Annotated in this window: 73 protein-coding genes and 1 pseudogene; 66 read left to right on the top strand and 8 right to left on the bottom strand. The window is 34.4% G+C overall.

All coding sequences use genetic code 11. The features are described from left to right. Positions 1-99: 99 nt before the first annotated feature. The 3 genes from V7014_RS02960 to V7014_RS02950 all read right to left on the bottom strand — a co-directional run bounded on the left by V7014_RS02960 (position 100) and on the right by V7014_RS02950 (position 3,060). Positions 100-1,161 (bottom strand): LCP family protein, encoded by a 1,062-nt coding sequence (locus V7014_RS02960; protein ID WP_335504012.1) that lies wholly within the window; start codon positions 1,159-1,161, stop codon positions 100-102. Positions 1,162-1,398: 237 nt separating this feature from the next. Next, positions 1,399-2,370 (bottom strand): LCP family protein, encoded by a 972-nt coding sequence (locus tag V7014_RS02955; RefSeq protein WP_335504010.1) that lies wholly within the window; start codon positions 2,368-2,370, stop codon positions 1,399-1,401. A 51-nt stretch (positions 2,371-2,421) separates the two neighbouring features. After that, the gene (locus V7014_RS02950; protein WP_335504008.1) at positions 2,422-3,060 is read right to left on the bottom strand and encodes a YigZ family protein; all 639 of its coding nucleotides are present in this window, start codon (positions 3,058-3,060) and stop codon (positions 2,422-2,424) included. A 549-nt stretch (positions 3,061-3,609) separates the two neighbouring features. On the opposite strand from V7014_RS02950, the gene V7014_RS02945 reads away from it, so the two are divergent. The 3 genes from V7014_RS02945 to V7014_RS02935 all read left to right on the top strand — a co-directional run bounded on the left by V7014_RS02945 (position 3,610) and on the right by V7014_RS02935 (position 6,584). Further along, positions 3,610-4,758 (top strand): sensor histidine kinase, encoded by a 1,149-nt coding sequence (locus V7014_RS02945; protein ID WP_335504007.1) that lies wholly within the window; start codon positions 3,610-3,612, stop codon positions 4,756-4,758. Positions 4,759-4,835: 77 nt separating this feature from the next. After that, on the top strand, positions 4,836-5,519 hold the full coding sequence (locus tag V7014_RS02940; protein WP_335504005.1) for a response regulator transcription factor: 684 nt from the start codon (positions 4,836-4,838) through the stop codon (positions 5,517-5,519). Positions 5,520-5,741: 222 nt separating this feature from the next. Continuing rightward, positions 5,742-6,584: a DegV family protein gene (locus V7014_RS02935; protein WP_335504003.1), complete on the top strand. Its 843-nt coding sequence runs from the start codon at positions 5,742-5,744 to the stop codon at positions 6,582-6,584. Between the two features lie 725 nt (positions 6,585-7,309). Here V7014_RS02935 and V7014_RS02930 read toward each other — a convergent pair. Next, positions 7,310-8,671, bottom strand: a complete 1,362-nt coding sequence (locus V7014_RS02930) for a recombinase family protein (protein ID WP_335504001.1) — start codon at positions 8,669-8,671, stop codon at positions 7,310-7,312. Positions 8,672-8,687: 16 nt separating this feature from the next. Then, a complete protein-coding gene (locus V7014_RS02925; protein WP_335503999.1) occupies positions 8,688-9,350 on the bottom strand; it encodes a helix-turn-helix domain-containing protein in 663 nt (220 codons plus the stop codon). A gap of 192 nt (positions 9,351-9,542) precedes the next feature. On the opposite strand from V7014_RS02925, the gene V7014_RS02920 reads away from it, so the two are divergent. From V7014_RS02920 to V7014_RS02855, 14 genes are all read left to right on the top strand, one after another. Further along, the gene (locus tag V7014_RS02920) at positions 9,543-9,764 is read left to right on the top strand and encodes a helix-turn-helix transcriptional regulator (protein WP_335504028.1); all 222 of its coding nucleotides are present in this window, start codon (positions 9,543-9,545) and stop codon (positions 9,762-9,764) included. Between the two features lie 36 nt (positions 9,765-9,800). Further along, positions 9,801-10,049 carry a hypothetical protein gene (locus tag V7014_RS02915; RefSeq protein ID WP_335503997.1) on the top strand — a complete coding sequence of 83 codons (249 nt, stop codon included), beginning with the start codon at positions 9,801-9,803 and terminating at the stop codon, positions 10,047-10,049. Positions 10,050-10,075: 26 nt separating this feature from the next. Further along, positions 10,076-10,453: a hypothetical protein gene (locus V7014_RS02910; protein ID WP_335503996.1), complete on the top strand. Its 378-nt coding sequence runs from the start codon at positions 10,076-10,078 to the stop codon at positions 10,451-10,453. A 97-nt stretch (positions 10,454-10,550) separates the two neighbouring features. After that, the gene (locus tag V7014_RS02905) at positions 10,551-10,721 is read left to right on the top strand and encodes a hypothetical protein (protein ID WP_335503994.1); all 171 of its coding nucleotides are present in this window, start codon (positions 10,551-10,553) and stop codon (positions 10,719-10,721) included. Between the two features lie 69 nt (positions 10,722-10,790). Then, a complete protein-coding gene (locus V7014_RS02900; RefSeq protein WP_335504026.1) occupies positions 10,791-12,014 on the top strand; it encodes a DEAD/DEAH box helicase in 1,224 nt (407 codons plus the stop codon). Continuing rightward, the gene (locus V7014_RS02895) at positions 12,015-12,281 is read left to right on the top strand and encodes a hypothetical protein (RefSeq protein WP_335503992.1); all 267 of its coding nucleotides are present in this window, start codon (positions 12,015-12,017) and stop codon (positions 12,279-12,281) included. A 44-nt stretch (positions 12,282-12,325) separates the two neighbouring features. Continuing rightward, complete coding sequence (locus V7014_RS02890) at positions 12,326-12,526, top strand: hypothetical protein (RefSeq protein WP_335503990.1); 201 nt, start codon at positions 12,326-12,328, stop codon at positions 12,524-12,526. Positions 12,527-12,561: 35 nt separating this feature from the next. Further along, the gene (locus tag V7014_RS02885; protein ID WP_335503988.1) at positions 12,562-12,879 is read left to right on the top strand and encodes a hypothetical protein; all 318 of its coding nucleotides are present in this window, start codon (positions 12,562-12,564) and stop codon (positions 12,877-12,879) included. Continuing rightward, positions 12,880-13,161, top strand: coding sequence for a VRR-NUC domain-containing protein (locus V7014_RS02880; protein WP_335503986.1), 282 nt, complete (start codon positions 12,880-12,882; stop codon positions 13,159-13,161). Beyond that, the gene (locus tag V7014_RS02875) at positions 13,158-14,987 is read left to right on the top strand and encodes an AAA family ATPase (RefSeq protein ID WP_335503984.1); all 1,830 of its coding nucleotides are present in this window, start codon (positions 13,158-13,160) and stop codon (positions 14,985-14,987) included. Before V7014_RS02880 ends, V7014_RS02875 begins: the two co-directional genes overlap by 4 nt. Next, a complete protein-coding gene (locus V7014_RS02870; protein ID WP_335503982.1) occupies positions 14,987-15,298 on the top strand; it encodes an organic solvent tolerance protein OstA in 312 nt (103 codons plus the stop codon). The genes V7014_RS02875 and V7014_RS02870 overlap by 1 nt, the downstream gene beginning before the upstream one ends. Continuing rightward, complete coding sequence (locus V7014_RS02865) at positions 15,298-15,786, top strand: DUF669 domain-containing protein (RefSeq protein ID WP_335503980.1); 489 nt, start codon at positions 15,298-15,300, stop codon at positions 15,784-15,786. The genes V7014_RS02870 and V7014_RS02865 overlap by 1 nt, the downstream gene beginning before the upstream one ends. Positions 15,787-15,841: 55 nt before the next feature. Further along, positions 15,842-16,021 (top strand): DUF6877 family protein, encoded by a 180-nt coding sequence (locus tag V7014_RS02860; protein ID WP_335503978.1) that lies wholly within the window; start codon positions 15,842-15,844, stop codon positions 16,019-16,021. A 149-nt stretch (positions 16,022-16,170) separates the two neighbouring features. Further along, positions 16,171-17,856, top strand: a complete 1,686-nt coding sequence (locus V7014_RS02855; protein WP_335503976.1) for a hypothetical protein — start codon at positions 16,171-16,173, stop codon at positions 17,854-17,856. Positions 17,857-17,885: 29 nt separating this feature from the next. Here V7014_RS02855 and V7014_RS02850 read toward each other — a convergent pair whose 3' ends face one another. Next, on the bottom strand, positions 17,886-18,707 hold the full coding sequence (locus V7014_RS02850) for a hypothetical protein (RefSeq protein WP_335503974.1): 822 nt from the start codon (positions 18,705-18,707) through the stop codon (positions 17,886-17,888). A 100-nt stretch (positions 18,708-18,807) separates the two neighbouring features. Between V7014_RS02850 and V7014_RS02845 the strand changes: the two genes are divergently transcribed. The 33 genes and pseudogenes from V7014_RS02845 to V7014_RS02690 all read left to right on the top strand — a co-directional run bounded on the left by V7014_RS02845 (position 18,808) and on the right by V7014_RS02690 (position 41,004). Next, positions 18,808-20,670, top strand: coding sequence for a DNA primase family protein (locus tag V7014_RS02845; RefSeq protein ID WP_335504024.1), 1,863 nt, complete (start codon positions 18,808-18,810; stop codon positions 20,668-20,670). A gap of 429 nt (positions 20,671-21,099) precedes the next feature. Beyond that, positions 21,100-21,495 (top strand): ECF-type sigma factor, encoded by a 396-nt coding sequence (locus V7014_RS02840; RefSeq protein WP_335504023.1) that lies wholly within the window; start codon positions 21,100-21,102, stop codon positions 21,493-21,495. Positions 21,496-21,651: 156 nt separating this feature from the next. Next, complete coding sequence (locus tag V7014_RS02835; protein WP_335503972.1) at positions 21,652-21,804, top strand: hypothetical protein; 153 nt, start codon at positions 21,652-21,654, stop codon at positions 21,802-21,804. 2 nt (positions 21,805-21,806) lie between these two features. Continuing rightward, a complete protein-coding gene (locus V7014_RS02830; protein WP_335503970.1) occupies positions 21,807-22,139 on the top strand; it encodes a hypothetical protein in 333 nt (110 codons plus the stop codon). Then, positions 22,136-22,519, top strand: coding sequence for an HNH endonuclease (locus V7014_RS02825; RefSeq protein ID WP_335503968.1), 384 nt, complete (start codon positions 22,136-22,138; stop codon positions 22,517-22,519). Before V7014_RS02830 ends, V7014_RS02825 begins: the two co-directional genes overlap by 4 nt. A gap of 110 nt (positions 22,520-22,629) precedes the next feature. Next, positions 22,630-22,782: pseudogene (locus V7014_RS27160) on the top strand (phage terminase small subunit-related protein); the annotation flags it as partial. A 69-nt stretch (positions 22,783-22,851) separates the two neighbouring features. After that, a complete protein-coding gene (locus tag V7014_RS27155) occupies positions 22,852-23,193 on the top strand; it encodes a hypothetical protein (protein WP_438824854.1) in 342 nt (113 codons plus the stop codon). 3 nt (positions 23,194-23,196) lie between these two features. Then, positions 23,197-24,915 carry a terminase large subunit gene (locus tag V7014_RS02815; RefSeq protein WP_335503964.1) on the top strand — a complete coding sequence of 573 codons (1,719 nt, stop codon included), beginning with the start codon at positions 23,197-23,199 and terminating at the stop codon, positions 24,913-24,915. Positions 24,916-24,975: 60 nt separating this feature from the next. After that, complete coding sequence (locus V7014_RS02810) at positions 24,976-26,187, top strand: phage portal protein (protein WP_335504021.1); 1,212 nt, start codon at positions 24,976-24,978, stop codon at positions 26,185-26,187. Beyond that, positions 26,156-26,731 carry an HK97 family phage prohead protease gene (locus V7014_RS02805; protein ID WP_335503962.1) on the top strand — a complete coding sequence of 192 codons (576 nt, stop codon included), beginning with the start codon at positions 26,156-26,158 and terminating at the stop codon, positions 26,729-26,731. Before V7014_RS02810 ends, V7014_RS02805 begins: the two co-directional genes overlap by 32 nt. Further along, a complete protein-coding gene (locus V7014_RS02800) occupies positions 26,732-28,126 on the top strand; it encodes a phage major capsid protein (RefSeq protein ID WP_335503960.1) in 1,395 nt (464 codons plus the stop codon). A 1-nt stretch (position 28,127) separates the two neighbouring features. After that, complete coding sequence (locus V7014_RS02795) at positions 28,128-28,385, top strand: phage gp6-like head-tail connector protein (RefSeq protein WP_335503958.1); 258 nt, start codon at positions 28,128-28,130, stop codon at positions 28,383-28,385. Then, positions 28,363-28,701, top strand: coding sequence for a phage head closure protein (locus V7014_RS02790; protein ID WP_335503956.1), 339 nt, complete (start codon positions 28,363-28,365; stop codon positions 28,699-28,701). Before V7014_RS02795 ends, V7014_RS02790 begins: the two co-directional genes overlap by 23 nt. Continuing rightward, the gene (locus tag V7014_RS02785) at positions 28,701-29,120 is read left to right on the top strand and encodes an HK97 gp10 family phage protein (RefSeq protein ID WP_335503954.1); all 420 of its coding nucleotides are present in this window, start codon (positions 28,701-28,703) and stop codon (positions 29,118-29,120) included. Before V7014_RS02790 ends, V7014_RS02785 begins: the two co-directional genes overlap by 1 nt. Further along, complete coding sequence (locus V7014_RS02780; protein WP_335503951.1) at positions 29,117-29,581, top strand: phage tail terminator family protein; 465 nt, start codon at positions 29,117-29,119, stop codon at positions 29,579-29,581. Before V7014_RS02785 ends, V7014_RS02780 begins: the two co-directional genes overlap by 4 nt. Continuing rightward, positions 29,562-30,620, top strand: a complete 1,059-nt coding sequence (locus V7014_RS02775; protein ID WP_335503949.1) for a phage tail sheath C-terminal domain-containing protein — start codon at positions 29,562-29,564, stop codon at positions 30,618-30,620. The genes V7014_RS02780 and V7014_RS02775 overlap by 20 nt, the downstream gene beginning before the upstream one ends. 14 nt (positions 30,621-30,634) lie before the next feature. Beyond that, complete coding sequence (locus V7014_RS02770) at positions 30,635-31,069, top strand: phage tail tube protein (protein ID WP_335503947.1); 435 nt, start codon at positions 30,635-30,637, stop codon at positions 31,067-31,069. Between the two features lie 13 nt (positions 31,070-31,082). Continuing rightward, positions 31,083-31,487 carry a phage tail assembly chaperone gene (locus tag V7014_RS02765; protein ID WP_335503945.1) on the top strand — a complete coding sequence of 135 codons (405 nt, stop codon included), beginning with the start codon at positions 31,083-31,085 and terminating at the stop codon, positions 31,485-31,487. 198 nt (positions 31,488-31,685) lie between these two features. Continuing rightward, positions 31,686-33,566 (top strand): hypothetical protein, encoded by a 1,881-nt coding sequence (locus V7014_RS02760; protein WP_335503943.1) that lies wholly within the window; start codon positions 31,686-31,688, stop codon positions 33,564-33,566. Between the two features lie 10 nt (positions 33,567-33,576). Then, positions 33,577-33,981 (top strand): hypothetical protein, encoded by a 405-nt coding sequence (locus V7014_RS02755; RefSeq protein WP_335503941.1) that lies wholly within the window; start codon positions 33,577-33,579, stop codon positions 33,979-33,981. 9 nt (positions 33,982-33,990) lie between these two features. Next, positions 33,991-34,926: an XkdQ/YqbQ family protein gene (locus V7014_RS02750; RefSeq protein WP_335503940.1), complete on the top strand. Its 936-nt coding sequence runs from the start codon at positions 33,991-33,993 to the stop codon at positions 34,924-34,926. Next, positions 34,926-35,357 carry a DUF2577 family protein gene (locus V7014_RS02745; protein ID WP_335503938.1) on the top strand — a complete coding sequence of 144 codons (432 nt, stop codon included), beginning with the start codon at positions 34,926-34,928 and terminating at the stop codon, positions 35,355-35,357. Before V7014_RS02750 ends, V7014_RS02745 begins: the two co-directional genes overlap by 1 nt. Next, positions 35,341-35,811, top strand: coding sequence for a DUF2634 domain-containing protein (locus tag V7014_RS02740; RefSeq protein ID WP_335503935.1), 471 nt, complete (start codon positions 35,341-35,343; stop codon positions 35,809-35,811). Before V7014_RS02745 ends, V7014_RS02740 begins: the two co-directional genes overlap by 17 nt. Next, a complete protein-coding gene (locus tag V7014_RS02735; RefSeq protein WP_335503933.1) occupies positions 35,801-36,871 on the top strand; it encodes a baseplate J/gp47 family protein in 1,071 nt (356 codons plus the stop codon). Before V7014_RS02740 ends, V7014_RS02735 begins: the two co-directional genes overlap by 11 nt. Further along, a complete protein-coding gene (locus V7014_RS02730; protein WP_335503932.1) occupies positions 36,864-37,421 on the top strand; it encodes a putative phage tail protein in 558 nt (185 codons plus the stop codon). The genes V7014_RS02735 and V7014_RS02730 overlap by 8 nt, the downstream gene beginning before the upstream one ends. Then, positions 37,418-37,699 carry a hypothetical protein gene (locus V7014_RS02725; protein ID WP_335503931.1) on the top strand — a complete coding sequence of 94 codons (282 nt, stop codon included), beginning with the start codon at positions 37,418-37,420 and terminating at the stop codon, positions 37,697-37,699. The genes V7014_RS02730 and V7014_RS02725 overlap by 4 nt, the downstream gene beginning before the upstream one ends. Before the next feature lies 1 nt (position 37,700). Next, on the top strand, positions 37,701-37,973 hold the full coding sequence (locus V7014_RS02720) for a hypothetical protein (protein ID WP_335503929.1): 273 nt from the start codon (positions 37,701-37,703) through the stop codon (positions 37,971-37,973). 2 nt (positions 37,974-37,975) lie between these two features. Continuing rightward, positions 37,976-39,430 (top strand): DNRLRE domain-containing protein, encoded by a 1,455-nt coding sequence (locus V7014_RS02715; RefSeq protein ID WP_335503927.1) that lies wholly within the window; start codon positions 37,976-37,978, stop codon positions 39,428-39,430. Further along, entirely contained in the window at positions 39,430-39,633 is a 204-nt protein-coding gene (locus V7014_RS02710; RefSeq protein WP_335503925.1) for a hypothetical protein, read from the top strand. The genes V7014_RS02715 and V7014_RS02710 overlap by 1 nt, the downstream gene beginning before the upstream one ends. A 12-nt stretch (positions 39,634-39,645) precedes the next feature. Then, positions 39,646-39,786 (top strand): XkdX family protein, encoded by a 141-nt coding sequence (locus V7014_RS02705; protein WP_335503923.1) that lies wholly within the window; start codon positions 39,646-39,648, stop codon positions 39,784-39,786. Between the two features lie 50 nt (positions 39,787-39,836). Beyond that, on the top strand, positions 39,837-40,109 hold the full coding sequence (locus V7014_RS02700; protein WP_335503922.1) for a hypothetical protein: 273 nt from the start codon (positions 39,837-39,839) through the stop codon (positions 40,107-40,109). Positions 40,110-40,111: 2 nt separating this feature from the next. After that, the gene (locus V7014_RS02695; protein ID WP_335503920.1) at positions 40,112-40,369 is read left to right on the top strand and encodes a phage holin; all 258 of its coding nucleotides are present in this window, start codon (positions 40,112-40,114) and stop codon (positions 40,367-40,369) included. Then, positions 40,369-41,004 carry a M15 family metallopeptidase gene (locus V7014_RS02690; RefSeq protein WP_335503919.1) on the top strand — a complete coding sequence of 212 codons (636 nt, stop codon included), beginning with the start codon at positions 40,369-40,371 and terminating at the stop codon, positions 41,002-41,004. Before V7014_RS02695 ends, V7014_RS02690 begins: the two co-directional genes overlap by 1 nt. Before the next feature lie 109 nt (positions 41,005-41,113). Here V7014_RS02690 and V7014_RS02685 read toward each other — a convergent pair whose 3' ends face one another. Both V7014_RS02685 and V7014_RS02680 read right to left on the bottom strand, forming a co-directional pair. After that, positions 41,114-41,884, bottom strand: coding sequence for a PH domain-containing protein (locus tag V7014_RS02685; RefSeq protein WP_335503918.1), 771 nt, complete (start codon positions 41,882-41,884; stop codon positions 41,114-41,116). A gap of 106 nt (positions 41,885-41,990) precedes the next feature. Further along, complete coding sequence (locus V7014_RS02680) at positions 41,991-42,830, bottom strand: helix-turn-helix domain-containing protein (RefSeq protein ID WP_335503917.1); 840 nt, start codon at positions 42,828-42,830, stop codon at positions 41,991-41,993. Positions 42,831-43,018: 188 nt separating this feature from the next. On the opposite strand from V7014_RS02680, the gene V7014_RS02675 reads away from it, so the two are divergent. The 16 genes from V7014_RS02675 (at position 43,019) to V7014_RS02600 (ending at position 55,644) form a co-directional block, all read left to right on the top strand. Further along, on the top strand, positions 43,019-43,993 hold the full coding sequence (locus V7014_RS02675) for a DEAD/DEAH box helicase (RefSeq protein ID WP_335504019.1): 975 nt from the start codon (positions 43,019-43,021) through the stop codon (positions 43,991-43,993). A 160-nt stretch (positions 43,994-44,153) separates the two neighbouring features. Then, the gene (locus V7014_RS02670; RefSeq protein WP_335503916.1) at positions 44,154-44,705 is read left to right on the top strand and encodes a ComF family protein; all 552 of its coding nucleotides are present in this window, start codon (positions 44,154-44,156) and stop codon (positions 44,703-44,705) included. Positions 44,706-44,806: 101 nt separating this feature from the next. Further along, positions 44,807-45,226 carry a TIGR03826 family flagellar region protein gene (locus V7014_RS02665; RefSeq protein ID WP_335503915.1) on the top strand — a complete coding sequence of 140 codons (420 nt, stop codon included), beginning with the start codon at positions 44,807-44,809 and terminating at the stop codon, positions 45,224-45,226. A gap of 226 nt (positions 45,227-45,452) precedes the next feature. Then, positions 45,453-45,869 carry a TIGR03826 family flagellar region protein gene (locus V7014_RS02660; protein ID WP_335503913.1) on the top strand — a complete coding sequence of 139 codons (417 nt, stop codon included), beginning with the start codon at positions 45,453-45,455 and terminating at the stop codon, positions 45,867-45,869. Positions 45,870-46,132: 263 nt separating this feature from the next. Further along, positions 46,133-46,396: a flagellar biosynthesis anti-sigma factor FlgM gene (gene flgM, locus V7014_RS02655; protein ID WP_335503911.1), complete on the top strand. Its 264-nt coding sequence runs from the start codon at positions 46,133-46,135 to the stop codon at positions 46,394-46,396. A gap of 44 nt (positions 46,397-46,440) precedes the next feature. Further along, the gene (locus V7014_RS02650; protein WP_335503909.1) at positions 46,441-46,929 is read left to right on the top strand and encodes a flagellar protein FlgN; all 489 of its coding nucleotides are present in this window, start codon (positions 46,441-46,443) and stop codon (positions 46,927-46,929) included. A 30-nt stretch (positions 46,930-46,959) separates the two neighbouring features. Further along, the gene (gene flgK, locus V7014_RS02645) at positions 46,960-48,525 is read left to right on the top strand and encodes a flagellar hook-associated protein FlgK (protein ID WP_335503907.1); all 1,566 of its coding nucleotides are present in this window, start codon (positions 46,960-46,962) and stop codon (positions 48,523-48,525) included. Positions 48,526-48,539: 14 nt separating this feature from the next. Further along, positions 48,540-49,421, top strand: a complete 882-nt coding sequence (flgL, locus tag V7014_RS02640; RefSeq protein ID WP_335503906.1) for a flagellar hook-associated protein FlgL — start codon at positions 48,540-48,542, stop codon at positions 49,419-49,421. A 68-nt stretch (positions 49,422-49,489) separates the two neighbouring features. Beyond that, positions 49,490-50,059 (top strand): DUF6470 family protein, encoded by a 570-nt coding sequence (locus V7014_RS02635; RefSeq protein WP_335503904.1) that lies wholly within the window; start codon positions 49,490-49,492, stop codon positions 50,057-50,059. 13 nt (positions 50,060-50,072) lie between these two features. Continuing rightward, a complete protein-coding gene (gene fliW / locus V7014_RS02630; protein ID WP_335503901.1) occupies positions 50,073-50,510 on the top strand; it encodes a flagellar assembly protein FliW in 438 nt (145 codons plus the stop codon). 4 nt (positions 50,511-50,514) lie between these two features. Beyond that, complete coding sequence (csrA, locus tag V7014_RS02625) at positions 50,515-50,736, top strand: carbon storage regulator CsrA (RefSeq protein WP_335503899.1); 222 nt, start codon at positions 50,515-50,517, stop codon at positions 50,734-50,736. Positions 50,737-50,902: 166 nt separating this feature from the next. Next, the gene (locus V7014_RS02620; RefSeq protein ID WP_335503897.1) at positions 50,903-52,123 is read left to right on the top strand and encodes a flagellin; all 1,221 of its coding nucleotides are present in this window, start codon (positions 50,903-50,905) and stop codon (positions 52,121-52,123) included. 238 nt (positions 52,124-52,361) lie between these two features. Beyond that, complete coding sequence (gene flaG, locus V7014_RS02615; protein ID WP_335503895.1) at positions 52,362-52,709, top strand: flagellar protein FlaG; 348 nt, start codon at positions 52,362-52,364, stop codon at positions 52,707-52,709. Between the two features lie 14 nt (positions 52,710-52,723). Further along, entirely contained in the window at positions 52,724-54,865 is a 2,142-nt protein-coding gene (gene fliD, locus V7014_RS02610; RefSeq protein ID WP_335503894.1) for a flagellar filament capping protein FliD, read from the top strand. A 33-nt stretch (positions 54,866-54,898) separates the two neighbouring features. Beyond that, on the top strand, positions 54,899-55,297 hold the full coding sequence (gene fliS, locus V7014_RS02605) for a flagellar export chaperone FliS (RefSeq protein WP_335503893.1): 399 nt from the start codon (positions 54,899-54,901) through the stop codon (positions 55,295-55,297). Then, complete coding sequence (locus tag V7014_RS02600; RefSeq protein ID WP_335503891.1) at positions 55,297-55,644, top strand: hypothetical protein; 348 nt, start codon at positions 55,297-55,299, stop codon at positions 55,642-55,644. Before fliS ends, V7014_RS02600 begins: the two co-directional genes overlap by 1 nt. The last annotated feature ends 66 nt before the right edge of the window (positions 55,645-55,710 follow it).

Genomic DNA, 55,710 nt, shown 5'->3' with positions numbered 1-55,710 from the left:
GAGAACCTAATATATGAGCGGAGAGACAAAAATATGAGCAGAGAATCAAACAATCAAGCCAAAAACAAAAAAGGTGTCCAATATATGGACACCTTTGTATTATAAGCCTTGTGCATCTTCATCATCTGAAGTTTGTGTATCATTATTTTCCTGTTGCTCTTGAGCCAGGTCTGAAGAGGAAGCAGTACTTGTTCCTTCTAAGTGAGATTTTAGGCTATCTTTTGTATCTTCTAAAGCTTCTTCATCAAGCTTGTAGTAATAAATATCATCGATGTACTCATCTTCACCTTTTAGTTGAATAGGTTCAATTTCTAATCCTTTATTCGTTAAGGCAAATGACATGTAAGCCTTCATTTGGCTGAAAGTCATATTCGTTTTCATGTTATCGCCAACGGCTTCTAAGACATCTGTATATTTTGTTAGAGAGGATGCTGATGTAGCTTTTGAAACGACAGCTTCGACCACTTCTTGTTGACGTTGGCCTCTTAGCATATCCGTATCTTGCTTACGTGTACGAGCGAAAGCTAGAGCTTCTTCACCATTAAGTGTTTGTCGTCCTTCTTCTAAATGGATGGCGTTATGACGATCTTCTGAGTCTTTTTCATACATTTCATAGGGTACATTCACTTCAATACCGCCTAATGCATCAACGATATCGATGAATGCATAGAAGTTTACTCGAACATAATAATCAATAGGGATATCTAATAAATTTTCAACTGTTTCAACTGTGCTTTTTGCGCCGTTCAGAGCATAAGCGTGATTAATTTTTGTATAGTCGCCTTTCTCTGGAACATACACATAAGAATCACGAGGTATGCTTAATAGTTTAACGGACTTATCTTTTTTATTAAATGTCGCTAGCATTAGCGCATCTGAGCGTGTAGCTTCATTAAAGTTACGGGTGTTACTATCATCTACACCGATGATTAATATAGAAGCATTTTCAACTTCGTTGGATAGTTCTGCAATGTTTTGATCTGTTCCATCTATTGATTCATACGAATTATTAGCAACTTCTTCTGCTTTATTATATAGGCTAGCTACATAGCCAACTCCGGCCAACATTAGAACTAATATCGGCGTTAAGATCAGAATGGCTAGTTTTTTTCGACTTTTTTTCTTCTTCGTAACGATATAAATCTTACGGTTCTCATGCATCGAGTTGTTCTCCTTTGTAATCTGTATCATGAAAAACAAGTACACTAAATTTCATTTTACCTTCTTTTTATGAGCTCGTAAAATAATAATTTATTTTGGTAGTTTACCATATTGTTTAATTATTTTGTTCTATGTGTAACATTCGTAATGAAAAAGAAACTTATAAGAAATTTAAAATCCAGATATTTACTTTTGTGATAGTGGCAAAAAAACGCCTCATTATGAGACGTTTTTGACTTATTTTTTTTTGTAATTTAAATGGTCTTGAAGTTCTTGTTTTGTTTTTTCTAATTCGGTTTCATCAGCGACGAAATACCATGCGCCGCTTGATCTGTCACCTTCGCCTTCTAATGTCAATGTTTGAATATCTTTAGAAGAGAAGCTTTTGAATTTTGTAGTAAAGGCAAGAAGGTCTGTTACCTTCAAGTTAGTTTCTACATTGTCTCCTACATGGCTTGCAATGTCGTCAATTTTTAAAAGGTTTTGTGGCTTAATGAGTGCATCAAATGATGCTTTTACAATTTCTTTTTGTCGATCAGCTCGACCGAAATCTCCGTTAGGGTCACGCTTACGCATTCTAGCATAGCCTAGTGCTTCTTCACCGTTTAATGTTTGTTTACCTTCTTCATAGTATATCTTTTCACGTGGGTATGTGTCCGTGTACTCCCAGAAATCAAATGGTACATCTACTGTTACTCCACCGATTTCATCAATGATGCTTTTGAACCCTTCGAAGTTCACGGTTGCATAGAAATCAATTGGAATATCAAGGAACTCTTCTACTGTTTCAATGGTTGAATCTTTACCATCATTATAGGAAGAATTTATTTTTGCATATTGATCTTTACTTGGAATGTAAACCTTTGTATCTCGAGGGATACTCATTAGCTTCATTGATTTAGAATCAGGATTGAATGTAGCGACCATAATTGAGTCTGCTCGTCCGCCTTTTCCACCAGATGCATAATCTTCTACACCTAACAAAAGAATAGAAGCCGGTTCCTTTCCAAACCGAACAGCTTCATCTCGCAATTTCGATTTTTCGCCACGAGAAAGCTCGTTGTACGAATTATTTGCAGCTTTTGTAGCTTCGTAAACGATGTAAGCAGCACAACCGCCTAACGCAAGCAATAAAATCATAAAGAAAAGAAGAACTTTTCTCCATCTTTTCTTTTTCCTTCTTACTTTTTTACTTCGAGTCTTTTCCATTATGTTTTCTCCTTATGGATTGTGTAAAGATATAGACGTTTGAACAAGCAATTAAGTTTCAATCAGTTCTTCGTGATATACTTGCTCTCCTTCACGTATTTCACATTGACCATTTGTTAATTCAATCATCCAAGAAGAAAATTGCTCCTTCTGAGGTTCTTCAACAAATGTAGAGATTTCAACCTTATCAAGGTAATTAATCTCTTTCAAGCCAAAGTGGGACGAGCGTAATTCATTTTCGAGTTTGCCTAACCATGTATAGTCAACGGTTGTGTGCATAACACGCATTAATTTTCTATTTACAATACCAGTTGCGTTTAAACCTTCTGAAGTAGATTTGCCATAGGCGCGAATTAATCCGCCACCACCAAGTTTAATACCTCCAAAATATCTAGTAACAACGACTACTGTGTCTTTTAACCCTTTTTTCTTTAGAACTTCTAGCATGGGGACACCTGCTGTTCCACTTGGTTCTCCATCATCATTCGCTTTTTGAATTTGATCATGTTCACCAATCATGTATGCTGAACAGTTATGGGTTGCATCCCAATGTTTTTTCTTTATTTTTTGGATAAAGGCTTGAGCCTCCTCTTCAGTGGTGACACGATCGACATAGGCTATAAAGCGTGATTTCTTGATGTCGATTTCGTGTTCACCATATCCTTTAACAGTAAGATATTCTTGAAGCATTCTTTACCTCCCTGACCTAAGCAATCTTTCATATGTAAATATAATTATTAAAATTAAATATTCAACTCTTTTATTATAATCTTCTTATTATTTACGGGCAATTATTCATTTTATGCTTGTGAAATGGAAAATGGTTCTTTATTATATCGAAATAACAAGAAGATGTAATCAAATTTTAATACTATTGTCCCAATAGAGTGCTATAATAAAAACTACCATGATAGTGTTATTGCGTTAAAGTGAGAAATTAGTGCAATATATTATCATTTATTTGCGAAATTGTTAATAATTAGGTTAATAGACGTATATGCATATAAAAGATTTCTTTATAATATAAGAAGTGATGTGAGATTGTACATATCGCCAAGGATAAAAAGACCATGAATTTCGATTTAGTGCAACAAATAAAGGGAACAAAAAATGAAGTAAAATAAAACTACATGAACGAATCAACAGTTTTATTTACTTTATGGGACTTATTAAGGTATTACAAAACTCTGCATTACACATCACTTGAGAAATAAGTTTGGTTAATATGGAGGAGTCCCAATGACCACCAACAAAAACAATATGAATATTGCGGATTTAGATCAAATTGTAGAAAAAATGGTTGAAACAGTAGGGAATAGTAAAGACGAGATTTATAAAATCGGAGAACAGAGTCGAAAAGAATTCTATTCTATTGCCAAAGAGCTTGAAATTTTAAAGAAACTTGTTTTACAAACGATTGAAAAGGGAGATGCACTAGAAATAAAAGATCGGCTTGCACGTAATCGTTTAGCAGAAGTAAAGAGCAATTTTACTAATTTTTCTGAAGAATATGTAGAACAAGTATATGATGTCGCAAGCTCTTTTCAACTAGAATTACACTCAACAAGACAGAAGGAAAAGGAACTTCGCACTCGTCGTGATGATTTAGCTCGTCGACTCATCGGTTTGAAAGAAACTATTGAACGTGCCGAATTTTTAGTTTCCCAAGTAAGTATTGTTTTTAACTTCTTAACTAGTGATTTAGTTAAGGTAGGAGATATGCTTAACGACGCTAAACGACATCAAGAATTCGGTTTCAAAATTATTGAAGCACAAGAGGAAGAGCGTAAACGCCTATCGAGAGAAATTCATGATGGTCCCGCTCAAATGATGGCTAACGTGATGATGCGATCTGATTTAATTGAACGAATCTTTCGCGAACGTGGAGTGGAAGAAGCGCTTGCTGAAATTCGAGATTTACGAAAAATGGTACATAGTGCTTTATATGAAGTGAGAAGAATTATTTACGATTTACGACCTATGGCATTAGATGACTTAGGTTTAGTACCCACACTGCGTAAATATTTACGTACAATTGAAGATTACACGAAAACGACAAAAATTGATCTTGTTACCATTAGACAAGACCTACGCTTACCAACTAAACTAGAAGTAGCATTATTTCGCTTAATTCAGGAGTCTGTACAAAATGCACTTAAGCATGCAGAGGCATTACTCGTTCAAGTAAAAATCGAGATTAAGCAAACAAATGTCATCGCTGTCATAAAGGATAATGGTAAAGGGTTTAACCCTAAAGAAACAAAAGATGGATCCTTTGGCCTTCTGGGAATGAAGGAGAGAGTAGAGCTCTTAAATGGTGAAATTACCATTGATTCTAGTGTGGGTAGTGGTACGCTTATTATGATTAATCTCCCTATTATGCAATAGGAGTAGAAGAAAAACAGTCAATAAACCTTACAGGATTATAAAAATTAAGTTGAACTAGAATTAGGGAGGGGAAGCAGTTGACTACAAGCATCATTATAATTGACGATCATCAACTATTTCGCGAAGGTGTCAAAAGGATTTTAGAATTTGAATCTACGTTTGAGGTAGTTGCTGAGGGTGACGATGGTAACGAAGCAGTTGGCTTAGTAGAAACATACAGTCCGGATGTGGTTATTATGGATATAAATATGCCACAATTAAATGGAGTAGAAGCTACGAAACAGTTAGTGCGTCAATTTCCTAACACGAAAGTAATCATTTTATCTATACATGATGATGAAAACTATGTACAACACGCTTTGAAAACAGGAGCAAGCGGTTATTTACTAAAAGAAATGGATTCAGATGCATTAATTCAAGCTGTCAAAGTAGTAGCTGATGGTGGTTCTTATTTACACCCTCGTGTAACGCATAATTTAGTGAAAGAATATAGAAGACTAGCATCGGATTCATTTGGTGAAAGTGCAGCTTCCAATGCAACAGAAATAAGAAGACCTTTACACTTGTTAACAAGAAGAGAATGTGAAGTTCTACAATTATTAGCGGATGGTCAAAGCAATCGTACAATTGGTGAAACATTATTTATTTCTGAGAAAACGGTTAAAAACCATGTAAGTAATATTTTACAAAAAATGAATGTAAACGACCGTACACAAGCCGTTGTTCTAGCTATTAAGAACGGCTGGGTTGAAGTTAAATAAAGATTAGTGATAAGGGATGCGATGATACAGTTGCATCTCTTTTTTTTGCCTTATTCAATGGAAACGAAATGAGTAAAATGCAATTAATAAGTAGATAATGTAAACAAATTAATAACTAAAAATACAGTAAACTAACATTTTAATGCAAATTTATGCAATATCATATAAAATGGTTAATATGATTCGAAAGAAGAAATTATCTTATAAGGTAGGTACTATTTTATGAAAACGGCAGTTGTTACGGATAGTACAGCGTATATCCCGAAAACGTTGCGCGACAAACTTAACATACATATGATTCCGTTAAGTGTAGTCTTTGGAACAGAATCTTATAGAGAAGAAATTGACATAACAGCAAATGAGTTCTTTGAGGAAATCAAAAAAGAAGATAAGTTACCTACAACATCACAACCTTCAGTAGGAATGTTTGTACAAACATTTGAAGAATTAACTAAAGAATATGATGCAGTTATCTGTATACATTTATCAAGTGGTATAAGTGGCACATTCCAAGGTGCTGTATCTGCAGGAGAAATGGTGGAAGGAATCGATGTTCATTGCTTCGATTCTGAAATCAGTTGTAGAATTCAAGGGTTTTACGTATTGGAAGCGGCAAGAATGGCACAAAATGGTGAAGCGCCTGAACGCATCATGGAGCGACTTGAGGAAATTAAGAAGTCAGTTAGAGCTTACTTCATGGTTGATGATTTATCGAATCTTCAACGTGGCGGACGCCTAAGCAGTGCGCAAGCTCTAATTGGAAGCTTACTACAAGTAAAGCCAGTTCTTCACTTTCAAGAAAAGGTAATCGTACCTTTTGAAAAAATTAGAACACGTAAAAAAGCTCTTAAAAGAATCATTGACCTTTTCGAGGAAGATGCAAAAACAGGAGTTCCTATGGAAGCTGTTGTCATTCACGCTTGTCGAGAAGAAGAAGCAATAGAACTGAAAGAAGAATTAGCGGCTAAATATCCAAATGTTGAATTTGATATTAGCTATTTCGGACCTGTTATAGGTACTCACTTAGGTGAAGGTGCTATGGGAATAGGTTGGTATAAGAAATAATAAAGTGGGGCTGTTCGAAATTGATTGAAAATCACTTTCGAACGCCCTTTTTTGCTTTAACCCTTCGTTATAGGTTACGAGAAATTTGTTATGCTTGCTGAATATGTTGAAAATGCCTTCCTTTGGCGCTTTTGGGAAAAGATGAAATTTCATGTATATGAAAAAGGAATGATTCCTTTTTTGTCGAAATAACAATCAAACATAAAAGGAGGCGTTTATCATTTTTCCTCAATCCGTATCATTCCGAATCGATTCCAAGTCGATCCATTCACAATATCCTCTCTCACCATCTCTCCAACAATTACTCTATGGAAAAGCCTTACTTCAAGATGAAATAGACAAGCGGTTTAATTTAGATGAACATTATCAACACGGATACATCGGTTATATACCAGCAGTTGATCAAGAAGGTAACAAATATATATGTAGACGATGTGGTATGGAAGACCCGTTTTACTTCTATAGTTATCCTTGTGCGCGATGTCAGAAAGAGTGTGTGTACTGCCGAAGCTGTATTATGATGGGGAAATCTCAAACTTGTTCAAAGCTGGTTGTTTGGACGGGACCATCCGTTGTTTTTCTAAAAACGAATCAACACTTAAATTGGCAAGGAGAGCTATCAGACGGACAGCGCGTAGCATCGGGTCGTGTTGTTGAAGCTGCCCAGCAAAATATAGAATGTCTAACTTGGGCCGTATGCGTAGCCCGTCATGAATACATAAAAATTAAAAACACCAATTAATTATGATGTTATCGTTGTCTACTTGAATCTCTTTAATTAAACTATTCATTAATACTTGTTTCTCTTTAAACTCTAATGTATCAAACGGTATAATCATATCTCTTAGCATCTCATCAGTGATATGAAAGTCAGATTCTTTTTGCTTATTCATTTCTGTTAAAAGGTGTTGCTTTTCTTCATTGTATTTATTTATCTTTTTATCAAGTGCTTCTTTAGAAATTGATTCCTCGGCATACAACTCTATTACACGTTCAATTTTACTGTTTATAGAATTTAGTAATTTATTGTAGTCAATTTTGTTTTGTTCTTTTTTCTTCTTTTTAGATTTTTCTATTGAAATTGATTTTAATTCGTTAATAATAATTTCTTCCAAATTCCCTCGATTCCAAATTTTATTCATACACTTTTCATCAAATTCGTAAGGAAAACGTCTTGCTTTGCAAATGTAATAATAGTATTTATGTTTCTCTTTTGATGAGGGACCTGTTCCAGTACTATAAGATAGATATTGCTCACCACAACATTTACATCTAATTAAGCCCGTTAGAAGGCTTTTCTTAGCTTTCTGGGAGTTATGTCCTTTATGACGGTCTATAAGCTTCTGCACCTCTTCAAATTGCTTAGAAGATATTATAGGGGTGTGTTGCCCATCATAAAGTTGTCCAGAGAAAGTAATCTTACCTACATACAACGGGTTTCTTAAAATATCTCTATATCTTCTAAATCTCCATACATTAAATCCTTCATTTTTTAAAGCCTTTTGAACTTTAGTTATTGAGTGATACTGCTCATACAAATCATATGTTCTCTGTATATGTTTAGCTTCATCTTCTTTGACAATTAATTTTCCTTCAACTCTCGCATATCCCGTTGGATCGTAATCTCCTCCCATGCTTCTCAAACCATTTTCAGCTCTTTTAATAAGTCCCATTTTCATTCTTTCGGCTATTGTTTCACGTTCAAGTTGTGCGAATACAGATAGAATGCCTATCATTGCTTTCCCAAAAGGTGTAGTAGTATCAAGTGTTTCTGTTATTGATACAAAATCAACATTGTTTTTCAGAAAGTGGTCTTCAATTAATTCTAATGTATCTTTTTGAGACCGAGATAATCTGTCTAGTTTATAAACTACTACTGCATCAAATTCTTTCATATCTCTTAACATTCTTTGTAGGTCGGGACGATCTGTTGTAGATCCTGAAAATCCACCATCAATATAAGTATCATAAATCAACCAGTTTTTAGCCTTACAGTATGCTTCTAAGCGTTCTTGCTGTGACTCTATACTGTAATTTTCTACTTGATCTTGAGTACTGACACGGATATATAACGCAGCTCTAATCATTGTCTAAAATCTCCTTTTAAAATTTCACATCTATTGGCGCCATATACCAAACTAATTTACCTTTGATGCAGATTGGAGTATATTCTAATTCTTCTGGAGTGAAAAATTGAGTTTTATGGATAGGATTGTAACTTTCTGGTTCTAAGGCAATTCCATCTTGAAATTTAAAAAACCTCTTTAATGTAGCTTCATATCCATTAACTGCAACAACTGCAATATCACTATTAATTACTTCTTGTGATGGATCAATTAAAGCAAGAGCATTATTTGGAATAACTTTATTCATACTATCACCCGCAATTTTCACCATGAATGCATCAGGATAACGATCAGCTATTTCTATAGGTATATTAATCCATTCTTTTACTTCAATCATTTCAATAGGGATTCCAGCAGCAATACGACCATAAAGAGGTACAGATTTACATTTGCTTTCTAGATCTGATGCTTTGATGTTAGTTTTTTTAAGTTGTTCTATTACGTTTGATTCTTCAATAATATTGCTTTTTAATATTCCAAAATGATCCGCAATTTTTTGTATAGCTCCCATTCTTGGTTCTTTTATTCCGTTCTCCCAAGTTGATACAGCTTTATCCGATACACCTGCTATTTCTGCTAAATCTTTCTGTGATAAGTGATGTTTTTCTCTTAATTTCTTTATATTTTTCCCTATGCTCACAATTGTTCCCTCCGATTAATTTATATTCTTAATATAAACTAAAAGTAGAATATTATCAACATAATAGTGAAATAATTCTACTTTCGGATATATTGTTTCAAAAAACAGAAGATTTTATACTAAATATCGTTGACATTCTACTTTTTGTAGAATATTATTGATTTGTGATACGAAAGAATCGAGGTGAGACAGATGATTATCACTTTAAAACAAGCAAGATTAATTCGAGGTTTAACTCAAAAAGAATTGGCAAAGAACATTGGTGTACACGTTCAAACATACCGTAAAATGGAAACTCATCCTAATGATGTTACCATCGGTGAAGCGAAAAAAATTTGCAGTATCTTAGATGTAGATTACAATAGTATTTTTTTTGGTGGTGAATCTACTTTAGGTAGAGTTGAAGGAATGTAGATTCTACTTAAGATTCAGAAAGGAGAACGAAAATTATTGAAATATAAAGATGAAATTGAAATTGTAGGAATAAAAATTAGTGGTTATGTTTTGCAAGTACCTCCTAAATTGTCAGAGTTTCTAAATAGCTCTGACATATGGAAGTACGAAAAAGGTTCATCTAATAAGGAAAATCCAAATTTAGAGAATTACAACAAGAAGATCAGTTTCGAAAATGGTCAGTTAAAAACATATCTTACTTTTAAAGGTAACTCTGCTAAAAGTAGTGTTAAAGCAGTTTCATAAAAATTGAAAGGAAGTGAGGTTAAAACATGGGCCTTAATGCATTAAAGAGGTTTTTAAATGAAACAGATGCATTATTCAACTTGCAAAATGAGATCATCAAGGACAAGCTTGCGCTTGGAATAAATGGTTTAGAGTGGTTGGTTTTAAATAACCATGCTGATGTGGATGACAAAGAAACACTTGAAATGATAATTCGAACAATTAAAAGGTGCAATAAAGATGTCAATCAACTTTTTAAAGATTCAATTGTTATGAGTCAAGATGAGTTCAATGACACACACGAAGTTAATTGGTGGATGACAATTGACAGTGCGTTAAAACATCTATCTGTATTAAGAGTTCAAGATTACGATAAGTATTTAAATTTTTTACAAGAAACATATCAAACGGAGGTAGCAAAATGAAAATTATTGCTGGTGAATGGTTAATCCTAACAGATTCAGAAAAACAAAAAAGAATCTTTGCTGCTGTTACTCCAACATACAAAGGGGTGAATAAGCAATGACAGGTGAACCAGTTTTAATGATGAACATTGACGGTACTCTTTATCCAGTTGCTATGACTGAAAAACAATACTGGTTGTTTAAGAGAACCGTCACGATTATAGCACCAATAACAGTTCTTAAGGAGCATCCGATAGGAAAAGCCGTAAATTTGTTAGACAAAAAATAGACCACTCGGCAAAGTGGCCATCAAAAAACATTAATCACAAATAATATAGCATGAAATGTGGTGATTTTCATTAAATTATTTCCACACCAGGAACGAGCATTGAATGAAACCTATGAAAATGACCGTGTTGCCTACTATTTAGATATGGGACTAGGTAAGACGTTTGTCGGTTCTGAAAAAATGTGGGAGCTAAATACACCATGCAATCTATTAGTTTGTCAAAAGTCAAAGATAGATGATTGGAAACAGCATTTTGAAGATCACTATGACTACAAAGTAATAGTATTTGATAAACAAAATATGAAAGACATTCCACCTGAAAGTGTACTCATTATTAATTACGACAAAGTTTGGCGTAGACCTGAACTTCTCAAATTAAAAGATTTCACGCTAATGCTGGACGAATCTTCAATGATTAAAAATGAGTCATCTAATAGAAGTAAATTCATTCTAAAGCTTAGTACTAAGAATGTAATTTTACTATCTGGAACACCGACAGGTGGGAAATATGAAGAGTTATGGAGCCAGCTTCATTTATTAGGTTGGAACATTACAAAAAAATTATTTATGAAACAGTTTGTAGTCCAGGAATGGGACGATAGAAATCAAAAGTTTGTCATTACTGGTTATAAAAATGTGGACCGATTAAAAGCGAAGTTAAGAGAACACGGTTCTATTTTTATGAAAACTGAAGAAGTATTTGATTTACCAAATATTAATGAGCAAGTTGTAAAAATACCTTGTACCAAACAATATAACGAATTTGCCAAACATCACATTATTGAAATTGGTGAAGAGTTATTAATTGGAGATACGGCAGCAAGCAAGAAATTATATTTACGCCAGCTGTCAGGAGCCTATAACGAAAATAAGCTGCAGTATATCAAGGATCTAATTGATAGCACAAATGACAGGATTATTATTTTCTACAACTTTAAGAAGGAATATGAAGCCTTAACCGAACTCATCGATAAACCAATATCTACAGTGAACGGTGATTTGAAAGATTTATCAGCTTATGAAAATCATGAAAATAGTATCACTCTGATCCAATACCAGGCTGGAGCAATGGGGTTGAACCTGCAGAAAGCCAATAAGATTGTTTATTTTACTCTTACTGATAAAAGTGAGCTCTTTGAACAAAGCAAGAAAAGGATTCACCGTATTGGCCAAGATAGACCGTGTTTTTACTTCTATCTATTAACTGTAGGTTCGATAGAGTGGCGCATGTTGGAAGTATTGAAAGAGCGTAAGGATTACACTGACGCGTTATTTGAAAAGGAGGAAATGTAAGTGACACTGCAAGATGTTGGTTTAATTAAACAAGTAACAAAAGAAGCACGAGAAAAATTTGAAAGTAATGTTCTAGAAAGTAAGGAATTTAAAGACCTAGTAAGAGGGATTGAATTGAGAGCTGAATCAGGTTTTTCGACTTTTAAATATGCTTATGTAGGCGATGAACCACGAATACTTGGTTGGTTTTCAAAGCAGTTAAAAAGTAAAGGCTATACCGTTACAGATACTCGTGGTGGATATGGTTTCACTGTTAGTTGGGAGTAATGGTTAATAAAAACAATTTATTTTATAAAAATGGAGGAAATGGAATGAAAAAGAAGCTTTCGTTATTGTCAATCGTTGCATTAGCAACAACATTAGTGGCTTGTGAAGTTGAAGAGGAATACATCAATTACAAGGATGAAGAGTTACCAGTATCAGAGGTTGAAGAAAAAATTGCAGATGAGTTGGAAGTGGAAAATTCCGATTTAGATATGGAAGTTGATATTTATGAAGAGGTTGAAGATTAATAAACAATTATTTTATGAAAATGGAGGAAATCAAAATGAGTAATGAACTACAAGCATTTGAAAATAAGCACATGATGTTAATGGCAAATGTAGCGCAGCATGTACAACAGGAACAATTATTAAAGGAAAAAACAAAGAAGTTGAAGGAAGAGTTAGGCGCAGCAATGGACGAGTTTGGCGTAACTTCCATCGATAACGAGTTTGTAAAAATTACTCGTGTAAAAGGAAGTACATCCACAACGCTAGATGCTACAAAACTTAAAAACAGCGAGCCGAAGTTATTTGGTGAATTATTAGGCGATTATCCGAAGGTTACGAATCGAAGTGCCAGCGTAACGATCAAGGTGAAGTAAATGCGTGAAAGTCAATTTCAAGCAAAGGTCATAAAATTTCTGAAAGAACATGATGTTTGGCATGTGAAATATTGGGCTGGTAGTCAATACACCAAAGAAGGTATTCCGGATATTTTAGCTTGCATCGATGGAACTTTTCATGGAATAGAGCTGAAAACGAATGTTGGTACACCTAGTAAATTACAACTCTATAACATTCGAAAAATAAATGATTCCGGTGGACAGGCCTATATTTTAAGACCGAAGGACTTTGATTCCTGGAAAGCGAGGTGGTTCGGTTGACACAGTACTCTTATTCGCGAGTGTCACTATTCAATGATTGTCCTTATCATTTTAAGTTGCGTTACATCGATAAACTCACAGAGCTTTCAAAATACGATGCTGATAGTCCATTAATTATTGGACATGCTCTGCACACCGGAATAGAGCACGATGTTAAAACAGCATTGGATGAATATTATAATGCTTTGCCAGTAATGACCAATGCTACCGTGGAAGAAGCAATGAAACTAGAAATCTTAATTCCTAAAGTGAAAGAGTTCTTAGATAAGAACTTCGGAGATTGTGAGTTAATCCATGAATACAAAATTGACCATCCAAATTACATCGGATATGTAGATTTACTTGTACAGGCGCCAGATGGAACATGTATGGTGATAGATTTCAAATACTCAAACAACATAAAGAATTATCTTGATAGTGGCCAATTGCATATCTACAGGGACTATCTGCAGCAAGATGGTTTTGATGTTAAAAGACTAGCATATTTATTTGTTCCGAAGACAAGTATTCGTCAAAAAAATGATGAGGATTTATTTCAATTTCGGAAACGATTAGTTCAGACAGTTGAAGAATCAACATTAACATTCGTTCCGATTGAATTTGATGAAATGGAAACAATCTATTTTCAAAACAGTATTTACAAGATTGAAGAAGCCAAAGATTACCCACGAAATACAAGTGGTAAATGCTTCAGTTGCAATCCTAAATTTAGACCAAGTTATTTAGAAGTTATCGAAAATGAAAAGGGAGAGATTGAAATGGTACTACCTAAAAATGAACGTCGTGAGAGAAAAATTGATACTAAGCCGGATTTGTGGATTTACGCAGATAGTTATGTTGGAAAATCTACATTTGTGGATCAAGTGGAAAATGTTCTATTCCTGAATACGGATGGTAACACAGATAATACAACGGCACCCGTAATTTCTATTAAAGATATAGTAACTAAGGCTGGACGTGTTACTAATCGAAAATTAGCTTGGGATTTGTTCCTGGATTCAATCAGTGAATTAGAAACTGATGACAATGATTTTGAAGCAGTTGCGCTGGACCTAGTTGAAGATATTTATGAGCACTGCAGAGTGTATGTTTTTGATAAGAACGGATGGGAACATGAGTCTGATGGTAACTACGGTAAAGGGTGGTCAAAAGTTACCACTGAATTTAATAACGCTATAAAGCGATTGAAATCTTTAGGTTATCAATTAATTTATATCAGTAAAGAAAAGGTTGAAGAAATTACTCTTAAAGGTGGATCTAAACGCACGACATTTAAACCGAACATCAATGATAAGGTTGCAAACTTTTTAACTGGTACAGTCGATTTAACTTTACGTGCATTTGTAAACTCAGATGATGAAAGATTTCTGCAGCTTGCTAAAAAACAAAATGTATTTGGTGGTGGTCGATTTGATTTCCAAGTAGAAACCATTCCACTAGAAATGAATGCATTTTTAGAAGAGTTAACTGCAGCACAAGAAAATAAAGCTAGTAAAACAAAAGAAAAGCCTAAGCGATCACCACGTAAAAAGAAAGATGATGAGGATTCAGTCGAGGAAGAAACAAAGGTAAGTCAGACTACCAAAGAAGTTGAAGATGAAGTTGAAGATGAAGCAGTCACAGAAGAAAAGCCAAAACGTCAACGTCGTAATCGTAAATCTGAAGAGGAACAAACTGAAGATAAACCAGCTGAAGAGGAAAAACCGAAACGTCAGCGACGTACACGAAATGCACAGGAAGATGAGACACCACCAGGTGAAGAGGAATCTGCAGGTGAACAAGAAGAAGCTCCAAAACGTCGTAGAAGAACGAGAGGTGAAAAATAATGGCGGTAAAAGAACTTAGTACAAAGGAACAGCATTATGCTGATACTCGTGAAGAAGCAGAAGAAATTGTAACAGAAGCAAAGGAAGACGTGTATTTAACATCATTCAAAATCAGTGAAAAGCACAATAAGTACGGTACTTACTTTTTGGTTGATTTAGCGTTCAGTTACAACACACCACGTGAAATTATGGAAACGGCAACTTCAAAACCAGTTGATGAAGAAAATACAGATCCACCGCATGAAGGTGTTCCATACACCGTAGAGGATGGCGTAGTTTCAATTAACAACAATCAGGAGGATGATGAATAATGGCAGAAAAACAATTTAATTGGGATAAGTTTGATAAAAAAGTTGATCTAGAAGCATTAGCTGAAGATGTGAAAGAAGTAGAAGAAAATGGTGGCGGAGGATATGAATCACTTCCACCAGGGCGATATGAAGTTGAAGTTGAAAAATTGGAATTAACCGAATCAAAAAAAGGCGATCCAATGCTAACAATTTGGTTTAAAGTTATTGCTGGTGAATACGAAAAGAATCGTATCTTTTATAACAAAGTTATGCAACCACAGAACGATAAAGCATTTGGATTACAGGTTCATCAAAATAATGAAATGCTTCGAGCTTTATGGGATTGTGAAAAAGATGATGTTAAGTTTACTAGCTTCAAAGATTATGCTGATTTAGTGCTTGATATACATGAGGATATTGACGGTCAATTTGAATATCTTCTAGAAATAGATCAGAACAAGGATGGCTTTGACACGTTTGAGATTGTTGAAATATTTGAAGTTGAATAAGTGAATATGGGGGAGCTTTCGGGCTCCCTTTTATATTAGAAAAGGGTGATTATAAATGGTTAGTCCATTGCAAGAAATAGCAAAAATTTCACACCATGTACCTTTAGAAGCCTTACAAGATATTAACCAGCGTATAAGTGATTGGATTGCATCTGGAGGAAAAGAAGATGATCCATATATTCAACAGCAATTACGATATGCAAGAAGGTTTGTAAAGGATGATATTGTGAAATGACTTATCAAGCATATTGCCCGAGATGTCAATATGTTGTTTATTCTCAGAAGTATTGGGCTTCAAAAGATAAATTTAAATATAAATTTTCATGTACGTGTGGTTGTAATTTTTATCTTGATAAAGAGTTCGCTAATAAGGTGTGATATTAATTGCTTTTCTATGACTTTGAAGTATTTGCCCAGGATTGGTTAGTGGTCATTACAGATACAGTAGACCAATCAGAAAAAGTATTTGTTAATGATGAAATAGGTTTAATAAAGTATTACAACGAACACAAGAATGATATTTGGATAGGATACAATTCCCGTCACTATGACCAATACATTTTAAAAGCAATTTTATGTGGTTTTACACCACAAGAAATAAACAATTGGATTATAGTAAAAAATCAACCAGGTTGGAAGTTTTACAAAGACTTCTGGAAAATAAAACTTTACAACTTTGATGTAATGACAAATAAATTTCGTTCTTTAAAACAATTAGAAGGGTTTCAAGGCCATGATATTCGTGAAACATCAGTTTCGTTTGATACAGTACGTAAATTGAATGATGATGAGATCCAAGAAGTAATTGATTACTGTACACATGATGTTCATGAAACGATGCACATTTTCATGGAAACTATTACAGAATTTGAATCACAGATTGAATTACTTAAAATGTTTAACCTTCCAATACGTAATATTTCTAAAACAAAAGCGCAATTAAGTGCCGTGATCCTGGAAGCAAAACAACCTTCTACTCCAAGATTTGATGAGTTTGATTTTTCTTTTCCGCCTACATTGCAGATTAATAAGTATACAGAAGTCCTGGATTTCTACAAGGAAAACAAAGATTATGACAAAGTATTCGAGATAGATGTTGCCGGTGTACCACATATTTTCGCTTGGGGTGGCTTGCATGGAGCAAGAAGCAACTATTTTGGTACTGGCCATTTCATTAATATAGATGTGGCCAGTTATTATCCAGCATTAATGATTGAGTACGATTACTTAAGTAGGAACGTAAAGAACCCTGAAAAGTTCAGTGAAATACGAGATACTCGATTGAAATACAAGGCTGCTAAAGATAAACGCCAGGCACCACTTAAAATTGTCATTAATGGGACATATGGGGCAATGAAAGATAAATACAACGGACTTTATGATCCACTTATGGCCAACAATGTTTGTATAGGTGGAATGACATTGCTACTAGATTTAATCGAAAAGCTTGAACCACATTGTCAGATTATCCAATCTAATACAGATGGTGTACTAGTTAAGCTATACCATGAAGATGATTACGATTTAATCGATGACATTTGTTATGAGTGGGAACAACGTACAAAAATGGAATTAGAGTTTGATGAATTCGTAAAGGTTATTCAGAAAGACGTTAACAATTATATTTTGGTAGATGCAGATGGGAAATACAAATCAAAAGGTGCATACGTTAAAAAGCTTAACAGTCTAGATAATGATTTACCGATTGTTAACGAAGCTATTGTGAATTGGTTTGTAAAAGGTATCGATCCAGAAGAAACGATTTTTAGTTGTAAAGAACTTATTAAGTTCCAAAAGATCGTAAAGATTAGTAGTAAATATGATTATGCAAGATACGGAACGAGAAGATTGTATGAGAAAGTATTTCGTTTATTTGCAAGCATAGATGAAAACGATAAAGAGTTACGTAAAGTAAAAAACGGTGTTGATGAAAAAATAGCATACACTCCGGAGCGATGTTTTATTGTGAATGAAGATGTAAGTGATAAAAAAATACCACTCAAGTTAGATTATTGGTGGTATTGGGATTTAGCAGTTAAGAGAATTAATGATTTTATAGGGGAAAGGTAAAACCATCCTCAAAAGGATGGTTGAACAACCTATTTCTTTAATTTTTCTACAGTGGATGAAACAAAATTTCTAACAGATTGAATTTTATTCTTCTGTTCAAGTTTATAAATTTTTTCATCAAGTATTAATTCAATTGCAAGTTTGACATCGGGGAATAGAGATAGACATTCTTCTTCAGTTAACTCATGTATTCCTTTACTCAAAATACTATACAATTGTCTATTTTCAACAAGAATGGGAGGTAGTTGATTTGCTAACATCTTAATTTTTTCATCCATCTTAGATTGTTGAAAAACAGTATTGTCAAATGATGGTTCTTTTAGTGCTTCTTGTCTACACTCTTCAATAAGGTTTTCAAAAATTCTACGTAAGTAGACAAATGAACCAGCACCGATTCCATGGGAATATAGTCCAATAGCTTTAGAAAAATCACGATAGTCATTTTTTAAGATTTTTCGATACTTATCAATAGAGTGAATTTCTAAAGAGGCAATAGAAGGGAATTGTCCAATCTTTGTCATTTCATTGTTGAAAATTCGAAAAATGAATGAATATAAATGTGATTCATCCCTTTGACATTTAAAGTGGAAATCTAAAGGATTTGGGGAAGAAGTGAATCTATTCATCCTTATATCTGGATCATCATCCAAATATTTTACGACTTGTCGGTTATTTAAATAAAATTTAAATGTAGAATCCTTTTTACATTCAATACAATAACAATCAAATTGTATGTTATGGCGTTCATTAATAAATTTTTCTAATTCAAGAAAGCTAGTTTCATCAAAAGGAACAGGTTCGTATAATCCGAGTTGTAGTAAAAGATAATTTGAATCTAATTTGCTTGGCATAATTTATCCCTTCTAAGTGTTTTTACTTTTAGTATAACAAATTATAAAGGTAATCTTTTAAAAAAATAGTAAATTTTAGAGCGAATAGTAGGTGATTAACATTTATAAAGGATACCTCAAAGGAAATGGAAAACATGCATCCAGTAAGTTTAAAGATGGAGCTAAACTATTATCCTATCACACAGCAAGAAAAGAAGATTCATTCGTTGGTATTTTAGAAGATGACTATATCATGGTGGATGTCGATGACGTAGATGAAGCAGAGATACTTCTGGATATTATAGAAGATAAAAAAATTAAATGTTCCGTATTAGAAACCACTAATGGCATGCACTTTTATTTTAAAGGCTATGATATAACAGCCAATAAAATAAAATGGTTTTCTAATATTGGTATACCTTGTGATTACAAATTAGGAATTAAAAATACTGCCGATCCACTTAAAATAGATGGGAAAACGCGCAAATGGTTAAAGAAATCAACGGAACATGAGCCACTTCCAAAATGGCTATATCCGTACCATAAGAAAAACCCTAACCTTACTAAACTATCAGATGGTGATGGTCGTAACGACAAGCTTTTCACTTACATCTTAAAAATGCAGTCGCAAGGTATGGCCAAGAATGATATTAAAGATACAATCTCTATCATTAACAATTACATCTTAGAAGATCCAGTTGAACAATCCGAATTAAATGTAATAATACGTGATGATGCATTCATGAAAGAGTCTTTTTTTGTAAAAGGCTCGTTCCAACATGAGAAATTTGGGGATTTTCTTATTAATGAACATCACATATGTAAGATTACTAATATCCTTCACATTTATACGGAAGGTGTATATTCGGATAAGCAAGAAGACATTGAAGGTGCAATGATTAAGCACATTCCTTCATTAAAAAGGATGCAGCGACAAGAAACGTTAGCATACCTGCAGCTAAAAGCAAAAGATAAAAACTTTTCGCCTACTCAATATGTTGTTATGAAAAATGGCGTATTTAATCTAGAAACTTGGCAATTAGAAGATTTTACACCGGAGATTATTACTAGAAATAAAATACCTATTGCGTACGTAAAAGATGCTTATCATGAGGTCACTGATAAAACGTTCAACAAAATTGCAGTTAATGATAATAAGGTCCGTGCGATTATGGAAGAAATATTGGGCTATATCCTGTTTAGGAGAAATGAGTTTGCTGCAACATTTATCTTAACTGGTGACGGTAGTAATGGTAAATCTTCTTACTTGAAAATAATACGCAAGTTAATAGGTTCGGATAATGCTTCATCACTAGATTTGAATGAATTAGATCAGCGTTTTAAAACGGCCGAGTTATTCGGGAAGTTGGCGAACATCGGTGATGATATTGGAAAAGGTTATATTAAAGATTCATCGATCTTTAAAAAACTATCTACCGGAGAAACACTAAACGTTGAACGTAAAGGTAAAGATCCATTTGATTTCACTAACTATGCAAAATTAATCTTTAGTGCTAATGAAATGCCACGTATTAATGATTTTAGTGATGGTCTTGGTAGACGTCTTCAAATTGTTCCGTTTAAAGCGAAATTCACACCAAATGATGAAGACTATGATCCATTTATTACTGATAAATTGTTATCTAATGAATCGATGCAATATGTTCTAAATCTTGCTTTGAAAAGTTTAAAGAGATTACTTACTAATAAGAAATTCACTAAATCAAAAGCAGTTGAAAATGAGCTAATTAAATACCAGGAAGATAATAACCCTATCATTAGCTTTGTTAACAATGAAGACGTGGAATTAGAACGTAGTGTTGTTGGTGATGTTTATCTGCAGTACAAAGTGTATTGTACAGAGAATGGGTATCAAGCCGTTAGTAATATTAGTTTTAGCAAGCAAGTGAAGCAGTTGTTTGGATTAACATCAGTGCAACAGAAGGTTGATGGAAAGAACAAAAGAATCTTTATTGATGAGTAATTTTTTTTCGCGCTTGACCAAAATTCGGTCAAATAGGAAAAACGAGCGTAGATGTATCAAGGGATGGTCAAACATGCGTGACCGAATTTTGGTCACGAAATCAGCGTTTTTAGTGACTGTTTTGACCCTTTTTATTAAAAAATAAGGTAAAATGCGTTACCTGTTACCTTATCTGCTACCTATAAAAACCCATTTATATCAAGGGTTTGACGTGTATCGGTAACAGGTAACAGATTTTTTAACTTCTTTTTATAAATATATATTATTAATAATAAAAAAATTATTATATAAAAGAAATTTAGGGGGTAAATGCGTTACCTTTTAACTTTGAAAATGTAATAAACCCAGTCGTATCAAGGACTCAAGGCGGTAACAGATGGTAACAGATAGTAACGCATTTTACTCTAAAAAAGGTGGGTGAATCATCATTTGTTTGACTGGCTGAAAGATTATCAGAAATTAGAAGAAGAGATTGCATATTTAGAACACAATCTTGAACGAACAAAACGTGAGTTAAAACGATGGGAATTAGGTGATTTATCTGTAATTAAATTAACTGCAGATTCAGACGGTGCAAAAGTAGAAGATCGTATTGAAGCAATGGAATATGAATTAGCTCATAAGATGAATGATATGTACGATCTAATGATATTGATTAGCAAGTTCAAAGGACTTGATAACAAAATATTAAAGTTAAAATATGTAGATGGTTTAACTTTAAATGAAATAGCCGAGCAAGTGAACTATAGTGCTAGTCATATAAAGAAGAAACATGCTGAGTTAATAAGGTTATTAAAATTCATCGATGAAGAGGGTATCATTTAGGTTCACTCCTAAATAGTATCGCACCTATTGAAAAAATGGATTATAGTAATAGCATAGAAAACGTTATACACATGACACTTTTATAAATGTGTTTTATATAGATGAAAGCATCTCATACGAGGTGCTTTTTATTATGTCCATAAGGATGTGATCAAGATGAAAGTAAGTGAATTGATTAGTCCAGATGTTATTAAAAAGTTAAAGCCCATTAAGGTTAAAGAGAAGCTTACTACTAGAGAATGGGAAAACATAATGGGCAAGAATCGAGATACTTATACAAGAAAAAATGGAGCCGTTAGGAGGAAATAAGAATGATTATTGAAACACGTAAAACAGCACAAGGAACTGAGTACTGGGACAATGATGAAAAGAGATCATTATTTGTACCTGCAGGTGAAAAACCTAACTTTGAAGTTACTGAAAATCCTAATAGTATGATAATGGGTATGGATTTAGCAAACAGTAAAGATGTAACTGCAGTAAACGGAAAAGTTATCGATGCGGAAATTAACCTAGATAATATGAATGCTGAACAGTTACTTTCATTTGCTAAACAAAATGACATCGATGTACCAGGTAAGTTAAAGAAAGAAGAAACGATTCGGGAATTTATCGTTGAACAATTAACGACTGATGCACAGTGAAGTATTGCGGTGAGCAAGGTTGCAAGACATTAATTAGTAAAGGTCGTTATTGTGAGAGCCATAAGCGAAGAAGTAGAAAGGCAAAGCAATCAAAGTATAAATCGTTCTACAATACGCAAGCATGGCGTGATCTAAAAGCATACTGTTATCAACGTGACGGTGGGCGATGTGTTGAATGTAAAAAGTTTGTCTTCGGTAAATGGGCACAGCATCATCATAAGATACCGATCCAAGTAAGACCGGACTTGAAACTAGTCGAGGACAATGTTGTTACCGTTTGTCCTAGTTGCCATACCATCTTGGAACAAGAGTGTGACAAACAATATAATCATTTAAATAAAAAAAATAACAATTATAAATCATTCAATTGGAAAGTTTAGCCCCCCTATCAAAAACACGTTTTTTTGCTTTTACGGAAGACCGGATACAACATAAAAACGCGCGACTCAAAAAATTTTTTCGTGAAAAATTCAATACTACAAACTAGGAGGTGAGTAGGTTGGCGAGACCAAGAAACCCAAATCGTGATAAAGCTTTTGATATTTTTAAAGAGCATGATGGTGATATTCAAAACCGTGTCATTGCTGAAATGTTGGACGTTCCTGAAAAGACAATTTCGAATTGGAAAAGTCGTGATAGATGGTTAGAAAACTTAGACGATGAAGTTTGTAGTACTACAAAAAAGAAACGTAGTACTACGAATAAGAAAACTATCAAGAAAGATATTCGTATTGAGACACGAAAACGGATAATTGATGCTCTGATCGAAGCTGGAACCTATTCACCAGCCCTTGATTTGTTGATTGAACTATATTTGGATGCGTATGAAGAATACCAATTGCTTAAGGTGAACGATGAAGATACAGAAAAGCTTAGAAAAGAGTTAGCTAAATTACTTGGTCAACTTGGTTTAGATGGAAAAAACAAAGACCTCATCAAAAAGAATGGTGTACTTTTGGAAAAAGGTGATGAAGAGAAGGAAAATGAAAAAGTGCCAGATACTAATGAAAATAGTAAGTTAGTTGAATTTAGGCAAAGAAGGATGAGAGGGTAGTTTATGATTGATTTTGAAGTAAACTATGCTGATGAGTTTGTAAAAGAGTTTGATGATAACCCGAAATCTTATCCAGATACCGTTAAGCTTGGTGTAAAGCGTTACAAACGGTGGAAAAAGCGAAAAGATATATTTTGGGATAATGATAAAGCAAACGATATGCTTTTTTTTACCGAGACATTTTTAAAACATGCAAAAGGTAAATGGGCCGGGCAACCATTAATTTTAGAATCATGGCAGAAATTTTTCTTTGCAAATATTTATGGTTGGCAAAAATATAATGAAGATGGTAAAGCTGTGCGTGTTATTCGTACGGCTTATTTGCAAGTTCCAAAGAAAAACGGAAAAACAATAATGGGTGGTTCACCTGTTATTTATGGAATGTATGGTGAGGGTGTTCGTGGTGCTGATATTTATATATCTGCCAATACTTTCGAACAATGTCAGAATGCTGCTATTCCAATTGGGTTAACTATTGAAAATAGCCCTGACTTGCGTCCAGGTACTCGGATTTATAAGGGCAAAGAAGATACCGTTCGTTCCGTGAAGTATACGTTTGTTGAAGACGGTTTGAAATATGCAAACACTTTAAAGGTATTGACCAAAGATAATGCAGGAAATGAAGGTAAAAACCCATACATTAATTACTTTGATGAAGTTCATGCTCAAATGGATCGCGAGCAATATGATAACTTGCGTTCTGCACAAGTAGCTCAAGAAGAACCACTAAACATTATTACTTCGACAGCCGGGAAGCAGCCAGGTTCTTTAGGAGCGCAAATTCACACATATGGAAAAAAGGTCTTAAAAGATGATAAAGATGATTCATGGTTTGTGATGATCTATGAGCCGAACAAAAAATATGATTGGGAAGATCGCGAAGTTTGGAAAATGGTTAACCCGAATATTGGCGTTTCGGTTAGTATGGAGTTTCTTAATAATGCTTTTTTAGAAGCTCAGAATAATAGTTTTAATCGTGCAGAATTTTTGTCAAAGCATCTAAACGTTTTTGTTAATTACGCAGAAACATACTTTGAAAAAGATCAATTGGATAAAATGCTGGTAAACTCTTTAGGTGATGTCGAAGGTTTGACATGTGTAATTGGTGTTGATTTATCAAGGCGTACTGATTTGACTTGTGTTTCAATTAATATTCCAACTTTTGATGATGAAGGAGACTCACTATTAAAAGTAAAGCAAATGTATTTCATTCCGGAGTTTGGTATTGAAGAAAAGGAGCAGCAACGTAATATACCATATAGGGAATTAGCTAAACTTGGATTTGTTACTCTTTGTCCTGGTAAAACGGTTGATGAAGATATGGTAAATGAATATGTTGAATGGGTATTTGAATACTTTGATTTACGCCAAATAAATTATGATCCTGCACTTGCAGAAAAGCTTGTTGAAAAGTGGGAAATGCTTGGTATAACCTGTATTGAGGTTCCACAATATCCAACCCATATGAATGAACCATTTGACGATTTTGAGGTTCTTTTATTACAAGACAAAGTAGTGACAGATAACCAACTACTTATTTTTTGTGCTTCAAATGCAAAGATTGTAACGAACATTAACAATCTAAAAGCTCCATCTAAACGAAAAAGTCCAGAACATATAGATGGATTTGTGGCCATGTTAATCGGACATAAAGAAACATTGAATATGATGGATGAAAGTATTGATGGCATGGATGATTTAATCAGTGATATTTATAGATAAACACGAACAAAATTAACTTATAGGATCCAAAAACATTCGTTAATGGAAGGCGGTGAGAAATTGGGATTGCGAAATCGGTTTTCAAATTTTTTGTATAGGCAAGCGGAGGAACGAGGTTATTTCGATGATATACTTGGTCGTTCAATTCGTTATGGTGGTGGTTGGTATTCCAATGATGAAAACATTTTGGAGTCCAGCGATGTATATGAGCTATTACAGGACATTAGTAATCAATTAATGCTTGCAAATATAGTTGTGGAAGATAGTGATGGTAATGAAATTAAAAATCCTTCAACTTTGAAAATATTAAAGAATCCTAATAGCTATTTAACACAATCTGAATTTATCAAGTTGATGACAAACTCTTACTTACTGTATGGCGAAGTGTTTCCTGTATTAGATGGTAATGAATTACACTTAGTATCGAATGTTTATACAGAACTTGATGATAGATTAATACCGCATTATAAGATTGATGGAACTGAAATTCCGTCTTTTATGATTAGGCACATTAAGAATATCGGTAGTAATCATTTAAAAGGTGTGGGGATTTTAGAACTTGGAAAAAGCACATTAGAGGGCGTTATGAGCGCCGAAAAGGTTTTGACTGATAAGTATAGCAAAGGTGGATTACTCGCTTATCTGCTTAAACTGGACGCTCATATTAACCCGAAGAATGGTTCACAGTCATTGTTAATCAAAGCAATATTGGATCAACTAGAATCCATTGACGAATCAAGATCAGTTAAAATGATACCACTAAGTAAGGGATATACGATTGAAAGTATGAAAAGTCCTATAGAGGATGAGAAAATTTTAGGATACTTGAATGTGTATAAAAAGGACTTAGGTAAGTACTTAAATATTAATGTAGACACTTATACAGCTTTACTTAAATCGGACTTAGAGAAAGCTATGATGTATTTGCATAATAAAGCTGTTAGACCAATAATGAAAAATTTTGAAGACCATTTGAGTCTTCTTTTTTTCGGTAAAAATTCGGACAAGCGTATTAAATTTAAGATTAATATTCTTGATTTTGTACCTTACAGTGTAAAAACAAATATTGCTTATAACATAGTTCGTACTGGTATCACATCACCAGATATTGTTGCGGTCAAATTTCTGGGATTACCAGCACAAAATACACCTGAATCACAGGCTATTTACATTTCGAACGACTTATCAAAAATTGGTGAGAAGAATGCTACTGACGATAGCTTGAAAGGTGGTGATGAAAATGACAAAGAAAAAGGAAACGAGGACATTTGACATCACCGGACTCCAAACACGCGATGTAATAAATGGTGAACCTAATGTTATCAGTGGATATGCTGCAGTTTTTAATTCACCAACAACAATCGGTGACTGGTTCACAGAAACGATTTCACCAGGTGCGTTTAGTAGGGCTATTTCTGAAAATGGCGATATTCGTGCATTGTTCAACCATGATTGGAACAATGTATTAGGTCGTACAAAAAGTGGTACTTTGCGATTGCAAGAGGATGAACGAGGATTAAAGTTTGAGGTTGAATTACCTGACACAACCGTGGCTAGTGATTTAGTAAAAAGCATGAAACGCGGTGATATAAATCAGTGTTCATTTGGCTTTTTTGCAACAGAAGAAACCTGGGACTATTCAGTTGAACCAGCATTAAGGACCATTCATGAGGTTGAATTGTATGAGGTATCTGTAGTTAGTATTCCAGCTTATGACGATACTGAAGCTTCGGTAAGAAGTAAGGAAATCGATAAAGAAGTAGAACAACGTATGAAAGTGATTAAACAAATAAATCAACTATTGGGGGAAAAGTAAATGAATAAACAATTATTATTAGCATTACAGAAACGTAATAAAGAAAGACTTACTGAGCTACGTACACAGGTTGAAAATCCGGAATTACGTGCTGCAGATTTACCAGCTATTCAGGAGGAGATTGATGAAATTACAAAACAATTACAAGATATTGCGGATGCTTTAGCAAACTCTGATGATCCAGAAGGCGAAGGTGAAGGTGAAGAAGGTGCTGCAACTGGTGAAGGTTCTGGAACTAGTGAGGGAGAAGGTCGTGACGGAGATCCAGAAGGCGGAGAAGGTGAAGAAGGGACCGGCTCTGCTGATGGAGAAGGTGAAAATCGTTCAAAGGGTATTGATCCAGAGCAACGTAAATCAATTATAAGTGCAATTGGAAAAGGTCTTTCAACTCGTGGCCATAAGTCTACTAAAACAAAAGAAAAGGAAATTCGTTCTGCCTTTGCCAATTTCGTAGTTGGTAATATTTCAGAAGCTGAAGCACGTTCTTTGGGTATTGAAGCTGGTAATGGCTCTGTAACAATTCCGGAAGTCATTGCTTCTGAAGTAATTACTTATGCACAAGAAGAAAACTTGTTACGTAAGTATGGAAGTCGTCACAAAACAAAAGGTGATGTGAAATATCCTGTTCTTGTTAAGAAAGCAGATGCAAATGTGCGTAAAAAAGAACGTGGTAGTGGTGATGAAATTGCAGAAACTGCAATTGAATTTGATGAAATTTTGTTAAGTCCAGCAGAGTTTGATGCGTTGGCAACAGTTACTAAAAAACTTATTAAAATGTCTGGTGTAAACGTTGAAGAGATTGTTATTGAAGAATTGAAAAAAGCTTACGTGCGTAAGGAAACTAATTATATGTTCAATGGTGATGATGTTGGTAATGAAAACCCTGGGGCGTTGGCTAAGAAGTCAGTTGCGTACTTTGAATCAAAACCAGTTGATTTAAATACAGATGGATGGTCTCAATTGCTTTATAGTCAACTAGTTAAGTTGAAAGGACAACCTGTTACTGAGGTGTTGAAAAAATCAATGTGGATTATCAACCGTGCAGCGTTAACAGTTCTTGAAGATATGACTGATAAACAAGGTCGTCCATTACTGCATCAAGATGCTACAGATGGTGTAGGATATAAACTACTTGGTCATAAACTTGATTTTACAGATGCTGCAGACGGTACAGATCCAACTGCACCAGTTTTCTACTTTGGAGATTTTAAAGCTTTCCACATTCAGGATGTTATCGGTGCTATGGAACTACAAAAGCTAGTTGAGAAATACGCAGGAACAAATAAAATTGGTTTCCAAATCTACAATTTGTTAGATGGTCAATTAGTGTATTCTCCATTTGAACCAGCCGTTTACCGTTATGAAGTTGGAGCTACTAAGCCAACTGGTGCTTAATATGGATGAGCTACTAAAGAAATTTAAAGAACATATTCGAGAAGAGGACATGGAGGATTCCATGCTCTCTTTTTATTTACAACAAGGTCAACGATATATTCAAAAGGCAACAGGGGCACAACCAGAGTATTTGGTGATTCTTGCTGCAGGTATTTTTTATGAATATCGTGTGGCCGAAAAAGAATTGGAGCAGGCTCTTGATGCAATTACTCCTTTCATTGTCCAGGAGGTCTATGATGCCGAAGAGACAAACCAATAAGTTAAATAAAAGAATTGATGTCTATGGAAACAAAGAATTTATTAATGAACTAAACGAAAGTTCATTTAAGTTCGGTAAAATTAAAACAATTTGGGCATCGATAGTCCCACAAACAGGGAGCCTACAAAAACAAGTAGCTGATACGATACTGACTAATGTTACGCATAAAATCATTGTGCGTTATACGGCTGGTAAAGAAATCACAAAGGAAATGGAAATTCATTATAAAAATCATAAATTTGAGATTAAATATATCCTTAACCCTTACTTTGCAAATGAGACATTAGAAATCTTTTGTATGGAAGTGATTAAATAATGAAGGTTAGTGGATTAACTGAATTTCAAAAAGATTTACTTGGTGTAGCTGAAAATAAATTACCAAGAGAAATGAATAAAGTTATGAGAAAGGTCGGCAGTAAAGCGCGGACCCATGTTGCTAGAAAAGCCCGTAGAGATGTCAAAAAAGTAACTGGTAACTATCATAAGAAATGGAAGCGTGGAAAGGTTTTTAAAGGGAAAGATGGTGAAACCGTTGTTCGTGTTATCAACTCCAGTCCACATGCGCACTTAATTGAAGATGGTCATAGACTTGTTTTACACGATGGTACAGAAGTTGGCTTTGTTCAAGGTAAGAAGGTATTGGACAATGGTATAAAAGAATTTGAAAACAGTGGTCAAGCTGATGCCATTATATCTGATTGGTTAGACGATCTATTAGATAAGGGGAAACTATGATTACGTATAAGGATATAAAAAACGCAATAAATACGTTATTAATCAAAGAATTTAAAATTAAAATTAATAGCAACGATGTGAAGAAGGGTTTTGCTAGACCTTCTTTTTTTGTGTCTTTTGACAACATGGGACGTGATGGCGATACAAGTCAGGTTCATAAGTCTTTGACTATACGGATTAACTATTTTCCTAGTGATCGTGATGAAAATTCAATTGAACTAATGGACGTAAATGAACAACTTGGAAATCTATTTGATTTAAAACTACCTGTGTTAGATAGATTTTTTAACATCGATGAACCTAAAGCAGATGTAATAGATGGCGTACTTGAGTTTTCCTTTGATATTGAATTTTTTGATGCTAGGGAAAATGAATATGGTACTGATCCAAACCACAAGCCAGAGTTAATGCAAAATCTAGAATTTAGAAAGGGTGATTTGAGTGGGATTACCGGAGATTAATATAGAGTTTAAAGGTAAAGCTGTTAGCGCGATTAAGCGAAGTGCTATGGGTATAGTCGCTTTGGTACTGAAGGATGATACCGGAGACTTTTTTACTAAAGAATATAAGAGTATTGAAGAAATTGAATCAGCTGATTGGAAAGCTGAAAACCTAGACTATATCAATAAAGCATTCCTGGGTACACCAAAGAAAGTAATCTGTGAAAGGCAAGACACAACAGCAACTGATTTGAATGCAGTTTTAAAACGTGTTGGGAGTAAGAAATGGAATTACCTAGCTATTCCTGAAATAACAGATACTGAAAAGGAAGCAGTTGCAACTTGGATTAAGACAAAGCGTAAAAACGACAAGAAAACAGGTAAAGTAGTACTTCCGTATATGGAAAGTGATGATGAAGGTATTCTTAACTTTACTACTAAAGATATTAAAGTCGGAGAAAAAGTCTACACAACTGCCGAATATTGCGCGCGATTAGCTGGTGCTGCAGCTGGTTTACCGTTCACACGATCTTTGACTTATTTTGTATTGGATGAAGTGGATAGTATTACCGAATCAGATACACCAAATGAAGATATTGACGCAGGTCAATTAATCCTCATAAATGATGGTGAAAATATCAAAATTGCTAGAGGTGTTAATAGTTTGGTAACGACAACTTTAGTCAAAACAGAAGATTTCAAGAAGATAAAAGTTGTGGAAGTAATGGACATGATTATGGATGATATTCGGGATACTTTTAATAAGGAATATGTCGGTAAGGTACCAAATACTTACGATAATCAGGTTTTATTTTTTACGTCCGTTAATGCCTATCTTAAAGGTTTAGCAGCAGAGGATATATTAGACCCTAGCTATAATAATTTTGCAACTGTGAACGTTGAAGCGCAACGTCTAGCATGGGAAGGTATTGGCACAAATACTGAAACATGGGATGACTTAAAAGTAAAATTAATGTCCTTCAAAAGCAATGTATTTGCAGGTGGAAATATCAAAATTGTTGATGCAATGGAGGATTTAGATTTCAAGATTACAATTTAAGGGAGGAATAGCAATTGAATAAGATACCGCCTAAAAGAGTTATTAACGGTACATTCGGTGCCGTTTGGGTTAATGGTGAAAAATGGCTTGATATAGAAGCATTCGAAGCTAAAATCGCTATTGATTATGAAGATGTAAATATGGCCGAAGTATTAGCAACTATGAAAAAGATGTTAGGTTGGACTGGTGAAGGTTCAATGACTACTAAAAAAGTGTATAGCCGTGGTGCTGTATTAATGGCTGATGCCGTTAAAACAGGCATTATGCCCGATATTGAAATTGTTGGTAAGCTTGCTGATCCAGATGCGTTTGGGCATGAACGAATCGCTATTAAGGATATAACTTTAAATGAATTTACTTTACTAGCATTTGAACAAAAAACTCTTGGTACAGAGGAATTACCATTTAATTATGCTGACTTTGACTTGATAGACAAAATTGCTGCTTAAGGAGAGGATTAGAATGGGAGAAACTAAAAAAGAAATTAAAAAAATAACTTTGACGGATGTTATCAAAAATAAAGAAAAGTACCAGGTTAGAGATGATGTGACTCAAGATTTAATCATCGATCGTTTAGATGGAATTATAACTATTCAAAAACCTGAACGTTCTTTGTGTCTTGAAACAATTCAAATGGCACATGATCCAAATCAAGCAGATAAATCTAATGTTTTCGTAGTTTATAATTCGATTGTTGAACCGAATTTAAAAGACAAAGATCTACAAAAAGAATTTGGTTGTGTTGAACCACAAGATATTGTTGAAAAAATATTTGAACCAGGAGAAGTTGATGAGATTGCTAAGGCTTGTTTTGCACTAGCTGGATATGGGAATTCAATTAGCAAGGTTAAAGATTTAAAAAACTAATTGAAAGTGATGATAAATTCTATTTTTATCATCACTACTTGCAAAAAGGATTTACACTAGAATACTTGTTGAATTTAAGGGAAGATGAAAAGCTCTTTATGTTAGCAAGTTTAGATCGATATGTTGAAGAAGAGAAGGCTAAATTCAAAATGAAATAGCCTTTTCTTTTTTTTTTTTGTAAAAGGCGGTGAGAGACAAATGGGTACAAGAGTAATATCAGCGATTTTAACTTTAAAGGATAAAAACTTTTCTACAAATATGAAAAAAGCAGCATCCGGAATGAGCGATTTCGAACGTGGATTGAAATTTGTAGATACTAGAATGACAACCTTTTCAGAAAATGCAACTCAAACATTTTCTAATGTTGCAAAGAAAACCGGATTAATAACGACAGGTATTGCTGGTTTAGGCGCTGCTACTGGACCTGCTATTGCCGGAGTTGGTGCTGTGGGCGCATCATTTGCTGCAGCTGGTATCGGTGCGGCAGCATTTGGAGCTGTTGCGGTATCTGCACTTGGTAATGTATTTGAAGCATCAAAAGAAGTAGAGAAGATAGAGGAACAGATTGCAAATGCAGACAGTGCCAAAGAGAGAGCTGCAGCACAAAAGGAGTTAGCTGCAGTATATGCTGATATGAGTAACGCGCAAAAAGGTGCATTAAAAGACTTACAAAACTTTAAAGGTTTTTGGGGTGACTTTGTTAAACAGTTTGAACAGCCTGTTTTTAAATCCTTTAGTGAAGGGTTAAACTTCACTCAAAAATTATTAACAAATTTAGCGCCAACTATCACTAGAGTATCTGACATGATGGTTTCGATTATACGAGATATGAGCAGTGCATTGGATAGTTCTGGTGCGAAGGAGTTTTTTACTTGGTTAGAAATAAATGCTGCTGAAAGTTTGTCCAACTTTGCAACTATAACAGGTAACGTTTTTGCTGGTATTTTTAATATATTTCAAGCATTTTCACCGTTAGGAGCTAGTGTTGAAGAAGGCTTGGTAAGCATGACTGAAAAGTTTCAACAATGGTCAGATGGGTTAAGTGAATCGAATGGATTCCAAAGTTTCATTGAATATGCGAAAACAAATGGACCAGTATTGATGGATACACTCAGTAACATCGGATCTATTATAGGTGATGTTGTCACAGCATTAGCTCCATTTGGTGCGGTGATACTTGATGTATTTAATCAACTTACTGCTAAGTTAGCTGAAATGACACCAGGGTTAGATTCAATTGTGGGTAAAGTAACTGATTTCGCTAATGTTATTATAAACAACTGGGGGACTATAACTTCAATTATTTTGCCAATTGGTGCAGCCATTGGAGCATTGTTTATTCAATTACAACTGTTATCTTACATTAGTACAATTAAAGGCCTTATGGACACGTTTAAGGCTTCAACTATCGCTACTACATTTGCTACACAAGGCTTCAACGCAGCGTTACGAGCAAATCCTATCGGGTTGGTAATTACGCTTATCACTTTACTAGTTGGCGCAGGTGTTGCCTTATATCAAAACTGGGATACTGTAAAAGCAAAAGCTGAAGAATTGTGGGCTAAAACAAAAGAAGTGTTCGGCAGTATATATGATTGGGCTGCCAGTAAGATAAAGGGCGTTACGGACTTCTTCAGTGATCTTACATCAACAGTTAGTTCATTTATAAGCAAGATAACTAGTTTTAAGATGCCAGATTGGGTTTCATCGATAGGAAGCACAATATCGAGTGCTGCTAGTAAGGCTGCTAGTTTTTTACCTGGCTTTGCAGTAGGGACCAATCGTGTTCCACATGATATGGTTGCGCAAATCCATAAGGATGAAATGATCATTCCAGCACGACAATCAGAAAAATTACGTCAACAAGGTGTTAACATCGATAACATTGACACTATGGCACAATCACAAGGTAGCAATCAATCAACAACAAATCCTGTTGTGAGTACAACGACAACAACAAGCAACAATAACGATGGTCCAACTGTTATAATTGAAAACTTTAATGCGAAGGGTGTTACAGCTAGTGAAGTTTTAAATGAATTTGTACCAATGCTTAAATTAACATTAGCTAATATGTAGGGGGGATATAATGGACGTTGTTTTTTCTGCAAATAACCGAAAAGAAACATTAAAATTACCCATTGTTCCTGAAGGTCTTGAATGGCCACGACCACAAAAAAATGAAACATTCGATACGATCCAAAAAGGAGAAATCAAATTAATCGGTTTAAAAGGACTGATTAGATTTAGTATTTCTTCTTTTTTTCCTATGAAGCCTTATCCATTCGCTAAGAGTAAGGTAATGGGGAAAGAAGCAATTGCTTTCTTTACGAAATGGCAAGATAAAAGGCAATCGATAAGGGTTGTTATTACAAACAAATCCGGCTTAGAACTTCTTAATATCCCTGTTACTATTGAAAACTTTACTCATGGAATAGATAGAGCTGGAGACATTCCCTATAAATTAGACATTGAAGAATTTGTACCATTTTAGGTGATTTAAATGGCATATCATTTATTTACAAACAAAAAGGATATATCAGGATTGGTTGGGAATGTTTCTTGGCATAGCAATGTTGATACGTTAGGTATGCAATTGGATTTTAATCTTGCGTATTCTGATATGAAAGAGATCCCTAAGAATGTCGTATCTATTGGGGATTTGATTATTTTGAAAAACAATAATACAGAATTATTTAGAGGTATTGTCGTTTCTGAAAAGTCAGCTGGTAGATCGCCTAGAAGTTATGTTTGCTTTGATTTTGCTTTTTATTTGAACAAGAGTAAGATCATAAAGCAATTCAATAAACATACAGCGAGTAACGCTATACAAGAGGTATTAAGGGAATTCAATATACCAAATAAAGTTGTATCTATACCTACTAAAATAAGCACTATCTATAAAGACAAGGTAGTTAGTGATATTATTAAAGACATTTTAAGTCAAGCAACTAAGGAATTAGGCATCAAATACAGAATGGAAATGCGTGGCGGAACTTTAGTCATTGAAAAGCAAAAGGACCTATATGTTAAAGCGAGGGTGGATTTAATAGGTAACCCATCGCGATCACAATCGATAGAAGAAATGAAAAATAGTATTGTAATTGTCTCTGGAGATGAAAAAGTTACAAAAGTTGTTGCGAAAGCCAAAGACAACAAAAATATTAAGAAATATGGTTTACTCCAAGATGTTCAATCGGTGGATCAAAAGGATATTGCCAAAGCTCAAAATATTGCTAATCAGACACTTAAAGAATTAAATGTCATTAAAGAAGATAACAGCATTGAATTGTTAGGTGACGATAATGTAAGAGCTGGACGATTATTGAAGGTAAATGAACCTATCACTGGTATTGTAGGGACCTATTTAATTACTGATTGTAAACAGTCTTTAAACAACGGAATACGCAAGATGTCATTGACGTTAGGGGTGACATAATGGATGGAATAATTGAGTTAGCAAAGATGTTTAAAAAAAATGAAAATCAACCGTATGATGGTTATTTTGTTGGTAGGGTAATAGCTGATTTCCCTGATATTAAAATAGAAATTGATAAAAATATTATTCTTGATAAATCACATTTAGTGTTTGCTGCAAGTCTCTTAAAAGGTTACACACGAGAATATGAAATATTTGAAGCTGATGTTCAATTTACAGACTCACAATGTGGAAGTACCACTGTTGAGAGCCTACATTCACATGGTATTGAATCACTGAATGTAGATACAACTACATTAAAGTCAAAAGGCAAAATAAAGTGGACAGATACGATTAAAAAAGATGATGAGGTTATATTAGTTCCATCACAAAACAGTCAATCTTTTATTGTTATAGATGAGGCGGTGACATTTGATGTTTCCGGAGATTGATGAAAGCATGATTCCAGAAGAAAATACCGAAGAAACTTCAAAGGCTGCCTATTATGGTAAGTCTTTTTTATTTGATTTTGATAAAGGTGAGTTTGTTTTTGAGAACGGTAAGATGGTTGTCGTTACTGGAAAAGAAGCCTTGAAAGTTTGGATCACAAAGGTATTAAAAACAGAGAAGTTCAGATTTAAGATTTATGAGAAAGAAGAAGAGAAAGACACAGAATATGGTGTAACTATTGAAGACCTTGTCATTGGCCATAACTTTTCACAGGCTTTTATCGAGTCTGAATTGAAAAGAGAAATAGAAGTTGCACTGTTAAGGCATCCTCTTATTGATTTTCTTTCAGATTTTCGCTTTGAGAGAGAAAAGTCATTACTTATTATTTACTTCACAGTAAACATTGTGGACGATGAATCATTTAACCAGGAGGTGAGTTTTAACCGTGAGCAATAGAACAAAAGAGATTATCCATGCTGAAATGATTGAAGGCATATCCAATGATTATGAGAAAGCTGAAGGATCATTTATATGGGATTCAACCAAAGCGTCAGCAAAAGAGCATGAAAATACAAATAAACGCATTGATGAAGTAGCTTCTAAATTAAGTATTGAAAACCTAAAAGGTGAAGAATTAGAAAAGCGTATCTATGAACTAACTGGGCAGGAAAAAAAGAAGTCTACGAAATCAAGTGATTATGTAGAAATTACTGGTCGTCCTAGCTCTGTTATTTATGTAGGTGATAAAGTGGCAGCCGATAATGTTTTCTATTCATCTTTAGAAGAGAAAGTAATCGATTCAACGGGTAAAGTACTGGTACTAGTTGAATGCGATCAATTTGGAACGATAGGCAATGTACCTGCTAATGCAATTACATTATTGCCAGTCACGTTACCAGGTATTATTTCAGTTACTAATCCCCAGCCTTTCACAGATGGCTACGAAGCAGAATCAGATGAGGATTTAATAGAAAGATATTATGACCGTATTAGAACGCCAGCAACAAGTAATAATAAGCATCATTTTAGAAATTGGGCTAGAGAAGTAACAGGCGTTGGTGAAGCAAGAGTTTTCCCATTATGGAATGGTGATAATACAGTAAAGGTTGTCATAATTGACTCTAATATGTTGCCAGCATCACAAGAATTAATCGATGCAGTCCAGGAGCATATTGACCCAGGTGGTTTAGGTTTAGGAGAAGGTAAATCTTCTTTAGGTTCATTCTGTACAGTAGTAAGTGCAATCGCAAAAAATATTAATATATCCTTTACCGTTATCGCAGAGGATGGCTACAGCATCGATGTAATTAAACAAAATGTATCAAAAAATATCATTGAATACCTTAAGAAAATAGCTTTTAATCAGAGCTTTGTTTCTTATGCTCAAATAGGTAGCGTTATTTTGGAAAGTGAAGGAGTAACGGACTATTCTAACTTACTGGTGAATGATGATGTGGTTAATGTTCCTATATCGGAGGAAGAAGTAGCAGTATTAGGCGGTGTTTTAGTTGCTTAATTATCTTCCAATTTACTTAAGAAAAAGTGGTGTTTTCAAAGAGATTATTGCAAGTGATGAAAAGCAATTTGAAAAGGGAAATGTTGATATAGATGATTTGCGAAATCAAATGCTTATTGATACAGCTACCTGGGCTTTACCGATCTACGAGAAGGAGTTAAACATTATTCCTGTACCGAATAGTAGTTTAGAAGAAAGACGAGCTGTTATTAAAGCAAAATGGCAATCGCAAAGTAAATTAGATCGAATCTTATTAGAAACAGTAGCATCATCTATTTTACAAACAATTGTAACGGTTGGGTTTGATGGAAGAATTGTTTTTAAATTGGAACTTGCACCTGATAAACAACTAGGTAATTTTAAAACATTCTATCAAGTTATTGATGATATGAAGCCAGCACATTTAAATCATATTATTTCTCTAGATGTGGAAGATGCTCTTGTCATTGAAGATAAAGTATCTTACAAGCTGAAAACTTATCATAAAGTGCATGAGTTTAAAGTAGGTATGACACCTATTAAATACATGGAAGGCGAGGTCATACCATGATTGAAAAAGTGTATTTTAACCGTGCTGCAGAAGACATAAAGAACAGAGCTTCTACCGTCCAATTTAATGATACGGTTAATATTCCAATAGTATCAAAATTACGTACAGAGAACCGAGTTGTAGTTGTTTGCGGAGATACAAGGGATATAGGAGCAATAGAGAAAATCGCTTTATTAGATGAGCAAGGGAAGCTAATAACCCAACGAAAAGCAAGTATACTCCCAGCTCAGGAGCAGTTATTAGGATTTACTTTCGAATTTATAGTGAGGGGGAATTAATTTGCCATATCAAGCAAAGCTAGATTGGACACCAGATGATCCCGTAACAGAACATGACATAAACAGATGGGAAAAAGGTATTTTAAATAACAGCCTTTTATCAACAGAAAACAGAGTCTTGAGTAATTCGATGAATATACGCCTGACAGCCTTAGAAAACTCATTCGCGAATAACTTTCCTAATAACCAGTTTGTAGAAGACCTTGTTACGTTGAACGATGTTATCGTAACTCGTGGTATATATGATGCTGCAAATGGAAGGTTGGTGATATAGAAATGGTGGTAACCAAATTAGATTATTCAAAAATTCAAGTTGGTACTTACGTTTGGGAAGATTATCCTGGTGGTAGTTATCCAGATGATAAATATTTATATGTGCATGCTGGTATTTATGAGTCTTTTTTGAGGTTTGATACATCAGAAATTCCTAAAAATGCGTTAGTGTCATCTGTGAGATTACATTTACGAGTCGAAGAGTCCAGCCAAGTTACTATAAAAGTAGGTAATGTTTTGGATCAAACGTTTGATTCAAATATTATATGGTATAGAAAGCCGAGTATATCCAGTCCGTTTGTAACTCAATCTGTTTATGCTCCTAACGAAATTGGGCCTAAGTGGGTTGTTTTTGATATTAAAAGTATATGGGATGTAAATAGACTACAAAATGGAGTAATAGGTACGCTATCATTAGGTTTAACTACAACTGGCAGTTCTGCTCGTATAAATTCGGATAATGCAACATCAATTGCATATAGACCTTACTTAGAAGTAGAGTATACGACAAATGAAGCTCCAACTTTAACACTCAAAACAGAAAACAATCTGATACTACACGAAAACAATACATTTTTGATTGACGGTTCAACTTTAGATGTTGATAGTGGAAACATTGTAAATGTAATGTACCAAGTGGATAACGGAGAAATAAGAGCATTAGCAACAGCAATTTCTACTGGATCTGATGTAATTCCATTTAATAAGGAATTAACATTCAAAAGTAAAAAACTACATGATGGAGAAATAGCCGTTACTGATGTTTTATCAGAAGACATAGCCCATTATTTAAAAGTGTGGTCAGAAGATAATCAAGGTGGAAAATCGGCAATAGAAACAAGAAGCTTTAACGTTATACACAATCTGGCGCCTGAAATTATCGCTGAAGGAAATGATTTAGGGTTATTAGATAGTCCACCTTCAGTTACCTATAGAGTTAATGATCCAGATGGTGATGGTGTAACCGTAACAGAAAAATTGGATGGTGTAGTCGTTAAAACATTTACAGCAGAGCCTAACACTGACTATATACTGACTCTTACACACCATCAATGGTTACAGGTTACTAATGGTGAACATAATCTTACTATTACGGCCGAAGACAGTAAAGGAATGGCTACTGTTAGACTTTTTACTTTTTCAAGGAATGAAACAAGGATTGAAATCAAATTGAAAAATCCTTTCGTTACGGATATATCTGCAAGTCGTATACTCGTATCTCCAGATTGGGCAATCCCAGCTGGAGCAACAGTAAAGGTTGAAGCTTGTAACAATGCATTTGATGCTGAACCTACTTGGGAAGACCTAACTCAATATGTAAAACAAAACCGAGGATTTTCTTTTGCAAACAAGGAAAAAACAGCAGAACAATGGGGCGTGAACATTCGATTTACAGCCGATAAAGGAACAGCGACAAGTGACGTTATTATTAGTGGTTTTGGGGGTGCATTTGACTAATGAAACTGTATAATCCAATGCCTGTTTCAGAAGCCCAACGTAGACGAGAAGAAGCTTCAGAGCATCTTCAAAACATTGGTATGCTACCAACAACGATCTATGATTTAAAACAAGAAAATGCATTGTTATTAATGCAAGATGCAGCAAAAACACAAGAAATTGCGAACATTAATTCAATACTTGCTAAGAATGGTATTTCTTAAGGAGGTTTGCATATGATTGATTGGTTCCCATCTATCAAAGAGTATTATGAATTGGGCTTTTATAATAACGAAAACATGAAGCTATTTGTCAAAGTAAAGTACATTACAGCTGAACAATATAAGGAAATTACCGGAATTGAGTATGTTGAATAGCACCTAACAAGGTGTATTTTTTATGGCCAGAATTAAGGGAGCGTGGGAATATGGCTGAAGAAAAAGAATTAAGTGCATTCCAGCAAGCAGTTAAGATCGCGGACCATGATAGACGTATAGCAGATGTTGAAAATGATATGCGAACTATTAAACCAATTGTTTACGATACGGCTTCATCCGTTAAACAAATCGAAAAATCAGTTGGGAAAATGGAACAAAATTCGGATAAGATACGAGGGTATTTTTTATCAGCAATCATTATTGGTGTAGTTGGTTTGGTGTTTACTGCAGTTACATTTTGGATCACTAAAGGAGGAGTATAATTATGAAAATCAACTGGAAAGTACGATTTAAAAATAAGACATTTCTTGTGGCGTTGTTTTCTTTATTGCTGCTACTTGTTCAACAGGTAGCTTCTTTTTTTGGAGTTGATACAACGATTTACAACGAGCAAGTAACGGATTTATTTAATACGGTGCTTGCTATTTTAGTTTTACTAGGGGTTGTTGTAGATCCGACTACGAGTTCAGTGTCAGATAGTGTACAAGCTTTGGAATACAAAGAACCAAAGGGGGATAAATAATGAGTGTTACAAAAGCATGTAGAGATGTTAACGAGTTAAAGCCTGTTGCAAAGCAGGCTTGTTTGTTGTTCTTAGAAGAATGTAAGAAAGCTGGATTAGATGTATTTATCACTGAAACGTACCGATCACAAGCAAGACAAAACTACTTATATGAACAAGGTCGAACACGTCCAGGCCAAAAGGTAACATGGACTAGAAATTCTAATCACACAGGGCGTATGGCGTGGGATATTGCTGTTAACCCACCAAAGAATCTGTATGATACTGCGACATTAAAAAAGGCTGGAGCAATCGCAAAGCAATTAGGAATTACATGGGGCGGTGATTGGGATACTCCTGATATGCCACACTTCCAGGTCAGTTCAAATTGGAAAGTACCAAGTAATTATAAGCCTGTTGCTAATGATACATCTAAAACAAATAAAAAACCTAATGAGAAAGAAGGAATCCGCATGTACAAACCAAGTAATGATATGTTAAATTCCACAGCAATCGTTCTTAAGCGCTTAGAGGGAAAGGAGAATGGAATTAGTCCAGTTCATCGTGAAAAGCTCCTTAAAGGTGAATTATCACTTGATAATGCTATTGGTTTGGTTTACGTTGCTATTGAACGTGGATTAATAGTTGGCAAATAAATGCATAAATTAAAGGAGACAGGACATAATATATAATGTTCTCCTACTTATCAAATCGTGAGACAACTTAGTGAAAGCCCGTCCATTTGGATGGGCTTATTTTTTTTGATTACAAACCTAACAACTGTTTCTTTTTGGCGTTAAATTCTTCTTCTGTGAGAACGCCCATATCCAATAATTCTTTAAATTTTTTCAGTTCGTCGGCTGCAGATGTAGTAGCTTGTACTACTTGTAGTTGAGGTTCACTAGAACTATTCTTTAATTCATCCAGCACTTGATGAATGTTATTATTAATTGATGCTGCTGACACTTTATCTAAAGCAATATTAAATTTTTCTTGTGGGGTGTCGATAGTCAGGACACCAAATACTAACCCTGTTTCAAATGTTATATCATTAATTTTTTCGTGAGCTACTGCTTTAAACTTTTCACCAGTCAAAGCTTTTTGAGCGAACATAATGCGTTTATTGGAGATAGCATAAGCGTAATTACTATCATGTTTTGTTGCGGATTTATAATTATGTAAGCCAATAAAAGTCATTAGAACTTTTTCATCTTTAATCAAGTTCTTTTCGATAATACCAAAGTGTTTTATTCCCCATTTTTCATTAAAACCAGAGCCAAATTTATTATCTATACAAAATTGATACATACCTATAGCAGTGGACATTGGATCATCACTATGTCTTGCATTTTTTTCATCAATTATAGCTTTGATTTCTTCAATTGTTACTTTAGCTACGTTTATTTTAGTCATTCCACCAGCTTTTTCAAGGCAAGTTGGGCAAATCCAAGCTTTAGATTGTTTTATTTTGAATCGATTTAAACCTACATCACTATCACAAACGCCACATACTACTTTCAAATCAAAAAATCCCATAATTAGTCCTCCAGTTACTTTTATAAATAATTCCAAACACTACAAATATACTACATTATGGGATTTTAATCTAAGATGGCTTTGAATCTAGTCTTATATCCTTTGATTAATTTTCCAACCAATTATAAATTCCATTTTGCTTTCTGGCCAACTCAGATGCAGTATTTCTCCATGCACCATAAATGTAGCCCACAATATCCTTACGAACCTTATTTTGCTTATAGTTTAATACAGCTTCTTTAAACGATTTAATAAAGCCATCCACATGATCCAGAGTATTTACTTTTGATTTCTTAGCAGCTAATTTTAAACGACTCCATAGTCTATATATTTCACTAGCATCATTAAAGAAAGGTCTTACAGAATCAATAAATACATTTGGAATGTTTGATGATACATACGTGTAATCATAAAATTCGATAGTGTTACTTTCTTGTTGGTTATTACTATTTTCGCTAATAGCTGATACTTCTACTTTACGTATGTTTTTAATCTTTTGTTTTAAAGTAGTAGTTGTTTTATATTTGGTAGGACACTTATCATCCTTTTTAGTAGGGGTCTTGTCGGACATTTCCTTATTAATAGGTTGAATTTGAATAGCATTAGCTGTTTGTCTCATATTAGTGTTTCTTTTCATTGCAATCTGACGGATCATACCTAAGTCTTCTAATTTCTTCATTAAACGTTGGACAGTTTTATAAGACACTTCCAACTTGTCAGCAATCGTATTTTTACACATGTAGCTTACACCGATTTGCTTACAGCTATGGCGCTTTAATAGCTCAAGTAATGTAATTAGTCTAGCTTGTACATCTACACGCTTAATAGACGTACTGATAACGTCTCTGTATGCTCTAACTGTTTTATTTAAATCTTCTAGTTCAGTAAATGTTGATAAGTTTTTATATGCTATTTCTCCAGCAATTACATCTATACGCTTCTTCATAATCTCCGTCTCCTTGTGGAAACAAAAAAGCAATGCTGCCTTATTGACAAACATTGCTTAAGAAACGTACATCATGTAAAATAATCACATGAGTACAGCAAGTGTTTGCCTAGTTAGGATAGGCGGACGGTATAAGGATGTGTCACCATCACTTATACACGTTGTGCTCTTTTGTTGTTTTGAGATTTATGTATTCATATTCAGTCACTTGCGGAGCTGGTAAAACGGAGGTGCTTTTTGAAGGTATAGCAGTTGCGCTTGCCAAAGGTAATCGAGTTTGCATTGCAACGCCAAGAACGGATGTCGTATTAGAACTTACGCCACGCTTGAAACGAGCTTTTCCAAACACAACAATAGCTGCTTTGTTCGGAGGTAGTGAAGATAAAAGTGTTTGTGCGCAACTTGTCATTAGTACAACACATCAATTATTAAGATATTACAAAGCATTTGATACATTGATTATTGACGAAGTTGACGCTTTTCCATTTTCGGTTGATCGCACTCTTCAATATGCTGTCCAAAAATCTAGAAAAGAACAATCCTCCCTCATTTATTTAACAGCTACACCATCAAAGGATATGAAGCAAGCAATGAAGACCAATAAACTCCCTTTTGTTACAATTCCTGCTCGGTTTCATCGTCATTCAATCCCAGTACCGCAATTAAAATGGTGTGGTAACTGGATAAAGTCGTTCTCAAAAGGAAAGATCCCCGCTCCCGTACTTAACTGGTTTCTTCAAAAACTTCAAAGTAAAACTCCTTTCCTCATTTTCTTCCCCAATATCGAATTGATGAATCAATACGTAGTTTTCTTTCAAGATCATTACAAAGAAATAGTAGCCGTGTATGCAGAAGATGTTGAACGGAAAGAAAAAGTTAGCAGGCTGCGTGAAGGAAAGATATTAGGTTTGCTTACAACAACTATTTTAGAAAGAGGCATAACGATTCCTAAATTAGATGTAGCTGTTGTTGGAGCGGAAGAAGATATCTTTACAGAAAGTGCTCTCGTACAAATAGCAGGCAGAGTAGGAAGAAGTGCTACTCATCCAAGTGGAGATGTTATCTTTTTTCACTATGGAAAAACAAGAGAAATGCTAAAAGCAGTTAAACAAATTCAAAATATGAACAAAGAAGCTAGAGAGCGAGGGTTAATAGATGATTAATTTATTTGCCAAACAAGTTTGCTGGCTTTGTCAAAGTGTAAGTCCACTGACGTATTCATGGATGTCGCTTTCGCTCAAACAAGACCATATTCATGTTTGCGAACAATGCAGACATCAGTTTCTTCCATTAATAGGTCCCCGTTGTACGAAATGCTCAAGAATGTTAGAGGAATTAAAAGAAGACTATATCCATGGAACAGTCTGTCATGATTGTTTTCGTTGGGAGCAACAAGACAGTTGGGCAAACACGCTCGATCATAATATATCTTTCTATAAATATGATACCTTTCTAAAAAATCTTATGGCTCGTTACAAATACCGTGGTGATTATGCCATTGCCGATCTTTTTGCGAAAGATATCAAAATAGCACTATCTAAATCTAAGGTTGATTATATTGTGCCAATACCTTTAAGTGAAGAACGGCTATTGGAAAGAGGCTTTAATCAAAGTGAAGCTTTAATTAGGAAAGCTATGCTTAAACCTACTAATTTACTAGTTCGTATTCATACAGAAAAACAATCTAAAAAGTCTAGAAAGGAAAGAATGGATTTAGACAATATCTTTCAACTGCAACAGGCAGTGAATGTAAAAGATAAAAATATATTCCTAGTAGACGATATATATACTACGGGATCTACATTACGCCATGCGTCAAAAACACTACGAAGCGCAGGAGCAAATTATGTGTCTTCTGTCACAGTTGCGAGATAAAATAGTATATGAGTTCAACATCTATCATTATTCTATAGAAGTAAAAACCGATAACACCATCATCAGGCATATAGTGAATTTTTCCGAAAGAGGGGATTTCTATGGGGGAAATTGCGAACTGCCCTAATTGTTCCGCTATATTTTCTAAGTCAAAATTTCGAGATGTTTGTAATCAATGTTTTAAAGAAGAGGAAAAAATCTTCGAAATGGTTTATCAATATATTAAGAAGAGAGAGAATCGGACAGCAACGATCGAACAAGTAATTGAAGATACAGCTGTTGAAGAAAAGCTAATGTTGAAGTTTATTAAACAAGGCAGATTAAAGCCTTCACTTTATCCAAACCTTCGTTATAAATGTGAAAAGTGTGGAGGATTAACTAGAGAAGGTCAATTATGTCCCGACTGTAAAGAAGCTATGGTTAAAGAGTTAAAATCTTTCGAAGCCGAAGAAAAACGAAAAGAAGAAATAAAAGAGAGAGAGCGTCGCAATACGTATCACGTAAATCATTTTAATGATTAATATAATCCCTTACTAGCTTTTCTTAAGAGATAAGAAAGTATATCATTTCGCGTGGTGTATAGCTCAGGTCCATACAGAGCAAAACGGGCGCTTCCGCTTTTCTTATATTGTTTACGAACTTGTTAGAAAATTGAATAACAATGCTTCATTTTTATTATATAATATAAAAAACAGTAAATTCTAACTAGTTTCATGGATTATCTAAGTGTGAAGGGGGATTCTACTTATGGGGGACATTTCTAATTGTCCTAATTGTAATGGTATATTTCTTAGAACAAAATTTCGAGATGTGTGCGATAAATGTTTTAAAGAAGAGGAGTTAATCTTCGAGAAAGTGTATCAATATATAAGGAAAAAAGAAAATCGTAAGGCTACGATGGAGCAAGTTATTGAAGATACAGGTGTCGATGAAGATCTACTAGTTAAATTTGTTAGAATGGGTAGATTGAAGACATCGCAATTCCCAAACCTAGGATACAGATGCGAAAGTTGTGGCTCCCTTATCCATGAAGGTAAATATTGTACAGCCTGTACTAGCAACATGCAACACCAATTAAAAACATTCGAACAAGAAGAAAAACGTAAGGAAGAAATATTAGAAAGAGAAAGAAGAATAACTTTCTATACGAAAGAAAATCAGTAAACTGCGTGATGATGTCATGCGGTTTTTTTCTTTAGCTAATTTATGTAGGAAACCTACTATTGGATTTGTATAAATACAAGGTTACACTTATATTTATGAGGTTTTAGCTTATTTTTTCGAATAGGTAATTTGACCAAAAAGGGCAGATGACGGTTTTTTTATGCATTACTAAAAAATGTTACAATAAATTAAAACTTATTAAATAATGACCGATATTGTATGTAAGATGATGTGTTACGGTTTCGAAAGTGAGGGAAGTGAATATGAAAATCAATAATGTAGGTCCAACTGGGATGAATCCTTATAAGACAAATCTCAATAAATTAGAAGCAAAACAGTCTCTTTTCAATAAAAAAGACAAAATCGAAATTTCTACTACTGCAAAGGATTTACAGCAATCTTCACAGATTGTGGCGCAAAGACAAGAAAAGGTTCAACAATTGAAGCTTTCCGTCGAAAACGGAACATATAAACTAGATCCAAGAGGAACGGCAAGAAGTTTAGTTGACTTTTATTCGAAGAAGTAACATCAACTTCCGTTACGAGACTCGAAGGGAAGAGGAGGATCAACATGACTGCCGCATCAATTATTAAGCAACTCGATCAATTAATTAAGCTCCATAAAAGTCTCTTAAAGCTTGCAGAACAAAAAACAGAAGCTATTACGAAGAATAATATAGAGACACTAGAGAAGTTGTTGAATGAAGAGCAAAAGCATGTGAAGGCTATTAATCAAGTTGAAAGCCAACGTCAAAAAGAAGTAAAAGCTTTCTTCGTTCAACACCCAACTGCTTCAACTTCAAATATGGTAGATGTCATTTCTTACGTACAAAATCACGAAAAAGAAAAGTTGACTGCTCAAAGAGAAGAACTGTTACAAATCATTAATGAACTTAAACATAAAAATAATTTAAATCAAAAGTTAATCTTTAATTCACTACAATACATCAATCTAACATTAGACATGCTTAGACCACAGGATGCTGTATTTAACTATGACAAACCTGCACAAACTAGTCAACAACCTCCGAAGCGAAGCATGTTTGATTCACAAGCATAAAAATAAACAAATGGAAACGGAGGAACGGTTATGCGTTCAACCTTTTTTGGATTAGAAACGGCAAAGCGTGGTATGTATGCACAACAAGGGGGATTATATGTAACCGGACATAATATTGCGAATGCGAATACACCGGGATATTCAAGACAGAGAGTTGATTTTGTACAATCAACTCCTTATCCAAGTCCAGGTTTAAATCGACCTGGTTTCCCTGGTCAAATGGGTACAGGGGTTGAGGCTGGATCGATTACACGTGTACGTGATAGTTTCATAGATACTCAGCTTCGCACACAGAATACCAACCTAGGTTATTATGGTGGTATGAGAGATTCATTAGTAAAAATGGAAGAAATTATGAATGAACCATCAACAAGCGGTTTGCATAGCACTATGGAGAAATTCTGGAATTCGCTACAAACGTTAGCGAATAATACAGAGAATAGTGGTGCTCGTGATGTTGTAGCTTCTACAGGACAAATGGTCGCAGATACATTCAATTATTACTACAATTCTTTAAGTCGTGTGCAACAGGATTTGGGGAATCAGATTGCAGTTACAGCAAAGGATATTAATGATACGTTAAATAGTATTCATCAATTAAATCAGCAAATAGCTGAAGTGGAACCGCATGGTTTCTTACCGAATGATTTATATGATGCCCGTGATGCTTTGGTAGACAAGCTTTCAGGATTAATCAATATTAAAGTAACAAAAGTGAAGCCTGATGAGTATGGAAATGCGAAAGTAATTGCTGAAGGTCTTTATAATATTGAATTGGTAAAGGCAGATGGGACTTCTTATACAGGTTCTGATGGTAATCCAATAAATTTATTAGAAGTAAATAGTACAGGAGAACTTCAACAACCTAACACAATCAAAATACAGCCGGACCCACTTACAGGACCCGTCACTGGACTAACGGTAGGGAGTGAGTCTCTTCCGGGGAATGAGTTGAATTTTTCAGGTGAGTTAGCTGCACTAATTGAAAGTTATGGTTATTCAGATGGAGCGGAAACGAAAGGGCATTATCCTGAGATGCTAGACCAGTTAAATAAAATGGCTAAAGCTTTTGCTGATGAGTTTAATGCTATACATAGAGAAGGGTACACTCTAAATGGAGGTATTAGCGGTAAAGATTTCTTTGTATTTGATTCAAATACAACTGATTATGCTAAGAATATTAAATTGAACAGTGATATGAAAGATCCATCACAAATAGCAGCAGGATTAGGAAATGGCGATGCAGGTAATAATAAAAATGCTCAAAAGTTAGCTGACCTAAAAACAAAATCTTTTGCCGAATATTCTACAACAGTACCGGAAGGATTATCAGGAAATCTAGATACTTATTATTCTGGTATTATAGGAAAGTTAGGTGTCGTTTCACTAAGCGCAAAGCAAGATTTCGGTAATGCAAGTGTTATTGCCGCATCAATCGATGAACGACGTCAATCTGTTAGTGCGGTCTCATTAGATGAAGAGATGATTAATATGATTAAATATCAACACGCTTACAATGCAAGTGCTCGTAATATAACAATAGTTGACGAGATGCTAGATAAAATTATTAATGGAATGGGTATTGTTGGTAGATAAAGGAGTTGATAAATATGCGTGTTACACAATCAATGTTGAGTAATAATACGTTAAGGCATATAACTAATAGCTATAGTAGATTAGGTACTCTTAATGATCAGCTGATAACAGGTAAGAAATTTACGAAACCATCTGATAATCCGGTTGCTGCAATGCGTGCAATGGGCTATCGAACAGACTTAAACCGTATAGAGCAATATCAACAAAACATTGGTGAAGTGAAAAGCTGGGTTGACACAACCGATGATGCTTTAAATCATGTTGTCCTTGCTATGCAAAAAGTTCGTGAGCTAACAGTACAAGCTAGTAATGGTACACTTGAAGAAAGTCAGAGATCATATGTTGCAACTGAAATCGAGCAATTAAAGGAGCAAATTTCAAATATTGGAGATAGTCAAATTGGCGGAAAATACATTTTTGGAGGTACTAAAACAGACCAAAAACCTTCGGAAAATGATTACGCTGGAACGGGCTCTATTGAGGTCGAAGTGTTTAATGGAATTAAGCTACCAGTGAATACTGAAGGTGGAGATTTGTTTCCAAGTATTGTAGGGACATCTACTAGTAATGGTGTACTATCTGACCTAATTGATACATTAAATGATGAAACCAGCACTTCAGATGATATTAATGCTTTTTTAGGGAAACTAGATGAACAAATTGATAATCTATTAAAAGAGAGAGCTAGTATTGGCGCTAGACAAAATCGAGTAGAGCTTATGGAAGATCGATTGGATAGCCAGGAGGTATTCTCTACACGTATTCTTTCAGATAATGAAGATATCGATTTGGAAAGAACGATTATTGATTTAACATCTCAAGAGAGTGTACATCGTGCAGCTATGGCTGCGGGAGCGAAAATTATCCAACCAACACTTATGGATTTTTTAAGATGATATAAATATATAGAAGCTATTCCATGGGGATAGCTTTTCTTTGTAAAGTCAAAAAGAGGTGATTATAAGTGAGATTGCCACAAATAAGAATTCAATCACAGCCGGCATTAATTTCTTTACAGCCAAAAAACGCAATTATCGAGCAACAGCAGCCCCGTGCAGATTTAGATTTACAACAGCCACCAGCTGAATTGAAGATGGAAACAACACCATCTAAGTTGACAATTGATCAAACTGCTGCAAGAGAATCGATTGACTTGAAGTCGATTAAGAAAAGAATTGAAGAATTCGCTGATGAAGGACATAAAGAATGGCTAGAAGGAATCGCAAGAAGAGCTAAAGAAGGCGAAGAATTGATGAGAATTGAAGATGGTGGGAACCCAATTGCTGCACATGCTAAGCAAAACAGTGAAAGGCCAGAAAAGCAATTCAATATAGGATTCGTCCCTCCGTTATTTAGTGTTAAATTACATTATGAACCTAGTAAAGTAGATATTCAGGTACAAGTCAATAAAGTAATTAATAATACGAAAACGAATAAACCAACTCTAGATTACACACCAGGTAAGGTTGAAGTAGGGTTAAGACAACGAGAATCTTTAAATATTGATTATGTGAATGTCAATTTTCAAGCATAGGGGGAAAATATAAATGGAAATCTCCACAAAATATCATGACCTAATAGAAGTAGACGAGCAAGACCTTTGGTACTTTCCAAATGGAGTACCTGGATTTGTAGAGGAGAAAAAATTTGTACTATATCCATTAGCCAATAATGAAGTATTCTCCATTTTACAATCGGTATCACATAGAGAAGTTGCCTTCATTGTAACGAACCCATTTGTATTTTTTCAAGACTACGATTTTACCCTAGATGACAATGTTATTTCTTTATTGGAATTAGAAAACAGAAATGATGTTTTGCCCCTAGTTATTTTAACATTAGGAGATTCTCTAGAAACGTCTACTGCAAATTTACAAGCGCCAATTATATTAAATATGAAGAACCATCAAGGAAAGCAAGTTATCTTACATGAATCACCTTATAGAACTAAACATATTCTATCTTCAAAAGTAGCGCAGGGGTGATTAAATGTTAGTACTTACAAGAAAAGTTGGAGAATCCATTATTATTGGAGAACAAATCGAATTAACTGTAGTAGAAGTGAAAGGTGATCAAATTAAACTAGGCATTGCAGCTCCTAAAGATATCGAAATCCATCGTAAAGAAATATATGAAAACATTCGAAATGAAAATAAAAATGCTCTTAATAATGTAAGTAATATAGAAAAGATATTAGGAATAAAGGAATAAGACTAAATGTGCAAATTTTATAAAAAAATTTGCAATTAATACTAAACCAAATAGAAAGCTCGACGATATATATATTGTAAAGGAAAGTGATGAACAGTCGTCACCCTTTCAAATTCAATAGAGTTCACAAGGATGTGAACTTATATATTCAAGGAGGAACTATAAAATGAGAATTAATCACAATATCTCAGCTTTAAACACGTATCGTCAAATGGGTGCTAACCAAACTGCAGCATCTAAAAACATGGAAAAATTATCATCAGGTTTAAACATCAACCGTGCTGGAGATGACGCAGCTGGTCTTGCTATCTCTGAAAAAATGCGTGGACAAGTTCGTGGATTAGACATGGCTTCAAAAAATGCACAAGATGGTATTTCTTTAATCCAAACTGCTGAAGGTGCATTAAACGAAACACATTCTATTCTACAACGTATGCGTGAGCTAGCTGTACAAGCTGGTAACGACACTAATACAACTCAAGACCGTGAAGAAATGCAAAAAGAAATCAACCAATTGACTTCTGAAATCAACCGTATCGGTAACACTACTGAGTTCAATACTCAAAAGCTATTAGATGGTAGTAAAGATACTACTACACAAGCAGCTAATGCTGTTGCTGGGGTAGTCGGTGTAAAAGGTGAATATTCAGTTGCGACTGGTACAGCAGATCATACTATTGGAGGCAAGACCTTCACTTATAGTACTACTGGTGATGGAGTAACTACTTTTAAAGATACAGATCAATTATTAGCATTAATAAATAAAGATACTGATCTAACTTCTACTTATGATATTAAGAAAAATGCTGCGGGTGACGGAATTGAATTTACACAAAAAGTAGCTTCTGGCACAGCTTTAACAGGAGCAACAGAAGATGTAGCAGGTGTAACAGCAGTAGCGGCTAAACCAGCAGTAGAAGCTGGTGTTGAATTGAAGTTCCAAATTGGAGCTAATGAAAATCAAAGTATGTCTCTTGAGATTGCTGATATGAGAGCAGAAAAATTAGGTATTACTGGAACAGGTGATAAGTTCACTACTACTGCAACAGTAAATAATGGTACAGATTCAACAAATGTTGAAAATGCATTAGATGTTTCTAACCATGCTAACGCTGCTAATGCTGTCACTGTTATTCAAGGAGCAATTGATAAAGTATCAACTGAACGTTCTAAACTAGGTGCAAACCAAAACCGTTTAGAGCATACAATTAACAACTTAGGTACATCTTCTGAGAACTTAACAGCTGCTGAGTCTCGTATCCGTGACGTTGACATGGCTAAAGAAATGATGGAAATGACTAAGAATAACATCTTACAACAAGCTGCTCAAGCTATGCTTGCTCAAGCTAACCAACAACCACAAGGTGTTCTTCAATTATTACGTTAATATTTTTAAAGAGAGAGACTCTAGATTTTCTAGAGTCTCTTTTTTGTTTTATGAAGAAGGTATAAATGGAAAGAAGATAAATGTTTAAAAAACAGTAGTCCTACTTCCTTTAAAGTGTAAGGGTTATTTTATAACTTATATAATCAATTATTTATTAAAGTACCACTATGTATAAAAAATATAGTTATTAATCCGATATATACATAAAGGCGAAGTTGATTGAGAGGAGAGAGTTTTATTGATCGATAAGTTATCAAAATCTTTACCTATAATATCGTCTAAGGCTGTTGACACAAAAAATAAGGTTGGACAAGAAGTTATTCAAGACAACCAACAAGAAGATTTAGTTTCTTCAGGGTATTTAAAAGAAGATATAGAAAATGTAGTAAATAGTATGAATCAGTTTTTGCAGGTATCAAATACACATCTGAAGTTTGAATTTCATGAAGAATTACAAGAGTATTATGTTGCAATTGTAGATAATGTTACACAAGAAGTGATTAAAGAAATTCCTCCTAAAAAGATGTTAGATATATATGCTTCGATGACAGAATTTTTAGGATTATTGGTAGATAAAAAGATTTAGAGGAGGATCTATTTATGCGAATTGGTGGTTTAGCGAGTGGAATGGATATAGATTCCATTGTCTCGGATATGATGAAAGCGGAACGTGTTCCTTTAGATAAATTAACGAAGAAGAAACAGATATTAGAATGGCAACGTGATGATTATCGAGCAATGAATACATTATTATTTAATTTTAGATATAATGAATTATCAAACATGAAGTTGACTACTCCGTATCGAGTAAGGTCAGTTGCTTCTTCTGATGATAGTAGAATTACGGCTACAGCTACAGGAAATGCAAATCCAACTGCTTACTCTATTTCACAAGTTAAGCAACTTGCGAAAGCAGAAACAATAGTAAATGGTGGGTCAATTGGTAAAGTAGATGCAAATAAAGGTTTGTATTTAGGGAAAGATTCTTTTTCACAAAAGAATGATGCTGATTTTGGTTGGCGTCAGGGAGCTGTTATTAATGAAACTATTGATGTAAACGAGTCGGGAAAGACATTTAATTTAGTTAAGGCGAAAGATGCAAATAATATAAAAGATTCCACGGTAGATTTAGAATCATGGAGTGTTAAAGTAAATGGTAAATCGTATGAAGTGGTAGTCGATTCCGCATTAACAGAACCAGTAAATGATAATCAAGTGTTAGTAGGCAGTGATGGTTCTTTAGTTTTCAAAAATGAATTAGAAAAAGGTAGTAAAATTAGCGTAGATTATATCGGGAATTTAAAATCAGAAACGGTATCTGTTTCACCCGATTCCACTATTCAGTTATCACAAGTAGGTCTTAGCTTTCCTAAAGAAGTAGGTAAAGATCTTTTATTTACGTTAAAGACGTACAACAAAGATACTGGAAAAACAGAAGAAACACAATATAAAGCTGTTACAACAGGTGTTGGTGAGAATATTAATATTGTTAGTACAGATGGGAAGGATACAATTATTGGAACAATTGACGCTACAACAGGTGAATTGAAATTTTCAAAAGATGCTCCAGTAGTTGATAAAAATACTAGTCATACATTGGAAGTGAAATATTCGCATCAATACACGACTTTTTCGATGAACACTAATACATCTTCTGGTGCACAATATGAGAATTTTATCATTACTGGTAATGATACGTTAAATAATGTTATGCAAGAAGTCAATGATTCTAAAGTAGGTGTGTCTATGTTTTATGACACGGTTCAGAATCAGTTGACTTTAACACGAACAGAAACAGGGAGTTTTGGGAAAGATGGAGAGCTCACTGGTAAAGGAGAGGTCACTGATCAAATATCTTTTAAGGGAGCTTTCATTGAAAACGCATTGCAGTTTGGTCAAGGCGTAACAAAAACATATGCAAAAAACGCAAATTTTACAATCAATGGATTAGAAACGTATCGTAGTTCCAATACCTTTACAATTGAAGGTGTAACTTTTAATCTAAAACAAACTTTTAATATTGATGGAACTGAAAATAACCCAGTAAGTATAGCGGTTACGAATGATACTCAAAAAGTATATGATAATATTAAAGGTTTCGTAGATAAATATAATGAAATAATTGGTACTATTCAGGGCGAATTGAATGAAAAAAGATATAAAGAATATCAGCCTTTAACAGATGAAGAAAGAGAAGGTTTAAGTGATAAACAAGAAGAAAAATGGGAAAATTTAGCGAAAAGTGGATTGTTACGAAGAGACCCTATTCTAACTAATGTACTCTCTCAAATGCGTATGGATTTTTATAGTACGGTGCAGAATGATGAGATTTCTAGTGAATATAATCAACTAGCGAAAATAGGTATTACCACATCGAAAAATTATTTAGATGGAGGAAAGCTAGAAATTTCTGAAGAAAAGTTGAAGAAAGCAATTGAAGAAGACCCACAATCTGTTGAACAACTATTCCGTGGTGAAAATGGCATAATTGATAAATTGCAAAAAAGTGTTGAGAAAACGTTGGATACGTTAAAAGAGAAAGCAGGGAATTCTAGCTCAACAAACCCAACCTTTGCCATTGGACGGGAATTAGAGGAGATAAACAGTAAGGAAACACAGATGAAAAAACGTTTGAAACAAGTTGAAGACAGATATTGGCGTCAGTTTACAGCTATGGAGCAAGCTATGCAAAAATACAACTCACAGTCCGCATATATGATGCAGTCTTTTGGTCTTGGGTAATAATAGTATGACTAATAAGGAGTGTCATGACATATGACTATGAATAATCCATATAAAACATATGAACAAAATGCTATAAATACGGTTTCTCCAGGAGAGTTAACGATTATGCTGTATAATGGCTGTTTGAAGTTCATTTCGAAAGCAAAACGAGCAATTGAAGAGAATAAGAATGAGGACCGGAATGTAAATATACAAAAGGCACAAGACATTATTCGTGAATTAATGGTTACATTAAACATGGATTATGATGTTAGTAAAAATATGATAACATTATATGAATATATTTTAGGACAATTAACCGAAGCTAATATTCATAGTGATCTCAATGCTTTAGAGGAAGCTAGTACACTAGTAACAGAGTTTCGTGATACATGGAAGCAAGTTATTCAAATTAATCGTCAAAAGCAATATCAAGGCGGAAGTGTTTAATGAGAGAATCAATTAGACAATGTTATGAAGTGACACAGCAATTATGGCAGTTAGTTCAAATGCCGAAAGAAAAATTGCAGGATGAGCATTATGAAAAAATTAATCATTACTTAGATCAAAGAGAAAAGCTCTTAAAAGATATTCATTCGCCGTTCACAGCTGAAGAAAAAGAAATCGGTATTAAAATGGTCCATTTAAATAAAGAGATTGAGCCAAATTTAGTGGGAATTAAGCAAACAATTGCTATGAAAATAAAAAACTTAAAGAAGAGAGAACAATCTACTAAGCAATATCTAGGATACGCTCAGGCCTCTCCAAACGGTTATTTTTATGATAAGAAGAATTAAGGTGATTCCAAATGGAGTCACCTTTTGGTGTTTATAGTAAAATGTGTACAATTTCTTGTGTATAGA

Source organism: Bacillus sp. JJ722, from assembly GCF_036963345.1.
In the GTDB taxonomy this organism is placed as follows: domain Bacteria; phylum Bacillota; class Bacilli; order Bacillales; family DSM-1321; genus Bacillus_AD.
Note: the sequence above shows the minus strand (reverse complement) of the source record. Positions and strands in the feature narration are given on the sequence as shown.

Coding starts and splice junctions, on each gene's coding strand:
- V7014_RS02715 (WP_335503927.1), top strand. CDS start 37,976: ATGGTGGTAACCAAATTAGATTATTCAAAAATTCAAGTTGGTACTTAC.
- V7014_RS02750 (WP_335503940.1), top strand. CDS start 33,991: ATGGCATATCATTTATTTACAAACAAAAAGGATATATCAGGATTGGTT.
- V7014_RS02805 (WP_335503962.1), top strand. CDS start 26,156: ATGACAAAGAAAAAGGAAACGAGGACATTTGACATCACCGGACTCCAA.
- V7014_RS02930 (WP_335504001.1), bottom strand. CDS start 8,671: ATGATTAGAGCTGCGTTATATATCCGTGTCAGTACTCAAGATCAAGTA.
- V7014_RS02740 (WP_335503935.1), top strand. CDS start 35,341: ATGTTTCCGGAGATTGATGAAAGCATGATTCCAGAAGAAAATACCGAA.
- flgM (WP_335503911.1), top strand. CDS start 46,133: ATGAAAATCAATAATGTAGGTCCAACTGGGATGAATCCTTATAAGACA.
- V7014_RS02675 (WP_335504019.1), top strand. CDS start 43,019: ATGTATTCATATTCAGTCACTTGCGGAGCTGGTAAAACGGAGGTGCTT.
- V7014_RS02765 (WP_335503945.1), top strand. CDS start 31,083: ATGGGAGAAACTAAAAAAGAAATTAAAAAAATAACTTTGACGGATGTT.
- fliW (WP_335503901.1), top strand. CDS start 50,073: ATGGAAATCTCCACAAAATATCATGACCTAATAGAAGTAGACGAGCAA.
- V7014_RS02815 (WP_335503964.1), top strand. CDS start 23,197: ATGATTGATTTTGAAGTAAACTATGCTGATGAGTTTGTAAAAGAGTTT.
- V7014_RS02760 (WP_335503943.1), top strand. CDS start 31,686: ATGGGTACAAGAGTAATATCAGCGATTTTAACTTTAAAGGATAAAAAC.
- flgK (WP_335503907.1), top strand. CDS start 46,960: ATGCGTTCAACCTTTTTTGGATTAGAAACGGCAAAGCGTGGTATGTAT.
- V7014_RS02870 (WP_335503982.1), top strand. CDS start 14,987: ATGGCGGTAAAAGAACTTAGTACAAAGGAACAGCATTATGCTGATACT.
- fliS (WP_335503893.1), top strand. CDS start 54,899: ATGACTATGAATAATCCATATAAAACATATGAACAAAATGCTATAAAT.
- V7014_RS02950 (WP_335504008.1), bottom strand. CDS start 3,060: ATGCTTCAAGAATATCTTACTGTTAAAGGATATGGTGAACACGAAATC.
- V7014_RS02885 (WP_335503988.1), top strand. CDS start 12,562: ATGAGTAATGAACTACAAGCATTTGAAAATAAGCACATGATGTTAATG.
- V7014_RS02620 (WP_335503897.1), top strand. CDS start 50,903: ATGAGAATTAATCACAATATCTCAGCTTTAAACACGTATCGTCAAATG.
- V7014_RS02860 (WP_335503978.1), top strand. CDS start 15,842: ATGGTTAGTCCATTGCAAGAAATAGCAAAAATTTCACACCATGTACCT.
- V7014_RS02850 (WP_335503974.1), bottom strand. CDS start 18,707: ATGCCAAGCAAATTAGATTCAAATTATCTTTTACTACAACTCGGATTA.
- V7014_RS02790 (WP_335503956.1), top strand. CDS start 28,363: ATGCCGAAGAGACAAACCAATAAGTTAAATAAAAGAATTGATGTCTAT.
- V7014_RS02755 (WP_335503941.1), top strand. CDS start 33,577: ATGGACGTTGTTTTTTCTGCAAATAACCGAAAAGAAACATTAAAATTA.
- V7014_RS02960 (WP_335504012.1), bottom strand. CDS start 1,161: ATGCATGAGAACCGTAAGATTTATATCGTTACGAAGAAGAAAAAAAGT.
- V7014_RS02665 (WP_335503915.1), top strand. CDS start 44,807: ATGGGGGAAATTGCGAACTGCCCTAATTGTTCCGCTATATTTTCTAAG.
- V7014_RS02955 (WP_335504010.1), bottom strand. CDS start 2,370: ATGGAAAAGACTCGAAGTAAAAAAGTAAGAAGGAAAAAGAAAAGATGG.
- V7014_RS02835 (WP_335503972.1), top strand. CDS start 21,652: ATGAAAGTAAGTGAATTGATTAGTCCAGATGTTATTAAAAAGTTAAAG.
- V7014_RS02650 (WP_335503909.1), top strand. CDS start 46,441: ATGACTGCCGCATCAATTATTAAGCAACTCGATCAATTAATTAAGCTC.
- V7014_RS02910 (WP_335503996.1), top strand. CDS start 10,076: ATGGGCCTTAATGCATTAAAGAGGTTTTTAAATGAAACAGATGCATTA.
- V7014_RS02785 (WP_335503954.1), top strand. CDS start 28,701: ATGAAGGTTAGTGGATTAACTGAATTTCAAAAAGATTTACTTGGTGTA.
- fliD (WP_335503894.1), top strand. CDS start 52,724: ATGCGAATTGGTGGTTTAGCGAGTGGAATGGATATAGATTCCATTGTC.
- V7014_RS02600 (WP_335503891.1), top strand. CDS start 55,297: ATGAGAGAATCAATTAGACAATGTTATGAAGTGACACAGCAATTATGG.
- V7014_RS02890 (WP_335503990.1), top strand. CDS start 12,326: ATGAAAAAGAAGCTTTCGTTATTGTCAATCGTTGCATTAGCAACAACA.
- V7014_RS02935 (WP_335504003.1), top strand. CDS start 5,742: ATGAAAACGGCAGTTGTTACGGATAGTACAGCGTATATCCCGAAAACG.
- csrA (WP_335503899.1), top strand. CDS start 50,515: ATGTTAGTACTTACAAGAAAAGTTGGAGAATCCATTATTATTGGAGAA.
- V7014_RS02745 (WP_335503938.1), top strand. CDS start 34,926: ATGGATGGAATAATTGAGTTAGCAAAGATGTTTAAAAAAAATGAAAAT.
- V7014_RS02725 (WP_335503931.1), top strand. CDS start 37,418: ATGATTGAAAAAGTGTATTTTAACCGTGCTGCAGAAGACATAAAGAAC.
- V7014_RS02670 (WP_335503916.1), top strand. CDS start 44,154: ATGTTAGAGGAATTAAAAGAAGACTATATCCATGGAACAGTCTGTCAT.
- V7014_RS02780 (WP_335503951.1), top strand. CDS start 29,117: ATGATTACGTATAAGGATATAAAAAACGCAATAAATACGTTATTAATC.
- V7014_RS02710 (WP_335503925.1), top strand. CDS start 39,430: ATGAAACTGTATAATCCAATGCCTGTTTCAGAAGCCCAACGTAGACGA.
- V7014_RS02905 (WP_335503994.1), top strand. CDS start 10,551: ATGACAGGTGAACCAGTTTTAATGATGAACATTGACGGTACTCTTTAT.
- V7014_RS02685 (WP_335503918.1), bottom strand. CDS start 41,884: ATGGGATTTTTTGATTTGAAAGTAGTATGTGGCGTTTGTGATAGTGAT.
- V7014_RS02865 (WP_335503980.1), top strand. CDS start 15,298: ATGGCAGAAAAACAATTTAATTGGGATAAGTTTGATAAAAAAGTTGAT.
- V7014_RS02800 (WP_335503960.1), top strand. CDS start 26,732: ATGAATAAACAATTATTATTAGCATTACAGAAACGTAATAAAGAAAGA.
- V7014_RS02690 (WP_335503919.1), top strand. CDS start 40,369: ATGAGTGTTACAAAAGCATGTAGAGATGTTAACGAGTTAAAGCCTGTT.
- flgL (WP_335503906.1), top strand. CDS start 48,540: ATGCGTGTTACACAATCAATGTTGAGTAATAATACGTTAAGGCATATA.
- V7014_RS02680 (WP_335503917.1), bottom strand. CDS start 42,830: ATGAAGAAGCGTATAGATGTAATTGCTGGAGAAATAGCATATAAAAAC.
- V7014_RS02700 (WP_335503922.1), top strand. CDS start 39,837: ATGGCTGAAGAAAAAGAATTAAGTGCATTCCAGCAAGCAGTTAAGATC.
- V7014_RS02795 (WP_335503958.1), top strand. CDS start 28,128: ATGGATGAGCTACTAAAGAAATTTAAAGAACATATTCGAGAAGAGGAC.
- V7014_RS02880 (WP_335503986.1), top strand. CDS start 12,880: ATGCGTGAAAGTCAATTTCAAGCAAAGGTCATAAAATTTCTGAAAGAA.
- V7014_RS02695 (WP_335503920.1), top strand. CDS start 40,112: ATGAAAATCAACTGGAAAGTACGATTTAAAAATAAGACATTTCTTGTG.
- V7014_RS02830 (WP_335503970.1), top strand. CDS start 21,807: ATGATTATTGAAACACGTAAAACAGCACAAGGAACTGAGTACTGGGAC.
- V7014_RS02920 (WP_335504028.1), top strand. CDS start 9,543: ATGATTATCACTTTAAAACAAGCAAGATTAATTCGAGGTTTAACTCAA.
- V7014_RS02945 (WP_335504007.1), top strand. CDS start 3,610: ATGACCACCAACAAAAACAATATGAATATTGCGGATTTAGATCAAATT.
- V7014_RS02705 (WP_335503923.1), top strand. CDS start 39,646: ATGATTGATTGGTTCCCATCTATCAAAGAGTATTATGAATTGGGCTTT.
- V7014_RS02660 (WP_335503913.1), top strand. CDS start 45,453: ATGGGGGACATTTCTAATTGTCCTAATTGTAATGGTATATTTCTTAGA.